The organism is Tenuibacillus multivorans, assembly GCF_900103915.1.
GTDB lineage: Bacteria > Bacillota > Bacilli > Bacillales > Alkalibacillaceae > Tenuibacillus > Tenuibacillus multivorans.
The window spans coordinates 1-57,671 of the sequence record NZ_FNIG01000007.1 but is presented as its reverse complement, the minus strand read 5'-3'; the positions used below and the strand labels follow the sequence as shown (position 1 = coordinate 57,671).

The 57,671-nt window shown below is 37.7% G+C and carries 61 protein-coding genes, 1 other RNA gene, 2 pseudogenes and 2 riboswitches (1 of these 66 running past the window's edge); of the genes and pseudogenes, 51 read left to right on the top strand and 13 right to left on the bottom strand.

Annotation, left to right across the window (positions count from 1 at the left end; all coding sequences use genetic code 11):
• The 6 genes from BLP77_RS11270 to rnr form a co-directional block, all read left to right on the top strand.
• On the top strand, nt 1–281 hold the 3' portion of the coding sequence (locus BLP77_RS11270; RefSeq protein WP_093857240.1) for an RNA polymerase sigma factor. The gene continues 232 nt to the left of window position 1, outside the view; the window shows 281 of its 513 coding nt (coding positions 233–513); its start codon lies beyond the left edge, outside the window; the stop codon is at nt 279–281.
• Nucleotides 268–939, top strand: a complete 672-nt coding sequence (locus tag BLP77_RS11265) for a hypothetical protein (RefSeq protein WP_093857239.1) — start codon at nt 268–270, stop codon at nt 937–939. The genes BLP77_RS11270 and BLP77_RS11265 overlap by 14 nt, the downstream gene beginning before the upstream one ends.
• A 70-nt stretch (nt 940–1,009) precedes the next feature.
• A complete protein-coding gene (locus BLP77_RS11260; RefSeq protein WP_093857238.1) occupies nt 1,010–2,539 on the top strand; it encodes a glycoside hydrolase family 26 protein in 1,530 nt (509 codons plus the stop codon).
• Between the two features lie 91 nt (nt 2,540–2,630).
• Entirely contained in the window at nt 2,631–2,864 is a 234-nt protein-coding gene (secG, locus tag BLP77_RS11255; RefSeq protein WP_093857237.1) for a preprotein translocase subunit SecG, read from the top strand.
• A 129-nt stretch (nt 2,865–2,993) separates the two neighbouring features.
• Nucleotides 2,994–3,746: an alpha/beta hydrolase gene (locus tag BLP77_RS11250; RefSeq protein WP_093857236.1), complete on the top strand. Its 753-nt coding sequence runs from the start codon at nt 2,994–2,996 to the stop codon at nt 3,744–3,746.
• A gap of 14 nt (nt 3,747–3,760) precedes the next feature.
• On the top strand, nt 3,761–5,968 hold the full coding sequence (gene rnr, locus BLP77_RS11245) for a ribonuclease R (protein WP_093857235.1): 2,208 nt from the start codon (nt 3,761–3,763) through the stop codon (nt 5,966–5,968).
• A gap of 201 nt (nt 5,969–6,169) precedes the next feature.
• Here the strand turns inward: rnr and BLP77_RS11240 are convergent, their stop codons facing one another.
• Nucleotides 6,170–7,027, bottom strand: a complete 858-nt coding sequence (locus BLP77_RS11240) for a GNAT family N-acetyltransferase (protein WP_176753054.1) — start codon at nt 7,025–7,027, stop codon at nt 6,170–6,172.
• Nucleotides 7,028–7,171: 144 nt separating this feature from the next.
• Here BLP77_RS11240 and smpB point away from each other — a divergent pair, with 144 nt between their 5' ends.
• Entirely contained in the window at nt 7,172–7,633 is a 462-nt protein-coding gene (gene smpB, locus BLP77_RS11235) for an SsrA-binding protein SmpB (RefSeq protein WP_093857233.1), read from the top strand.
• 74 nt (nt 7,634–7,707) lie between these two features.
• Nucleotides 7,708–8,065, top strand: a transfer-messenger RNA (tmRNA) gene (ssrA, locus tag BLP77_RS11230).
• A gap of 81 nt (nt 8,066–8,146) precedes the next feature.
• Here the strand turns inward: ssrA and BLP77_RS11225 are convergent.
• Nucleotides 8,147–8,542 carry an LAGLIDADG family homing endonuclease gene (locus BLP77_RS11225; protein ID WP_093857232.1) on the bottom strand — a complete coding sequence of 132 codons (396 nt, stop codon included), beginning with the start codon at nt 8,540–8,542 and terminating at the stop codon, nt 8,147–8,149.
• A 195-nt stretch (nt 8,543–8,737) separates the two neighbouring features.
• Here BLP77_RS11225 and BLP77_RS16280 point away from each other — a divergent pair, with 195 nt between their 5' ends.
• From BLP77_RS16280 to BLP77_RS16135, 5 genes are all read left to right on the top strand, one after another.
• Nucleotides 8,738–8,950: a YppG family protein gene (locus BLP77_RS16280; RefSeq protein WP_093857231.1), complete on the top strand. Its 213-nt coding sequence runs from the start codon at nt 8,738–8,740 to the stop codon at nt 8,948–8,950.
• A gap of 48 nt (nt 8,951–8,998) precedes the next feature.
• A complete protein-coding gene (locus BLP77_RS11215; protein WP_093857230.1) occupies nt 8,999–9,448 on the top strand; it encodes a GNAT family N-acetyltransferase in 450 nt (149 codons plus the stop codon).
• 186 nt (nt 9,449–9,634) lie between these two features.
• Nucleotides 9,635–10,834, top strand: a complete 1,200-nt coding sequence (locus BLP77_RS11210) for an MFS transporter (RefSeq protein WP_093857229.1) — start codon at nt 9,635–9,637, stop codon at nt 10,832–10,834.
• A 137-nt stretch (nt 10,835–10,971) separates the two neighbouring features.
• Nucleotides 10,972–11,067 carry a YjcZ family sporulation protein gene (locus BLP77_RS11205; protein WP_093857228.1) on the top strand — a complete coding sequence of 32 codons (96 nt, stop codon included), beginning with the start codon at nt 10,972–10,974 and terminating at the stop codon, nt 11,065–11,067.
• 144 nt (nt 11,068–11,211) lie between these two features.
• On the top strand, nt 11,212–11,373 hold the full coding sequence (locus BLP77_RS16135) for a YjcZ family sporulation protein (protein WP_093857227.1): 162 nt from the start codon (nt 11,212–11,214) through the stop codon (nt 11,371–11,373).
• A 76-nt stretch (nt 11,374–11,449) separates the two neighbouring features.
• On the opposite strand, the gene BLP77_RS11195 is transcribed toward BLP77_RS16135, so the two are convergent.
• Nucleotides 11,450–12,283: a DUF2268 domain-containing putative Zn-dependent protease gene (locus BLP77_RS11195; RefSeq protein WP_176753053.1), complete on the bottom strand. Its 834-nt coding sequence runs from the start codon at nt 12,281–12,283 to the stop codon at nt 11,450–11,452.
• A 113-nt stretch (nt 12,284–12,396) separates the two neighbouring features.
• On the opposite strand from BLP77_RS11195, the gene BLP77_RS11190 reads away from it, so the two are divergent.
• Nucleotides 12,397–12,639 (top strand): hypothetical protein, encoded by a 243-nt coding sequence (locus BLP77_RS11190; RefSeq protein ID WP_093857225.1) that lies wholly within the window; start codon nt 12,397–12,399, stop codon nt 12,637–12,639.
• A 64-nt stretch (nt 12,640–12,703) separates the two neighbouring features.
• Here the strand turns inward: BLP77_RS11190 and BLP77_RS11185 are convergent, their stop codons facing one another.
• Nucleotides 12,704–13,087, bottom strand: coding sequence for an Hsp20/alpha crystallin family protein (locus BLP77_RS11185; protein WP_093857224.1), 384 nt, complete (start codon nt 13,085–13,087; stop codon nt 12,704–12,706).
• Between the two features lie 182 nt (nt 13,088–13,269).
• Here BLP77_RS11185 and BLP77_RS11180 point away from each other — a divergent pair, with 182 nt between their 5' ends.
• From BLP77_RS11180 to BLP77_RS11160, 5 genes are all read left to right on the top strand, one after another.
• Nucleotides 13,270–13,383 carry a YjcZ family sporulation protein gene (locus tag BLP77_RS11180; RefSeq protein ID WP_093857223.1) on the top strand — a complete coding sequence of 38 codons (114 nt, stop codon included), beginning with the start codon at nt 13,270–13,272 and terminating at the stop codon, nt 13,381–13,383.
• Between the two features lie 327 nt (nt 13,384–13,710).
• Nucleotides 13,711–13,800 (top strand): YjcZ family sporulation protein, encoded by a 90-nt coding sequence (locus BLP77_RS11175; RefSeq protein WP_093857222.1) that lies wholly within the window; start codon nt 13,711–13,713, stop codon nt 13,798–13,800.
• Between the two features lie 171 nt (nt 13,801–13,971).
• Nucleotides 13,972–14,367, top strand: coding sequence for a MerR family transcriptional regulator (locus BLP77_RS11170; RefSeq protein WP_261753342.1), 396 nt, complete (start codon nt 13,972–13,974; stop codon nt 14,365–14,367).
• Nucleotides 14,364–15,869: a class I adenylate-forming enzyme family protein gene (locus BLP77_RS11165; RefSeq protein ID WP_093857221.1), complete on the top strand. Its 1,506-nt coding sequence runs from the start codon at nt 14,364–14,366 to the stop codon at nt 15,867–15,869. Before BLP77_RS11170 ends, BLP77_RS11165 begins: the two co-directional genes overlap by 4 nt.
• Before the next feature lie 2 nt (nt 15,870–15,871).
• Complete coding sequence (locus tag BLP77_RS11160; RefSeq protein ID WP_093857220.1) at nt 15,872–17,563, top strand: acyl-CoA dehydrogenase family protein; 1,692 nt, start codon at nt 15,872–15,874, stop codon at nt 17,561–17,563.
• Between the two features lie 20 nt (nt 17,564–17,583).
• Here the strand turns inward: BLP77_RS11160 and BLP77_RS11155 are convergent, their stop codons facing one another.
• A complete protein-coding gene (locus BLP77_RS11155) occupies nt 17,584–18,447 on the bottom strand; it encodes a DMT family transporter (RefSeq protein ID WP_093857219.1) in 864 nt (287 codons plus the stop codon).
• 122 nt (nt 18,448–18,569) lie between these two features.
• On the opposite strand from BLP77_RS11155, the gene BLP77_RS11150 reads away from it, so the two are divergent.
• Nucleotides 18,570–19,538, top strand: coding sequence for a cation diffusion facilitator family transporter (locus BLP77_RS11150; RefSeq protein ID WP_093857218.1), 969 nt, complete (start codon nt 18,570–18,572; stop codon nt 19,536–19,538).
• Nucleotides 19,539–19,552: 14 nt separating this feature from the next.
• Here BLP77_RS11150 and BLP77_RS11145 read toward each other — a convergent pair whose 3' ends face one another.
• Nucleotides 19,553–20,764: an MFS transporter gene (locus tag BLP77_RS11145; protein ID WP_093857217.1), complete on the bottom strand. Its 1,212-nt coding sequence runs from the start codon at nt 20,762–20,764 to the stop codon at nt 19,553–19,555.
• 153 nt (nt 20,765–20,917) lie between these two features.
• Between BLP77_RS11145 and BLP77_RS11140 the strand changes: the two genes are divergently transcribed.
• From BLP77_RS11140 to BLP77_RS11125, 5 genes and pseudogenes are all read left to right on the top strand, one after another.
• On the top strand, nt 20,918–22,051 hold the full coding sequence (locus BLP77_RS11140; RefSeq protein ID WP_093857216.1) for a zinc-dependent alcohol dehydrogenase: 1,134 nt from the start codon (nt 20,918–20,920) through the stop codon (nt 22,049–22,051).
• A gap of 57 nt (nt 22,052–22,108) precedes the next feature.
• Nucleotides 22,109–22,666, top strand: a pseudogene (locus tag BLP77_RS16275) (ATP-binding cassette domain-containing protein); the annotation flags it as partial.
• A gap of 111 nt (nt 22,667–22,777) precedes the next feature.
• Entirely contained in the window at nt 22,778–23,737 is a 960-nt protein-coding gene (locus tag BLP77_RS16270; RefSeq protein WP_425427839.1) for an ABC-F family ATP-binding cassette domain-containing protein, read from the top strand.
• A gap of 288 nt (nt 23,738–24,025) precedes the next feature.
• Nucleotides 24,026–25,195, top strand: a complete 1,170-nt coding sequence (gene ftsW, locus BLP77_RS11130) for a putative lipid II flippase FtsW (RefSeq protein WP_245686868.1) — start codon at nt 24,026–24,028, stop codon at nt 25,193–25,195.
• 258 nt (nt 25,196–25,453) lie between these two features.
• The gene (locus BLP77_RS11125) at nt 25,454–27,742 is read left to right on the top strand and encodes a sensor domain-containing protein (RefSeq protein WP_093857213.1); all 2,289 of its coding nucleotides are present in this window, start codon (nt 25,454–25,456) and stop codon (nt 27,740–27,742) included.
• A gap of 32 nt (nt 27,743–27,774) precedes the next feature.
• Here the strand turns inward: BLP77_RS11125 and BLP77_RS11120 are convergent, their stop codons facing one another.
• From BLP77_RS11120 to BLP77_RS11105, 4 genes are read right to left on the bottom strand one after another with little or no spacing between them, the layout of a single operon-like run.
• Nucleotides 27,775–28,185, bottom strand: coding sequence for a Fur family transcriptional regulator (locus BLP77_RS11120; protein ID WP_093857212.1), 411 nt, complete (start codon nt 28,183–28,185; stop codon nt 27,775–27,777).
• Nucleotides 28,175–29,038, bottom strand: a complete 864-nt coding sequence (locus tag BLP77_RS11115) for a metal ABC transporter permease (RefSeq protein WP_093857211.1) — start codon at nt 29,036–29,038, stop codon at nt 28,175–28,177. The genes BLP77_RS11120 and BLP77_RS11115 overlap by 11 nt, the downstream gene beginning before the upstream one ends.
• A gap of 14 nt (nt 29,039–29,052) precedes the next feature.
• Nucleotides 29,053–29,808, bottom strand: a complete 756-nt coding sequence (locus BLP77_RS11110) for a metal ABC transporter ATP-binding protein (protein WP_093857210.1) — start codon at nt 29,806–29,808, stop codon at nt 29,053–29,055.
• A gap of 13 nt (nt 29,809–29,821) precedes the next feature.
• Nucleotides 29,822–30,736, bottom strand: a complete 915-nt coding sequence (locus BLP77_RS11105; protein WP_093857209.1) for a metal ABC transporter solute-binding protein, Zn/Mn family — start codon at nt 30,734–30,736, stop codon at nt 29,822–29,824.
• A 255-nt stretch (nt 30,737–30,991) separates the two neighbouring features.
• Between BLP77_RS11105 and BLP77_RS11100 the strand changes: the two genes are divergently transcribed.
• The 6 genes from BLP77_RS11100 (at nt 30,992) to BLP77_RS11075 (ending at nt 38,537) form a co-directional block, all read left to right on the top strand.
• The gene (locus tag BLP77_RS11100) at nt 30,992–31,909 is read left to right on the top strand and encodes a proline dehydrogenase family protein (RefSeq protein WP_093857208.1); all 918 of its coding nucleotides are present in this window, start codon (nt 30,992–30,994) and stop codon (nt 31,907–31,909) included.
• Nucleotides 31,910–32,058: 149 nt separating this feature from the next.
• Nucleotides 32,059–34,461, top strand: a complete 2,403-nt coding sequence (locus BLP77_RS11095; RefSeq protein WP_093857207.1) for a 3-hydroxyacyl-CoA dehydrogenase/enoyl-CoA hydratase family protein — start codon at nt 32,059–32,061, stop codon at nt 34,459–34,461.
• 42 nt (nt 34,462–34,503) lie between these two features.
• Nucleotides 34,504–35,679: an acetyl-CoA C-acetyltransferase gene (locus BLP77_RS11090; RefSeq protein WP_093857206.1), complete on the top strand. Its 1,176-nt coding sequence runs from the start codon at nt 34,504–34,506 to the stop codon at nt 35,677–35,679.
• 19 nt (nt 35,680–35,698) lie between these two features.
• Nucleotides 35,699–37,483, top strand: a complete 1,785-nt coding sequence (locus tag BLP77_RS11085) for an acyl-CoA dehydrogenase family protein (protein ID WP_093857205.1) — start codon at nt 35,699–35,701, stop codon at nt 37,481–37,483.
• A gap of 244 nt (nt 37,484–37,727) precedes the next feature.
• Nucleotides 37,728–37,952 (top strand): hypothetical protein, encoded by a 225-nt coding sequence (locus tag BLP77_RS11080; RefSeq protein WP_143001431.1) that lies wholly within the window; start codon nt 37,728–37,730, stop codon nt 37,950–37,952.
• A 51-nt stretch (nt 37,953–38,003) separates the two neighbouring features.
• On the top strand, nt 38,004–38,537 hold the full coding sequence (locus tag BLP77_RS11075) for a hypothetical protein (protein ID WP_093857203.1): 534 nt from the start codon (nt 38,004–38,006) through the stop codon (nt 38,535–38,537).
• A 287-nt stretch (nt 38,538–38,824) separates the two neighbouring features.
• Here the strand turns inward: BLP77_RS11075 and BLP77_RS16265 are convergent.
• Nucleotides 38,825–38,950 (bottom strand): annotated as a pseudogene (locus BLP77_RS16265) (IS256 family transposase); the annotation flags it as partial.
• Between the two features lie 221 nt (nt 38,951–39,171).
• On the opposite strand from BLP77_RS16265, the gene BLP77_RS11070 reads away from it, so the two are divergent.
• Entirely contained in the window at nt 39,172–39,516 is a 345-nt protein-coding gene (locus BLP77_RS11070) for a hypothetical protein (protein ID WP_093857202.1), read from the top strand.
• 416 nt (nt 39,517–39,932) lie between these two features.
• Here the strand turns inward: BLP77_RS11070 and BLP77_RS11065 are convergent, their stop codons facing one another.
• Complete coding sequence (locus BLP77_RS11065) at nt 39,933–41,537, bottom strand: DUF1670 domain-containing protein (RefSeq protein WP_093857201.1); 1,605 nt, start codon at nt 41,535–41,537, stop codon at nt 39,933–39,935.
• 270 nt (nt 41,538–41,807) lie between these two features.
• Here BLP77_RS11065 and BLP77_RS11060 point away from each other — a divergent pair, with 270 nt between their 5' ends.
• The 4 genes from BLP77_RS11060 to BLP77_RS11045 all read left to right on the top strand — a co-directional run bounded on the left by BLP77_RS11060 (nt 41,808) and on the right by BLP77_RS11045 (nt 43,436).
• Nucleotides 41,808–42,164 (top strand): arsenate reductase family protein, encoded by a 357-nt coding sequence (locus BLP77_RS11060; RefSeq protein ID WP_093857200.1) that lies wholly within the window; start codon nt 41,808–41,810, stop codon nt 42,162–42,164.
• Nucleotides 42,165–42,242: 78 nt separating this feature from the next.
• Nucleotides 42,243–42,626, top strand: coding sequence for a glycine cleavage system protein GcvH (gene gcvH / locus BLP77_RS11055; protein ID WP_093857199.1), 384 nt, complete (start codon nt 42,243–42,245; stop codon nt 42,624–42,626).
• Between the two features lie 136 nt (nt 42,627–42,762).
• Complete coding sequence (locus tag BLP77_RS11050; protein ID WP_093857198.1) at nt 42,763–43,122, top strand: toprim domain-containing protein; 360 nt, start codon at nt 42,763–42,765, stop codon at nt 43,120–43,122.
• 2 nt (nt 43,123–43,124) lie between these two features.
• Entirely contained in the window at nt 43,125–43,436 is a 312-nt protein-coding gene (locus BLP77_RS11045; RefSeq protein WP_093857197.1) for a thioredoxin family protein, read from the top strand.
• Nucleotides 43,437–43,475: 39 nt separating this feature from the next.
• Here BLP77_RS11045 and BLP77_RS11040 read toward each other — a convergent pair whose 3' ends face one another.
• Nucleotides 43,476–43,895 carry a TlpA disulfide reductase family protein gene (locus BLP77_RS11040; RefSeq protein ID WP_093857196.1) on the bottom strand — a complete coding sequence of 140 codons (420 nt, stop codon included), beginning with the start codon at nt 43,893–43,895 and terminating at the stop codon, nt 43,476–43,478.
• Nucleotides 43,896–43,977: 82 nt separating this feature from the next.
• Nucleotides 43,978–44,087, top strand: a riboswitch (SAM riboswitch).
• A 75-nt stretch (nt 44,088–44,162) separates the two neighbouring features.
• A riboswitch (SAM riboswitch) is annotated at nt 44,163–44,270 on the top strand.
• A 110-nt stretch (nt 44,271–44,380) separates the two neighbouring features.
• Here BLP77_RS11040 and BLP77_RS11035 point away from each other — a divergent pair.
• From BLP77_RS11035 to BLP77_RS10970, 15 genes are all read left to right on the top strand, one after another.
• Entirely contained in the window at nt 44,381–45,409 is a 1,029-nt protein-coding gene (locus BLP77_RS11035) for a methionine ABC transporter ATP-binding protein (RefSeq protein ID WP_093857195.1), read from the top strand.
• The gene (locus BLP77_RS11030; protein ID WP_093857194.1) at nt 45,399–46,067 is read left to right on the top strand and encodes a methionine ABC transporter permease; all 669 of its coding nucleotides are present in this window, start codon (nt 45,399–45,401) and stop codon (nt 46,065–46,067) included. The genes BLP77_RS11035 and BLP77_RS11030 overlap by 11 nt, the downstream gene beginning before the upstream one ends.
• A 21-nt stretch (nt 46,068–46,088) precedes the next feature.
• A complete protein-coding gene (locus BLP77_RS11025) occupies nt 46,089–46,997 on the top strand; it encodes a MetQ/NlpA family ABC transporter substrate-binding protein (RefSeq protein WP_093857193.1) in 909 nt (302 codons plus the stop codon).
• 247 nt (nt 46,998–47,244) lie between these two features.
• Nucleotides 47,245–47,385: a YuzK family famiily protein gene (locus BLP77_RS15860; protein WP_176753052.1), complete on the top strand. Its 141-nt coding sequence runs from the start codon at nt 47,245–47,247 to the stop codon at nt 47,383–47,385.
• A gap of 434 nt (nt 47,386–47,819) precedes the next feature.
• Nucleotides 47,820–48,605, top strand: a complete 786-nt coding sequence (gene sufC / locus BLP77_RS11020; RefSeq protein WP_093857192.1) for a Fe-S cluster assembly ATPase SufC — start codon at nt 47,820–47,822, stop codon at nt 48,603–48,605.
• 20 nt (nt 48,606–48,625) lie between these two features.
• Nucleotides 48,626–49,933, top strand: a complete 1,308-nt coding sequence (gene sufD / locus BLP77_RS11015; protein ID WP_093857191.1) for a Fe-S cluster assembly protein SufD — start codon at nt 48,626–48,628, stop codon at nt 49,931–49,933.
• Nucleotides 49,933–51,153: a cysteine desulfurase gene (locus BLP77_RS11010; RefSeq protein WP_093857190.1), complete on the top strand. Its 1,221-nt coding sequence runs from the start codon at nt 49,933–49,935 to the stop codon at nt 51,151–51,153. Before sufD ends, BLP77_RS11010 begins: the two co-directional genes overlap by 1 nt.
• A complete protein-coding gene (sufU, locus tag BLP77_RS11005) occupies nt 51,143–51,586 on the top strand; it encodes a Fe-S cluster assembly sulfur transfer protein SufU (RefSeq protein WP_093857189.1) in 444 nt (147 codons plus the stop codon). The genes BLP77_RS11010 and sufU overlap by 11 nt, the downstream gene beginning before the upstream one ends.
• A gap of 42 nt (nt 51,587–51,628) precedes the next feature.
• The gene (gene sufB, locus BLP77_RS11000) at nt 51,629–53,026 is read left to right on the top strand and encodes a Fe-S cluster assembly protein SufB (protein ID WP_093857188.1); all 1,398 of its coding nucleotides are present in this window, start codon (nt 51,629–51,631) and stop codon (nt 53,024–53,026) included.
• A 281-nt stretch (nt 53,027–53,307) separates the two neighbouring features.
• Nucleotides 53,308–54,063: an SDR family NAD(P)-dependent oxidoreductase gene (locus tag BLP77_RS10995; protein ID WP_093857187.1), complete on the top strand. Its 756-nt coding sequence runs from the start codon at nt 53,308–53,310 to the stop codon at nt 54,061–54,063.
• 298 nt (nt 54,064–54,361) lie between these two features.
• Complete coding sequence (locus tag BLP77_RS10990) at nt 54,362–54,817, top strand: MarR family winged helix-turn-helix transcriptional regulator (RefSeq protein ID WP_093857186.1); 456 nt, start codon at nt 54,362–54,364, stop codon at nt 54,815–54,817.
• Nucleotides 54,818–54,909: 92 nt separating this feature from the next.
• Nucleotides 54,910–55,896, top strand: a complete 987-nt coding sequence (locus tag BLP77_RS10985) for a ring-cleaving dioxygenase (RefSeq protein ID WP_093857185.1) — start codon at nt 54,910–54,912, stop codon at nt 55,894–55,896.
• A gap of 154 nt (nt 55,897–56,050) precedes the next feature.
• Nucleotides 56,051–56,446, top strand: coding sequence for a transcriptional regulator SpxA (gene spxA, locus BLP77_RS10980; protein WP_093857184.1), 396 nt, complete (start codon nt 56,051–56,053; stop codon nt 56,444–56,446).
• A gap of 355 nt (nt 56,447–56,801) precedes the next feature.
• Complete coding sequence (locus tag BLP77_RS10975; protein ID WP_093857183.1) at nt 56,802–57,113, top strand: hypothetical protein; 312 nt, start codon at nt 56,802–56,804, stop codon at nt 57,111–57,113.
• A gap of 284 nt (nt 57,114–57,397) precedes the next feature.
• Nucleotides 57,398–57,671: helix-turn-helix domain-containing protein (locus BLP77_RS10970; protein ID WP_143001430.1), on the top strand; the 274-nt coding region annotated here is incomplete at its 3' end.

Below are 57,671 nucleotides of genomic sequence, written 5' to 3'. Positions count from 1 at the left end.
TTAAAAATGCTATTGGTATAGGGGATTATGAGCCGACAGAAGATCGAACACCAGAAAAAGTTCTGCAACTTAACGAAAATCATAAAGAACTATACCAAGTCATACAGTCGTTGAAGGCAAATTACAGAGATGTGATTATTTTGCGAGCGATTAAGGAAATGTCTGTATCCGAAACAGCAGTGACCTTAAACTGGAATGAAAATAAGGTGCGTATCACATATCATAGAGCACTAAAAGCACTTAAAAAGGAAAGGGATGGGATATCAGATGAACGAGAATGAACAGTTTAGGGAATTGATAGATGACATTCAGTCACTTCCAGAACCAGACTATGAAAACGAATTTGATATGAAGACACGGGACCGCATACACGAAAATATAATAAATTTTTCAATGGACTATAGAAATAAGAGAAGGAGAGGAATTATAGGGAAAAGAGTTTTAGCTGGAATAACGAGTGCAATCGCTTTATTATTATTTACATTTGTATTTTTGACTATTAACGATGGTGAAAAGACGGCTACTGATCCAAATGAGCAACATAATCTAGATGAAGAACACTTAGTTGGATTACAAGGAAATGAATATGAAGAAGGGCAATACCCAATTCATATGACGTATGATTTAAACGCAGTAAAGCGTTACGTCAATAATCAACCTGATAATGGTGAAGAAATACGTTCACTTTTTAAACAAATGTCCAATGATTCGGTCAAATTTGATCTTCAACGTGAATTAACATCTGAAGAGTGGGAGAAGGTCAAGCAGGATTTAAATAGTAAACTAGATATTCTAAATTCATTAATAAGTGACAATTCTGATTTCAATCAACCCATCCATTTATTTATTAAATTCCTTGAAGAAGCAAAAGGGGAAGATTATTTACGATATGAAGATGTCGTTAATGGTATTGAATTTTTAAGTAAAGAGTTAAACTAATCATAAATAGCAAAAAAATAAATCATGTGATAAGGTAATTGAAGACATAAGAGAAAGGAAAGTTGTGGTAATGAAATTGAAAAACAATCAAAACACATGGATCCTATTCGCTATCATTCCACTTTTAACTCTACTGACGAGCTGTGGGATGATGAATGATTCAGATACTTCTAATAATCATGAAGGTCAAGCTGCTAATGCTCAATCATCAAATTGGGCGGACGCTGCTCGAAAAGCCATGAATACTGCTGAACATTATAAAGATCAAGAACAATACAACAAGTCTAAAGAATACTACATCAAGGCAGCGGAATATTTTGAACAAGCTAACATGCCAAGCTGGACCGTGCAAAGTAATATTTATGCTGATTTTATTGATACGGATGTGACGCTTTATGTAGAGCAACCAGTTAAGCAGGACAAAAATTTAGGAAAATTTGAGCCTGAAAGTGGGACATACCTCGGTTTCTTTATGGCGGGCTCCAGGGAAACAAACCGCCCAGACTTAATGGATGATATTTATGGTCGAAATCACGCAATCTATTTAACGTATACCAAATGGGGGCAACACTACGAGGAAACAGACTCTTATTTCCCCCTTAAGTTTGCGGAAAATGCTAAAAAATATCAGGCCGGTATTCAAATCGGTTTTGAACCATCCGAAGGTCTTGACCAAGTCGTCGACGGCGAATATATTCGCCAATTCGCAAGAGAGGCTAAAGAGTCCGGTGTACCCGTATTTTTACGCTATGCTAGCGAAATGAACGGCGAGTGGGTGCCTTGGAGTGGCGATCCAGAAAAGTATAAAGAAAAATTCCGTCTCGTCCATGACATTATGGAGAAGGAGGCACCAAATGTAGCGATGGTTTGGTCGCCAAACTTCTTGCCACGCCACAACATCGATCAATATTACCCAGGGGATGAATACGTTGATTGGGTTGGTACTTCGCTTTATACGATTCCGTTTTCACATGGTGAGCGTAAGCCAGGGGGTAACCCGATTGACTATTTGAGACCGATTTATGAAAAATATAGTCACAAGCCGATGATGGTTTCAGAAGGTGCCGTTTCACATTATAGTTATGAGCTAGATGAAGACTTTTCAGAATGGGCTGCGAGCCAGATTGGTAATATGTATGGCTTTTTACCGCGTATGTTCCCAAATATAAAGGCTGTAACGTATTTTAACTTAGATAAAATCACGACCAACTATGACAACCAAAATAACAATTATGACTTAGCAGATAACAAACAAGTCGATAAGACGTATCAACGTATGATTCAGAATGGTCAATTTATTGATCAATTAACAGTAGAAGGGGCAAAAACGACGATTGAAACTCAGTTTTTACCTGTCCAAGAGGTAAAACAAGTCAATGGTGAACATGACACGTTTTTATATGTTAAACTTCCAGAGGGTGAACAGCCTTACTATGTAGCGGTATATCAAGGCGATAAGAAGCTGGGTGAATCCTACGCACAACCTTGGAATATGCGGATTGATTTTTCGAAGGTTGATCCAAATCGTCCACTGACATTAATTGCATTTGATCGGGAATTTAAACGCTTAGCTACAGAAAAAGTAGAGGTTTCATTTTAATTAGAAGAGTTGGAAATTATCTTGCCAAAATACCCAATTCTATGCTACATTAATGTTATGGATTTGTGCGTATGACTAGGAGGCTATGATTATGTATACATTTTTTGTGACGTTATTATTCATTGTAACCATCGGACTTATCGTTGTTGTTTTATTACAATCTGGTAAAAGTGCTGGCCTATCTGGGGCGATTTCAGGTGGTGCTGAGCATCTTTTTGGAAAGCAAAAAGCCCGCGGTATTGACGGCGTTTTACACAGATTAACGATTATTTTAGGTATTTCGTTTATGGTCATTACCTTTATATTAGGGTACCTTGTTCAGTAATAAAAAAATAAGCTTATGAAACAGTAAGTGATAGCTTACTGTTTTTTTATGTGATTTAATGTTGGTAATGATTAGCAATTAAGTTTAAGGGGAAAATTATAATTATTGAACGTGTCAGGGAAGGAGATTATGATGCAAGTTAAACAACCAGAACCTTTTACCTTTGAAGCAGGAGACCGTGCCGTCTTACTATTACATGGATTTACAGGAAATTCTGCAGACGTCAGGATGCTAGGACGATTTTTAGAAAAGAAAGGCTATACCTCTCATGCACCAGTCTATAAAGGTCATGGTGTACCACCAGAGGAGCTAGTCAAGACGAATGCTAAGGATTGGTGGCAGGATGCACTAGATGGATACGAGCATTTAAAGGAGCTAGGCTATGATGAAATCGCTGTGGCGGGCCTGTCTTTAGGCGGCGCATTAAGCTTAAGGCTAGCTTATAATAAGCCAATTAAAGGCGTGATTCCGATTTGTGCTCCAGCATTTTTCGATAACATTGAAGAATTGACGCAAGGTTTTCGTCAATTTGCGAAAGAATATAAACAATTAGAACAAAAGGATGATGACCAAATCCAAGAAGAAATTGATGCTTTAATGAAAAACTCAAACAACACGTTTGAAACGTTGAGTGAATTAATTAAAGAAATCCATGATCATGTCGATCATATTTATGCGCCGACATTGGTTTTACAGGCAGAAGAGGACGAAATGATTAATACTGATAGTGCGGATTATATTTATGAAAATGTTGAAGCGGATGAAAAAGATATCAAGTGGTATGAAGGAGCTCCGCACGTGATTACGTTAAGTGATTATAAGGGAAAAGTACACGAGGATGTATATCAATTTTTAGAAGGCTTGGATTGGTCGAAGTCGTAGAGTGAGGTGAAAGCATGGAGGATTTTAAACAGCAGTTAATCACATTTTTTGAAGAAGATGCGACACGTCCGATGAGCGTGACGGATTTACAAGAAGCATTGGACATGACAGATAGTGAACAATTGCAAGTATTAATGGTAACACTCAATGAGCTAGAAGAGAAAGGTGAACTTGTACGTAACCGCAAAAATCGTTATGGTTTACCAGAGAAGATGAATTTAATCCGTGGTCGTATCCAAATGCATGCGAAAGGGTTTGCCTTTTTAATTCCTGAGGATGAAAACCAATCGGATATATATATTCATCAAACGGATTTAATGAGTGCGATGAATGGTGACATTGTCTTGGTGCGAGTGGAGGCCGCCTCAGTTGGTGGTAACCGGCCAGAGGGTGTTGTCGTTCGTATTATCGAAAGAAATAATGCGCCAATTGTCGGGACCTATCAGGATAACGGCCGTTTCGGATTTGTCATTGCCGATGATAAACGGATTCCGAATGATATCTTCATCCGAGAAGGATACTCAAATGGGGCAGTGGATGGACATAAAGTCATTGTTCAAATAACCGAATACCCTGATGGTCGGAAAAGTGCTGAGGGAGAAGTTACCGAAATTTTAGGTCATAAGAATGATCCAGGTATTGATATTTTATCGATTATTCATAAGCACGGGATTAAAGCAACTTTTGATGAAGAAACGTTACAGCACGCTAATGAGGTTCCTGAAACCATTTCAGACGAGGAAATTACAGGGCGACGTGACTTACGCGATAAAAGGATTGTCACGATTGACGGCGCCGATGCGAAGGATTTAGATGACGCTGTTCATGTATCCAAACTTGATAATGGTAACTATCAATTAGGGGTTTATATTGCAGACGTTTCCTATTATGTGACTGAAGGATCACCTATTGATAAAGAGGCTTTTGAACGAAGTACAAGCACCTATTTAACAGACCGTGTCGTACCTATGATTCCGCATCGGTTATCCAACGGAATCTGTTCCTTAAATCCACAAGTAGATCGGTTAACGCTTGGGTGTGAGATGGAAATCGATGCAAGCGGTGATATCGTCAATCATGACATTTTTCAGGCTGTCATAAAAACAAACGAGCGTATGACCTATATCGATGTTAACAGCATTTTGGCAGAAGAGGATGAAGCATTACTTGAGCGCTATAAACCGCTCGTTCCGATGTTTAATGACATGCAAGAACTGGCAGGAATTTTACGACAAAAGCGAATGACACGAGGTGCGATTGATTTTGATTTCAAAGAAGCAGAAGTGTTAGTCGATGAGCAAGGCGAACCGCTCGATGTCGTATTACGAGAGCGAGGGGAAGCTGAACGAATCATTGAGGATTTTATGCTCGCGGCTAATGAAACAGTGGCCGAGCATTTCCACTGGATGGACGTCCCGTTTATACACCGGATTCACGAAGACCCGGACCCTGGGAAGCTACAGACGTTCTTTGAATTTATCGCTAACTTAGGCTATACAGTTAAAGGAACGATAGATTCGATCCATCCAAAAGCCTTACAAGGCGTGTTAGATGAAATTCGCGGGAATAAAGAGGACTTAGTTGTATCGAAATTAATGCTGCGTTCAATGCAACGGGCACGGTACGCTCCAGAAAGCGTCGGTCACTTTGGGTTAGCAACTAAATTCTATACCCACTTTACATCACCAATCCGACGTTATCCGGATTTAATCGTTCATCGGCTGATTCGGACGTATTTAATCGAAGGTGACCTCAGCAATCAAACACAGGATACATGGAAGCAAAAACTTCCTGATATCGCGCGCCACACATCGGATATGGAGCGCCGCTCTGTAGATGCCGAGCGCGAAACCGATGATCTGAAGATGACACAATATATGAGCAATAAAATCGGTGAAGAATTTGATGGTATCATTAGTTCAATCACCAACTTCGGTCTATTCGTCGAGTTGCCAAATACCATTGAAGGTCTGGTCCATGTCAGCTATCTGACAGACGATTATTACCATTATGATGATAAGCACCAAGCGATGATTGGTGAACGTACGGCAAACATCTTTAGAATTGGAGATGAGGTGCGGGTACGCGTGATTGATACCAATATTGAAGAACGTGTCATTGACTTTGAAATTGTCGGTATGACAAACAATCAACATAAAGAACCGAAAAAAGAAATCAAAGCGAAAAAACTTAATCGAAAACCACGCAAGACGAATAAATAAAAAAACGCCACAGCTTTTGGAGTTGTGGCGTTTATCATGTGTGAATTGAGTGATATTTAGAATTTATGAGCGAGTTTGTGAATATAAGAGCGCGTTTTTGAATTTATGAGCGTCTTCCTTTTATGCGCGAGTTTTGAATTTTATGCGCGTATTTTATTAAATATGCGCGCCTCTCTCGATTTATGCGCGACTGCTATTTCATTATTTCCATTTCCCATGCAAAATCCATGGATCTTGAATTTGGAATGCTTCTTCACACGCATCTTTTCTTGATTCGTCCGTTAGATCAATCCAAACGTACGTATCATCGCCATAGGTTTTCTGGAATTCCTTGTGCGTGTCTAAGATGGTCTCCCAAAGTCCAGGCTGTGTAAAAACGTCATCCCATAGATAAACGACATGAGCGTACTGATGTTTCTTTTGATCAAAATTAATGATGATGAAGCGGTTATTGTTAGGGTTTTTGAAGAAATACCAATCCTTAATCTCATCATCTTTAAACAGGTTTGGATGAGATGGAAAAGGGTAATAACATTCATACGGGAAAATAACGTCTGGATTATGCTCGATTGATGATAAAACTTCTCTTTTACCTTCTAACGTCTCAATAGGTGTCCACTTTTCACCCGGTGTATAATTTAAAACCTCAGGCTTAACTAACGTCGACCCATGTAACGCTTTTAACTGAGGCAGATTTAACTTGTTTAACACACGCAATGCTGGGAAATTGTGACGTTGCGTGTTGGCACCAATCCATTTAATGTGATTCTCATGTTGTAATTGTTCGATAATGAACTCAATTAGCTGAGTAGCGTACCCTTTACCTTTATAACGATTATCACTTCTTAATCGGCCAAGCATCGCATATTGATTGGCATAAAGGGAATAGCCAGCAGTGGAGACAAGCTGATCATCATTAAATAAGCCGTATATTACATCATTTCGAATTAAACGCTCAAAGACACGAACGATATAATCATCTTCAATTCCTGTCTGCATGCTTTTGACTAAATCGTGATCCTCTAAACGTAGCTGTCTGATTTGTATGGTGTCTATCATGTAGTACCCCCCAATATCTGTTCTAACTATTAATAGTGCCATACTTAAATTGTCTATGTCTATCTATAAGTTTAACTTTTTTCCTTAGTTTAAAACGCACTCAGAATTTGGTAAAATAACGTTATGCAGTGAGGAGGAAGAGAGATGGCGAAAAAAGATTCGAATGCCATTGCAACAAATCGTAAAGCTAGTCACGATTATTTTATAGAAGAAACGTATGAAACAGGAATGGTTTTAAAAGGCACCGAGATTAAATCCATTCGTGCTGGGCGTGTTAATTTAAAGGATGCTTTCGCACGTATATCAAAAGGTGAAGCTTATGTTCATAACTTGCATATTTCACCTTATGAACAGGGCAATCAGTTTAACCACGATCCAACACGTGCCAGAAAGCTTTTACTCCATAAAAAAGAGATTAACAAGCTCATCGGCCAAACACAGCAAAAAGGCTATTCACTGGTGCCGTTAAAAATTTATATTAAAAATGGCGTCGCTAAGCTTCTAATTGGTTTAGGTAAGGGTAAAAAGAAATATGATAAACGTGAAGACTTAAAGCAAAAAGCGATGAAGCGAGAGGCTGAACGCGCGATGAAAGACCGCTATTAAAGTAACTTTTTCCATTTTCAATTAAGCAAGCGCGTGTTATAATATACGTTGCAATTGAATATTAGTTATTTATCGGGGACGTTACGGATTCGACAGGGATAGGTCGAGCTTAAGTAGCGAGCCGAGCGACGACTCGTAAAACGTCATCAGTTAATAATAACTGGCAAACAAAACGATTTCGCTGTAGCTGCGTAAGCAGATTCTACAGGATCCTTCCTGCCATCGCCCGTGTGGCAGATTGAAGGGTCTCAAAATGAGCGGGCTACGCTAGAATTCGCCGTCTGAGGATTCTAGAAGAGACTAATCAGACTAGCCACTTGGAAGCCTGTCGGTAGGCTGAAGAGTTGGCGAATGATAATATACCGACTACGCTCGTAGAAACTTAAGTGGCGATATCTTTGGACGTGGGTTCGATTCCCACCGTCTCCATTAAAAATAGCCCCAATATTTATTTGGGGCTATTTGTGACGTAAAGCATAAATTTTCCGTTTGGAAAGCTTATGCTTTATTTTTTTAATAAGCTTCTTTCAATAACATATCCTTAGAAGCATTTTTTGGTGGTAAAATAGATCTGATTCTGGGGTTAAATTGTTCCAACATGCTGTCAACTTCTTGCTTTTTAATGTCAGCATGTAGAAAGGTTTGAATTTGCTTTAAAGCTTCATAAACGGATTCCCTCATCTTGATCTCCAGCGAATATAGATATGTCGTTCTTTCCGTGATGATTATTTTTTTACTGGATAAGCTGCCATTTAGAATGGATTGAATATAAACTAACATTTTTAAATCAGAAGAACTGATCGTGATAACTGGGCTTCGTTTTCCTTTTGAGTCTATATTTTTAAATGAAATGGTTCCTTCACCGTCGATCATACCTGCTAAATAAGCTGCTTCCCAAGATTTCAACATGATATGGCGTCCCCTTTCGAAAATGTCTAAATTAAGTATACATGTTTTAATATAAAAGAACAAGTGTTCGTGTTTAGTTTTTTTATTTTATTTTTTATGAACTAAAAATGTTGCAGCAATAGGACGGATACCTTTCCACTGACCACTTTTTTGAATAGAATATAATAAAACCAAATGTAAGGAGTGGTGTTTTTTATGTTTCCTGGAGGTCCGAGACAGCGACCGATGCCGCCGAATTTTCATCGGCCACCACAAGGGTCACAAACTCCTGCTAGGCCAAATTTAATATCTCAATTTCAAACTCCCGATGGAAAATTGGATTTTAATAAAATATCAGCTACTGCACATCAAGTTAAACAAATTTATAACCAAGTGAACCCACTTATTACTCAATTCATCAAAAAGTAGAATCATGAGTTTTTTCTTTATGTCAGTTAATATTCAAGGGAGATGGACATGACAATCAGAAAAGCTACTTATAATGAGACTCAAGAGATATTAAAACATGCTCTGGACGTATTAGAGGAAGCTACTATGGGTTATGTTGAACCGCGAAGAGAGAAAGCTCTTGAAATGGTGTCTCCATTTTTGTCCAATGGTGGTTATTATCTTGTCTGTATTGAAAACAATGTTATCCAAGGATGGGTCGGTATAGGAAGAACATTTGACTATCATACTGATCAAGTTATTGGTATTATTCCGGAAATTTATGTGCTTCCAAAGTTTCGGAAAAAGGGCTTAGCGGAAAAATTGTGTAAGAAAGCGTTTAAGCAATTGAAAGAAGAGGGTCACGAAAAAGTTCAATTAAACGTTTATGCAGGCAATCCTGTCAAACATCTTTATGAAAAACTTGGCTTCCAAAAAATTTCTACATTAATGGAGAGGGATTTAAACGATGAACCCTAAATACGTGATAGATTTTCCCTCTCCGTTATTCCCTTGTTTATGTTTTGAATCACTAAGGCAACTAGACAATTTCAAATATGGCCAGGCACTTCAAGACCAAGATTTCCATTAGTTCAAGAAATTTTCGAATTATCAACAAATTTAGGCAGTAAATTAAGTTACACTGAAAAAAAGTAGGTGATAACGATGAATGCTTGGAAATATCCATTGTTGCTCATTTTGGGGATAGGTGTCTCATATTTAGGGAATTGGATTTATTTAGTTGCGATTAATTTATACATATTGAATCTAACGGGGTCTGCAGCCGCGGTTGCGGGTCTTTATGTCATAAAGCCGATTGCGACCATTTTGACGAATACGTGGTCTGGAAGTGTGATCGACCGGGTAAATAAACGGAAGCTTCTCGTATCAGTCGATATAATCAGGGGAGGCTTGGTATTGACTCTGCCATTTATCGAAAATATATGGGGAATCTATTCTGTTGTATTTATCATAAGTTTAGTAGGTTCATTCTTTGGACCGACGTCACAAGTTTATATCACAAGATTAGTTCCAGAAGAACGGCGACAACGATTCAATTCGATGATGGGGACGATGAGTTCTGGTGCATTCTTACTTGGTCCTGCTTTATCCGGTGTATTAATCATGTACTATGGAACGGATTTAAGTATTTTTATTAATGCTGTGACGTTTATCATTTGCGGCATAATCATTTTATGTCTGCCTAATGTTGATCAAACCACCGAAAAAGAATCAACCACCAATCACTTACAAAATTGGCTCAATGATTGGAAGGTCGTCGTATCCTTCTTTAAGCAAGCTCATTTTTTTGTAGCGGTATATCTCATGTTCCAGCTTACTATGTTAATTGGGTTTGCACTTGATTCTCAGGAAGTTACCTTTATTAAGCAAGATTTAGGGTTATCAGATGAGTATTATGGGTTGTTAATTAGTATCACAGGCGCAGGTTCAATTGTTGGTGCATTAGTGGCGACAATGCTGGCTAAAAAGGTTGAACTGTGTTATTACATTGGTGGCGGTATGCTATTGTCATCAGTTGGTTATGTGTTGTTTTATTCATCCTTTAACTTTATATCTGCCTTAGTCTCGTTCATCATTTTAGGCTTTTTTATGGCATTTGCCAACGCTGGCTATACGACATTTTTCCAAAATCAAGTCCCCGTCAATATTATGGGGCGAATTGGAAGTGTGGCAAGTATAATCCAATCGATCTTTCAAATTGTCTTTACGCTTATGCTTGGTTTTTTCGCCGAGCTTTTTCCACTGCAGACGGTTACAATCATCGGTTCAATACTTGGGTTAAGCCTGTCAATTAGTCTTGTCGTTTATTTATTTAGGAAACGTCAACAGGTCTCGCATTCTTAACAAAGTAGTCAAGTAACATGACAATTTTATATATGAATTAATGATAAAAGGATAGTCGTCTATACAATCTATTAGCCCCCTACATAAATTAAAATAAAGAGTTAACGCTCTTAAACAATATGAAAGGGGGCTAAATGATGTCTTACGGTGGTTATGGATATGGCGGAGGCTTTGCGTTAATTGTTGTGCTGTTTATCTTATTAATTATCGTAGGTGCTTCCTGGTGGTACTAAGTAGAATTTTTAAAATAACTAATCGTATCCCCATCATTCCTTCAATTCATCATAGTAGCTAAATTAATATGCGCATAATTAATTTAACTCACATTGAACCATTGTCTTTAGCAAAATCATGATTTTTTGAAAGGGGTTGAAGATATGTCATTCGGATTCGGTGGCTGCGGACCTTATGGAAATAGAGGCCTTGGAGGCTGTGGCTACGGATACGGCGGTGGTGGTGGCTACGGCTATGGTGGCGGATTCACCTTAATCGTCGTATTATTTATCCTACTCATTATCGTAGGAGCATCATTTTACTAAGCCGCTCGATTGATTGAATATAAAACCTTATCCTTTTTGTAGGGTAAGGTTTTTCCTTTACCACCGCACAGGTTGCTTAAAAATTAGATCCATTTATAATTTCATCCGCCGACGTTTTTAATAATTGTTTACTACTCTTAATACCTTGGTTTCTTTGATAGGATTCAACTATAGCGTAGCCAATATTGTAGCCAATCCACTTAGGGAGGCGATGGTTACCGATTCCAAACAACAATAGATGTTGTTTTTCCTTATTTAGCAAGTTTAAGTTATTAGAATATTCCCTGTCCCATAGATCTGACATTTGCTCATAACTGTATAAATTAATCCATGGGGCAAGATATTCCTCACCGTATAACTCTTTCACCACATATTCCCCAAGCCCTTCTAGAACTAACATGTCTTTTAAAGTTAACTTTGCTTCATTAAGTTTGAAATGGTTTAGTCGAAAAACATGGCTATATTCGTGAGCTAAAACTGATTTAACTTCATGGTTTGTTAGATTGGGAGATAAAAATAAAAATAAGGCTTCTTTAAAGGCTAATCCACCCTTTTTTAGAGTGGTTCGCTGAACTTTGTGGTGTGCTCTTTTGACAGGAAGGATAAAAATAGGGATGTCTGGACCATTCCATTTACTCTTCAGATTTTTAAATTCTTTTTGAACAAGTTTCCATTGATTCTTTTCTTGTATGAGACGGGAGGTTTTCTTGATATGTCTCCATTCGTTAGGCTCAAATAATCCATTTTGAAGTAAAATATAATGAAGTTCTTCGATATCATAGGATGAAAAGTGATCCTTGATGGGTTTGCATAGTGTTTCTAATTGAATTAAATAGGGGTTCTTAGATCGGTTTTGCTCACATTGATTTGAAAAGTTTTTTAGCCAATCGTAGGTGTTAATAACAGGCAATATGATCTCTCCTTACGTATTTATAAACCTATTATTCTATAAAATAAACGTATGTCTATTCCTATAAAACTAGTATGCATACACTAATAGAAAAGATATAGGAGTGGTAATGTATGTCCATGCACATTTATAATAGATGCTGTCAGTTTCATGGCGAAGTGGTAAAAGTCAGACAGATGGATGGTTTCGTTCATGTTGGACGCATCACAAGAGTGACGCCTAGTCGTGTCTGGCTTCAGCCTGTACGCGGCGGTTTAGGCTATGGGTTTTACGGAGGTTATGGTGGCTTTGGATTCGGAGTGCCGATAGCCTTATCGTTTATAGCAGGAATCGCATTGGCTGGAGCATTTTGGTAAAAATGGTTAAGTGCAGGATTACTTTATCGTACTTCTGCACTTTTAAACCTTATGATTCATGTTGTTAGTTAATTTCAATACTTTCACCTTTTATCTTAGGAAATTTTATCTGCAATATCCCGTCTCGATGTCTGGCTTTCATTCCGTTTGGCGTAACATATGAAGGTAAGTCTACTTTCCGTTTCTCGTAAGGGTTATTTTTATGATTAATATTGATGATTAATTGATCGCCCATCAATTCAAGGTTGATATTCTCTTTAGGAATGCCCGCTAGTGTTGCTGTAATAATGAAAAATGAGCGATTTTCGCTAATGTCTATCGGAATGATTTTTTGATTTGGCTGAAATATTTGGTCAATATTATGCATTAAGGATTGATGGTGTTTCGACTGAAAAAAATCATTAATTAATTCCATTGGGTTTCCTCTAGAGTTATTCTTTGAAGCCATGATCATACAACCCCTTTCCTCTGTTCCTTAATTAAGCATATGTCCAACGTTAATTGAATGTATGGGCTAATATCGGGATTATCACTGCTTTTATCTGTCCAAAACCCGCTTTAACGCCCTAACCAAGATCCGTTACATAACATACGTTGAAAGTAAAAATAAATTAAGGAGTGTGTTAGTCTATGTCAGCAGGCGGATACGGTTATGGTGAAGGATTCGCGTTGATCGTCGTGTTGTTTATCTTACTTATTATTGTTGGTGCAACTTGGGGCTACGGCGGAGGCTATGGTTACTAAATAATTTAAACTAAGAAAAGCTGCACTAATTTTGGTGCAGCTTTCTTACGTTATTAGATCTTTTCTTTAGAAAGTAAAGTTAATTAATGAGAATGCCCTTACTAAACTATTTTTAAGGCATAGTATTTTATAAAAGTAGCCGAGACCTCTTTTATAAAATTTTCACCTCCAATGACCACCGTCTCATTTGGGCGGTGGTCGATTTCTTATATTATTTATCAACTGAGGGATTTTGATTATTTTTTTCAACAATTCCGCAGGTGCCCTATCATTTTTTATTACTCCACATATGTTGATAGTGAAAATGATAAAAGGAGGAATGTTTCCATGTCAGGAGGATATGGTTACGGCGGCGGATTTGCCTTAATTGTGGTGTTGTTCATTCTACTAATCATTGTTGGTGCTTCTTGGTACTAAAATAAATACAAAAAAGGCTGCGATCTTTCGCAGCCTTTTTTATGCTTGTTAATTGTCCAAGTTTGCCCTGCGATTGTCCAAGTTCCAAAAAAATAATAACCATTCAATGCTTGAACTTTACGTTAACGTTAATGGTAAACTAAGAATATTGTGACAAAAGGAGAGGGTGAGGTGAGCAACGACCTTTATTCGATTTCTGAAATAGCAGCTATGTTTGGTGTATCGACACGAACGATTCGGTACTACGAAGAAATTGGTTTACTTAAACCAAAACGAAATCATAATGGCCATCGTAAATATGGTAAAAAGGAAAAAATTCAGCTACAGCTTATTTTTCGAGGTAAGAAATACGGTTTTTCGTTAGACGAAATTAAAGACATGATCCTACTTTTTGAAAAAGATCCAACCGGTCGTGAGCAATTGAAAAAGACAATCGAATATGGGGAGGACAAGCTACATGAGGTAACGCAAAGGCTTGAAGAGTTGATGCAGCTTAGACGTGAAATGGAGCAGTATCTAGATGTTTTTCGGAAAACATTAGATCAATTAGGGGAGGAAAATAGATGAATATTTCAAAGCTGTTATCTTATCAATCTCGTAAATTTCCAAATCATGAGGCGATTGTAACGCCAACAGAAAGATTAACTTATCAAGAGTGGGAGGATACGGTCAACCAATTATCAAGCCAACTTAAACAACTCGGATTTAAATCGGGTGATAAACACATCATTCATATGCCGAATACGAAAGAGTTTATGTTTCTATATGTAGCGGTATTAAGGTTAAAAGGTATCGTCATCCCAAACAATGCCAAGTTAACGACAAGTGAGATAGAATATATCCTTCAGCATAGTGAAGCGCAATTTTTTGCGACACATGAATGGCTATTCGATCAATCCAAACCCATTGCTGATCATGAGGAATTGATTTGTTTGAAAACAGGAGAGAAACAGGGGAATTGGTTGTCGTTAGACGATTTATTAGTTGGACAGGCTGAACCAATTGATTGTGATTCGACGGAGGATGATGAAGCATCCATCTTATATACCTCTGGCACGACTGGTAATCCAAAAGGTGTCTTGTTTACCCATCGTAATATTTTAACGGTCGCGACCATGATTTGTATTGAGATGAATATGAATAAAGACAGTCGTATTCTTCATATGATGCCATTAAGTCATTCGGCTCCACTACACTTATTTATGGGTGCTGGTTTGTATGTCGGTGCCACGCATGTGCTAACCCCTACATTTACACCTGAATTATTATTAAAAACGGTTGAGAAGGAACGAACAACGCATTTCTTTGGCGCGCCAGTAGCTTATATAATGAAGGCTAAGCGACCCGATATTGACCAATATGATCTAACGTCGATGCAATATTGGGTTTATGGTGGGGCCCCACTTGGCAAGGCTGAAGTGGAATTGGTGAAAGACCGTTTTTCAACTGAAGACCTTATGTGTGTATACGGATTGACGGAAGCTGGTCCAAATGGAACGTTACTTGAGGCTAGGGAGCACGACCATAAATCAGGTAGTATCGGTCAGCGCGCAGCTTTAAATTGCGAAATTCGATTGGTTGATGAAAATAGTCTTGACGAGCCAGGTGAAATCATCTTACGTGGTGAAGGGAATATGAAAGGCTATTATAAAGCACCTGAAAAGACAAAGGAAACGATTAAAGGTGGCTGGTTATATACGGGTGATATTGCTAAGCGTGATGAAGATGGCTATTTCTGGGTGATTGACCGCAAGAAAGATGTGATTATTTCAGGTGGTGTCAATATTTATCCAAGCGAGGTTGAAAAAATATTGATGACGCATCCGGATATTGAAGATGTTGCGATCGTGGGTGTGCCACATCCTGAATGGGGGGAATCGGCTAAAGCGTTTGTCGTTTTAAATGACGACGTTAGTAATGTAGAGACGACGTGTAAACAGTTTTTACAGGATAAGGTCGCTATCTATAAGATCCCGCATTTTTACGAGGTGTTAGAAGCACTACCACGAAATGCGACGGGTAAGTTATTAAAAAATCAATTGAGAGAACAAGAGGGAAGGACTGTTTAGTCATGAGTCAACACAACTACTATATCAATGATCGGCTGATTCAACGGTTAATGAAAAAGTATCTTCCAACGGATTTTTATGATTATGCCCATGAGCAGTTAACCGAATTCGGTGAAAAGGTTGCGAATGAAATTGATGAACGAGCCATTCACACAGATCGGGAAGGACAGCCACGTCTAATCAAGTACAATAAAATGGGTGAAGAAGTTAATCAAGTTTGGGTCAATGAAGGCTATCGAAAAACAGTCGAAGAGACTTACCAAACAGGGATTATCGGCTATGTTCATAAAGACATTCCAGAACTTGAGCGCAAAGGGAACTACATGTACTCTTACGCACAAGGTTACTTATTGTCTCAATCAGAACCAGGTTTTTATTGTCCGGTTACGTTAACGCTGGCAACAGCTTATTTGATTGACCACTATGCAGACGCATCGCTTCGGGACAAATTTTTACCTCATGTGATCTCAACGGGTGACGTTGAGTTATTTGAAGGGGCAACTTTTTTAACCGAACGTCAGGGTGGATCTGACGTCGGAGCTAATGTCGTTAAAGCGGTTCAAGTTGGTGATCGCTACCAGTTGTATGGTGAAAAATATTTTGCCAGTAATGCTGGGATGTGCGGTGTTGTCATAGTTTTAGCTAGAATCGAGGGGGCTCCTGAAGGGACAAAAGGGTTAAGTTTATTTTTAGTCCCGTGGGAACGTAACCGAGAGCAGCAACAATTAAGTATTCGCAGGTTAAAGGATAAACTCGGGGTCCGAGCGGTTCCGTCTGCTGAAGTGGAGTTTGATGGTGCGGAGGCATACTTGGTTGGTGACCCTAAACAAGGCTTTAAATACATGATGGAGGCTTTAAATTTATCGCGTGTCTGTAATACTGTGGCTTCGTTAGGCATTATGCGTCGTGCTTATCAAGAGGCAAAGGATTACGCGTTTCAACGTGATGCGTTTGGTCAAAAAATCACGCATTATCCTATGATTCAAGAGACTTTAGTCAATATGAAAACTAAACTAGAAGTTGAAACAATTGCGACGTTTGATATGATTTCGTTATTTGACCAGGTGATGGCTAAAGACTCTCAAGCGACTGAGGACGATATGGCTATGTTGAGGCTCTATATTGCTTTATTAAAGAAGGAAACAGCCGAGCAGGCGATTGACTATGCACATGAATCAATTGAAATGCACGGCGGAAATGGCTATATCGAGGATTTTGTGACGCCTCGTTTACTGCGTGATGCCCAAGTATTAACGGTCTGGGAAGGGACGGCAAATATTTTAGGTCTAGAGGTTTTACGTCTGATTGAGAAATTAAATGTGCATGAGCTATTTTTAAGAGATATGGAAGAAAGGCTAGCTCGTTTACCAGAGACGGTTAAGCCATTAGCGACGCCCGTTTACCAAGCATTGAATCAATTCAAGCAGTCATTACAACAATTATCAAATATGAATATGAGTGCCCGTCTCATGTATCCGAAGAAGTTAGCTCAAGACATGGTCGATCTTTATGAAGCGGTAATCGCTTTAGATCATATCGAAGATGGGGAGAACTTCGAGCGTGACTACGCTGTAGCTGAGGTGTTTATCAACAAGACTTTGATAACTGGTTATCAGCAAGATCCATTAGAATTAAAATATTTTGACTTAATCGTAGCGAATCAGGATCAAACACAGACATCCATATTAAGCTAGGCGTTAGAGCCGACGACATCTTATCTATGTTGTCGGCTAGTTAAATAAATCCCACTAAAGATAATCAGCATCCCGAGTATTAGGTTAGCTGTGATTGGCTCTTCTAAAATGAGGTAACTTGCAATCATGGCGGAAATCGGAATAATATAAGCAACCGTTGTGGCAAACTCAGGTGTCCCATTAATAATCATGTAATACAGAATGATGTGGGCAAGACCAGAGCCTAAAGCACCGAGAGCAAGGACTATTAACGTTACGGATAAATCAAATTCAGCAAATGCTGGCATATCGTGAACGACAAGTGCGATCAATAAACCGACTAAGGATGCGACAAATAAAGAGACCGTTGTCGTGATAATTAGGTCAGTCTTTTGAAGATGTTTCTTTAGGTATTGTGAGCCGAATCCATAGAAAATGGTGGCTAAAACCATCGTTCCAATTCCGATAAAATCACTGCCAAATAAATGTTGAATTTGAAACTCCATTAATATGATAATCCCCAAAAAGCCCGTTAAAATCCCAATCCATTGCTTTTTTTGAAGCCTTTTACTAAAAAATAAATAACCAATTAATGCTGTAAATATCGGTGTTAAAGCATTAATGACTGAAGTCGTATTACTATTAATAACCGTTTCACTCCAAGCGAGTAATCCCCACGGAATACCCGCATTGATCGTTCCGAGAATAATGAGCTGTTTAAGTGGGATGGATGGTTTGGTTTTTATTAATGTCCATATAAATAATGGCGTTAATGCAATTGCGCCAATTAAACAGCGTAAAAAGACCATTCCCCAAACACCGGTTACATTGACAGTCATTTTGATTAAAATAAAAGCAATTCCCCATATAAAGCTTAAGCTAAGTAATGCTAAATACAATCTCATGTCTACTCACCTATTTTTAATATATTGAATGACTAGAAACACGGTGCTTGCCTAAAAAAGTATCTTTTAGCCATAATCGTGAAAACTACATAGAAGAACTCTGGAAAAGGCGGGGTAATCACATGTGGGAATTATTAAAAAAAGGTAATAAATCGTCAGGAATTGCTGCTTTAGGAAATTTAGGTTTAACGATTATAAAAGGGATTGCTGCCGCAATAAGCGGTAGTGGGTCGATGTTTGCGACAACCATTCATTCCTCAGCTGATACATTAAATCAGGGTATGGTTTACTTCGGAAGTATATTAGCCCAAAAGGAACCGACGAAACGCTTTCCGACAGGATTTGGCAGGGTTATTAATTTATTTGTTTTATTAGCGGTCATTGTGATTTCCATTATGGCTTATGAGACCTTACATAAAGGTTGGGAAATTATTCAACATCCTGAGGAATCCTCAAATTTTTGGTTGAACGTTGTAGTATTATCTGCTTCTGTCATAGTTGATGGTTATGTATTAGCCAAAGTCATGAAAGAGGTTGTGGAAGAGTCAAGAGCTGAGAATTCTGAAGAGGGATTTATTAAAACGGTTATTCAAAATGTCAAATACTCAGCACCTCCGACGCGCTTAGTTTTTTATGAGGATATTGTCGCGACTTTAGGAGCACTGGTTGCCTTAATCGCCGTCATTGTTGCCTACTTCACTGGGAATTATATTGTGGACGGGATTGGGACCATGATCATCGGCGTATTATTAATCGGAATAGCCATCAAAATCGGTTACGAAAATACGATTGGTTTAATTGGAGTTGCAGCACCAGAACGTGTAAAAGACCGTGTGGCCAAAATTATATTAGACCATCCTAAAGTCGTCGATATCAGTCAAATTCGTGTCTTACAGGAGGGAAGACAATATCATGTTGAAAGTTATATTGAATTAGTTAAGGGACTATCTTTAGCGGAAGCGGATGATATTAAGTTTAAAGTCTCGGAATCATTATTAGAAGACCCGGATATTGATGATGCGACGATTGGTATTATCGAATCGGATGATGAAAAAAACTATAAGCCTAATCAAAAAAATGGAGAGGAATAAAGCCTCTCCATTTTTTATGTGCTTTGTTTTTCTGGTTTAATAACGATAATAACTAAAATAAAAATCGCGATTCCGAGAATACCAGCCAATATATAGCCTAAGTGTATATAACTTTCCATTAGTATCGACATTATTGGCGGGCCTGCGGCAACTCCGATAAACCTTGAAGAACTATATAAAGAGGTAATCGTCCCGCGTTCTCGTTTTTCAATATTTTCGGTTATCATCGCATCTAATGATGGTAGCATGGCACCAATGGCTAATCCGATAAAGCCTGTCATCAGTAATAAAACTCGTACATTATCTTCAAAAAACCCGATGAAAGGTGTAAAGGTAGCCATCAAGATTAAGGAAGCCATGATAATGTATTTCATGACGTGCAAATTACCTTTAATTTTTTTACCCGTTAATAATGAAGCAAAGCATAAGACTAGGAGTGGTAATGCCAAAATAATCCCTTTTTTGATTCCTGCAATATCATGTTGTTTTTCCAGTATTTCAGATAGATAAAACAAGATGCCAAACAAGGTTAACATGATATAGGCACCAATGATAAAGACAATGTATAACCATTTTCCTTCATTTTGAAAAATGGTTTTAGTCCTTTTCAAAAACTCTTTAAATGGATCGGGTTTGTCTTGATTCTTAGGGACTTTAATAAAAAAGAAGACCATGATTAAGGAAATAAAGCTGAATACTGATATCGCAAAGAAAGGTAAAAACCATATTAAAGTGGCAAATGCTGCACCAACGATTGGACTTAATACTTTACCAAAGGTGTTTGAAGTTTCGATGATGCCAAGACATGAGCTCGCATTTTCATCATCGTCATTGTATAAATCACCAACCAATGGTAGAACAATTGGTGATGCACCTGCCGTTCCAATCCCTTGCAAAATTCTTCCAATTATAACCATAAAAAAAGGATTATCCATTTTTAATGAAGCAAAACCTGCGATAAGTCCTCCAATTAAAGTAAGGATTAAGCTCGGGATAATCACCCTTTTCCTTCCGAACTGGTCAGATAAATATCCAGCAATAGGAATTAATAATATGGCGGCAATCGAATAGCTGGTAATAATCATACTCGATTGAAAGGCACTGATGTTCATTTCATTTTCAAATATGGGGAGTACGGGTATAAGCATCGAGTTTCCTAAGGTCATTACAAGTGGAATCGACGCCATCGATATGATACACCAAGTACTAACTGTTTTGCTATTCATGGTACATACCTCAATTTTTCATTTTATCCTTTAACATGTACATTTTAAGCATTAATATAAAAGGGATTTATTAGGAAAACTCCGCTTACATATTTAACATGAGTTAGGAAAAACTATTTTCGGAATTAATAATCATGTTGGGAGAGAAATAACTTGAAAGCAGTAACTTATCGCGGACCTCATGAAATTAAGGTTACTAAAGAAGATTATCCGACTATTGAGAGAAAAGATGACATTATCGTACGAATTACTTCAACCGCTATTTGTGGTTCCGATCTCCATCTATATAAAGGAAATTTCCCATTACCAAAAGGTTATATTATCGGGCATGAGCCGATGGGAGTAGTAGAAGAGGTAGGCCCTGAGGTGACCAAGGTTAAGAAGGGTGATCGCGTTATCATTCCTTTTACTGTTTCTTGTGGTCAATGTTCCTACTGTGAAGAAGGAATTACAAGTCAATGTGAAAATTCCAATCCGCATTATGATTCGGGTGGTTATTTTGGCTATGCTGAGAAATTCGGAAACTATCCTGGTGGACAGGCTGAATATTTAAGAGTTCCATTTGGAAATTTCACACCTTTTGTCGTCCCTAAAGAAAACGAGATGAGGGATGAATCCTTACTGTTTCTTTCAGATGTATTACCTACTGCTTACTGGAGTGTTGAGCACTCCGGAGTTAAGGAAGGAGACACTGTTATCGTCATGGGCTGTGGTCCAATTGGATTAATGACACAAAAATTTGCCTGGATGAAGGGTGCAGAGCGTGTTATTGCCATAGATTATTTGAATTATCGAATGGACCATGCCAAGAAAACGAATAATGTAGAAGTGTTCGAGTTTACGGAATATCCAGATATGGGAGAGCATTTGAAAGAAATGACGAAAGGTGGCGCGGATGTAGTCATCGATTGTGTTGGGATGGACGGAAAAAAATCGCCTTTAGAGTATTTAGAGCAAAAGCTTAAGCTTCAAGGTGGTACACTCGGCCCAATTCAAATTTTAACTAAAGCCGTAAAAAAGGCAGGGACGGTCCAATTCACAGGTGTATACGGTGGTAATTATAATTTGTTTCCGCTCGGAGCCTTTTTTGCGAGAAACGTGACGTTAAAAATGGGCCAAGCTCCGGCTATTACGTATATGCCTACGCTTTATGACATGATTGTTAAGGAAGAATTTAACCCGACTGATATCGTAACACATCAATTATCTTTAGAGGAAGCGGCGCATGGTTATAAAATATTTAATGATCGTGAGGATGATTGTATTAAGATTGTTTTAAAGCCTTAGGTAATATTCGTCAATCCTCCATATAGATGCTATAATGTATTGGATTGACTAGTTTCTATGTGGAGGATTTTTAATATGTTACAAGCGACTAATGTAAGCTTACGTTTTCCGAGTCGTAAGCTATTTGAAAATGTTTCGATAAAATTTACAAACGGAAATTGTTATGGGTTGATCGGGGCGAATGGTGCCGGTAAATCAACATTTTTAAAAATACTGTCTGGTGAAATTGAGCCTCAGGAAGGGCATGTTTCTGTCGGTAAAGATGAGCGAATTGCTGTATTAAAACAGGATCACTATGCCTATGAGGATGAGCAGGTTATTCAGGTTGTCATGATGGGGCATGAGCGACTATATCAAATTATGGAAGAAAAAGATGCGATTTATGCCAAAGGTGAGTTTACAGAAGAGGATGGTATGCGTGCAGCTGAGCTCGAAGGTGAATTCGCGGAGTTAAATGGTTGGGAAGCTGAAGGCGATGCTGCAACTTTACTTCAAGGACTCGGTGTAGATGATTCCCTATACGATAAAAAAATGTCTGAGCTATCTGAAGCGGACCGTGTGAAGGTCTTATTAGCACAGGCTTTATTTGGTAATCCTGATATTTTGCTACTTGATGAGCCGACAAACGGTCTAGATATTCAAGCCATTCGCTGGTTAGAGGAGTTTTTAATTAACTTTGAAAACACCGTTATTGTTGTTTCGCATGACCGTAATTTCTTAAATAATGTGTGTACGCATATAGCTGACTTAGATTTTGAGAAAATTACGCTATACGTTGGGAACTATGATTTCTGGTACGAGTCCAGTCAGCTAGCCTTAAAAATGGCACAAGAGCAAAACAAGAAAAAGGAAGAGAAAGTCAAAGAGCTTAAAGAGTTTATCGCGCGGTTTAGTGCCAATGCGTCTAAATCACGGCAAGCGACTTCTCGTAAGAAACTTTTGGATAAGATTGAGATTGATGATATTAAACCGTCATCAAGAAAATATCCGTATATTGCGTTTACACCTGAACGCGAAATCGGTAACGACCTTCTAGAAGTAGAGGGCGTTAGTAAAACAATCGACGGTAAAAAGGTTTTAAATAACGTCACATTCCGAATGAATAAAGACGATAAAGTAGCACTATTAGGAGATGACTTAGCGGTTACAACCTTAATGAAAATTCTAATGGGTGAAATGGAACCTGATGAAGGTACTTATAAATGGGGTGTAACAACGTCACAGTCTTATTTTCCGAAAGATAATTCGGCGTTCTTTGATGGTAGCGATTTAAACTTAATCGATTGGTTAAGACAATATTCCCCAGAGGATGAAACGGACACATTCGTCCGAGGATTTTTAGGCCGAATGTTATTCTCAGGTGACGACGTGTTTAAAAAAGCGAGTGTATTATCCGGTGGTGAGAAGGTTCGCTGCATGTTATCACGGATGATGCTCAGCAATGCGAATGTTTTATTACTTGATGATCCGACCAACCATCTCGACTTAGAATCGATTCAGTCGTTAAATAATGGGCTTATCAAATTTAAGGGATCCGTCATATTCAGTTCACATGACCATCAGTTTATCCAAACGATTGCGAATCGAATTATAGAAATAACGGATGACGGAATCATCGATGAACAAATGACGTATGAAGAGTATTTGGATGACGTCAAGAAAATAAACGTCCAACCAACTATTTAGTAGATAAGTAACTGCTCAGTCTTAGGCTGGGCAGTTTTATACTTTTTCAATGGTGTGTAAGCTTATATATTTTAATTATTTAAGTTTTCTTAATTTCTATTTAAGTTTTCTGGCAAATTGTTTAAGTTATAAATTTTTTTGTTTAAGTTCTATTAAAATTATTTAAGTTATACTAAAAACTGTTTAAGTTTATCTAATAAAAATCTATCAATCTACTTAATGCGTCAAAAAATCCTATTCTGTTTCAGCATTTTTTCAGTTATAGTGTATATAGGATGGTGGTTGGCTTTGAAGAGACATTTAAAGAACATGGACTACCCATTACTCGTTATTATATTGTTACTGTCCCTATTCGGGGTTGTGATGGTTTATAGTGCTAGTTTTGTCTATGCAGGTATCGATCCTAACATAAGTGATTCAGCCTATTATTTTAAACGACAGCGATTGTGGTTAATGTTAGGTTTAGCCGTATTTTTTGTCATCAGTATGTTCTCGTATCGTCGATTGGGGCAACTTGTTCCGATTATTTTTATTGTATCGATTATATTTCTCATATTAGTTGCGATACCGCAAATAGGTGTGGTTAATAACGGTGCAAGACGTTGGTTAGATTTTAAACTATTTTTATTTCAGCCATCAGAGTTAGCCAAGATCGCGATGGTGTTATATTTCGCGAAAGCTTATACGAATAAACAGGATCGACTCCATAAATTTAATGATGGCGTTTTGCCGCCACTATTAATTTTAGGTGGTGTGTTTTTCTTAATCGTCTTACAGCCAGACTTTGGGACCGCGACATCGATTTTGATTTCGTGCGGTATTATCTTATTGTTTGCAGGTGTTAGACTCATACACTTAATTGGATTAGGTGCCGTCGCATTGGCGATTGCAGCCCCATTGATCGTGTTTTCTGAATACCGTATGGAACGGTTGACCTCCTTTTTAGACCCCTTTTCCGATCCATCGGGTGATGGTTATCAGTTAATTCATTCACTGATTGCGATTGCTTCAGGAGAAATAAACGGGGTTGGACTGGCTAATAGTGTGCAAAAATCGGGCTTTTTACCTGAAGCTCACACGGATTTTATTATGTCAGTTATCGCAGAGGAGCTGGGTTTATTAGGTGTTTTGTTTGTTGTAGGGATGTTTATGATCTTTATGTATAAAGGCGTGCTCATTGCTAAGCGTGCACCAGATCAATTCGGACGATTGCTCGCATTGGGTATCACCTTTCAAATCATTTCACAAGCGATTATTAACATGGGGGCTATTTCTGGTCTTTTACCGATTACAGGGATTACACTTCCGTTAATTAGTTATGGCGGATCGTCGTTACTCATTACTTTTGCTTTTCTCGGTATCCTTATGAATATCGCGATTAAAGGCAATATTGCGAGGGGCTATAATAGGGAGGAAGAGCCCGATACGACAAATCAAACTTATCAAACTGCAAAATAATGGTAGAGAGATCGTTTAAGAGGACGGTCTCTTTTTTTATACTTGTGGATTGGCGGATCGGAAGCTCGTGACGGCGAGTCGGACACCCAGATTGGCGACACCAACTCTTAAATTGGCGACTCGTTCTTCTCACATTTCAGCAGAATGTAAAGTTTTACTTTAACTATTCAATCATCGTCCGATATTAAGAGTAGTATAGACAAAATATGACGAATTTTTTAGATAAGTGTATGAGCTTTTTCGTTTAAGGTGGTATAGATGAGTAACGATCGTTATAGTCTTGAAATCAATCAACTAAAGCAGTTTCCAACGAAATTTTTAGTTTTGTATTTATTAATAGGATTACTGTGGATCACAACGACCGATAGTTTATTACAATTTTTCATAGATGAAGCACCGTCAATGTCATTTGTGCAATCTTTAAAAGGCTGGATGTATATATTTATTACGGGCTTATTTTTTTACCTTTACTTAGTTAAAGAGACTCATAAAAATATTAACTTTTATCAGGAACTACAAAAGAATGAGAATGAACTCTCTTTAACGAACGAAGCCTTTAATAATATCGATCAAGGTCTGTTTATTACAGATGAATACGGTCATATCCTTAAGGTGAATAAACAGTTTATGGAGATGATTGGTCTCACAAATGATCAGCTACTTGGCAGGCGTTATGAGCGTGTGCTGCAATTTAAAGCACAGGAGAGTTATCGTTCTATTAGACAAACGTTAGATGTAGATGGTCATTGGGAAGATGAAATCATTATGGTCGATCAAAATGGTCATTACTCTCCAAAGCTATTTACACTACACCAGGTGCTTGATGAACAGGATAAGTTGACGAATTTCTTCGGATTTCTAGTCGATATTAAAGAGGAAAAACAAAAGGATCAAATGTTGTATGTCACACGAAAACAGCTCCAGGCTATTTTAGAGCATTCGCCACTAGGTCTAATCGCTTGTGATGCAGACGGTCATATTAATGTTTGGAACGGACAAGCTGAAGAGATGCTAGGAATTACGAGACAAAATGCCTTGCAAAAATCAATCGTTGAGGTGATGCCTAAAATACTACAGGGGGCATCGTCGTATATTAAAACCAATGAATCCGAGGGTGAGGTTTTTAAGCAAAATATAGAGGTGGCCAATGCTAATAATGATCGAAAATATTTGCAGTTGGCTTACTCTAATTTGTATGACCAGGAAGGCCGTACTATTGGACTACAGGTTATGTTCAGTGATTACACAACGGAAAGAGAGTTTAGACGTGAAATCAGCTATTTAGAACATTTTGATTTTGTGACCGGGCTTTATAATTTTAATACATTTAATGTTGAAGCTGAGGAACAAATTGATCGGTATCGCGAAAACCAGCATGCATTTATGATTTTAGATATCGATCGCTTTCATTCTATTAATCAACAATATGGAACCGACTTTGGCGATGAGTTAATTGTTTCGATTGCGAAAACGATGAAAAATCAGGTTCGCCATCGCGGGCTGGTGGCACGACTCAAAGGTGATGAATTTGGCATCTTTATTCCAGGGGTAAAAGGTGAATCTGAGGTTGTAGATATCGTTAACCGATTGCAGGAAGAGTTTCAAAAGCCGATGCATATTAGAAATGAGACTGTGCACCCAACGATTTCTATTGGTATATCGATGTATCCGAATGATGGGTTTACGTTTGAAGAAATCTATCAAAAAGGTAACTCGGCCTTGAAAAGTGCTAAAGTCGAGCGTAATTCATATGAATTTTATGATGAGACGATGAATCATCATCTTGATACATATTTTTATGAAAATGAATTGCACCGTGCGATTCTAAGTGAGGAAATTGATCTTTATTACCAACCGAAAATTAATATGGAGACAGGTAGCATTCAAGGGGTAGAAGCTTTGGCACGATGGTTCCATCCGGAGCAAGGGATGATTTCACCAGGCGTGTTTATCCCGATTGCGGAAGAGACTGGCTTAATATTTCCGATGACGGATTATGTATTAAAACGAGCCTGTGAGGATTACGTGAAGTGGAGGGAAGCTGGACTGAGGATCCCTAGTTTTTCAGTTAATATTTCGGCTAAACAATTTTCCGATGAAGAATTTGTTCACAATGTTATTGATATTCTCGATTATTATGACATTCCAGCCGGTGTGTTTGAAATTGAAATTACCGAATCAATTACAATGGACATTGATCGAAACTTAAATAAGCTAAACTTACTCAGAGAAGCGGGTGTAAAGATTAGTATTGATGACTTTGGTACTGGTTATAGCTCGTTAAAATATATGCGTGATTTGCCTGTTGATTATGTCAAAATTGATCGCTCTTTTATCGACATGATTGGACAACATGAAGAGAAAAATATGGTGGACTTTATTGTTGACCTGGCTAAACTATGTAAGGTTGACATTGTTGGTGAAGGAATTGAGACAGCAGATCAAATGAACTACCTTGTGTCTATTGGATGTCGGATTGGTCAAGGGTTTTACTTTTCAAAACCGATTCCGTCAAATGATATTGAACAATTATATGTACGCGCATAAAACAAGCCCTAGTTAACACGACTAGGGCTTAATTAATGACAACTTGGACATAATCCGTAGATTTCAAATTTGTGATTTTCGATAAAGTATCCATCAAAGTCTTGTTTTAATTGATTCATTGGGCATGATTTGATTGCTTTTGTCTTACCACATGACTTGCAGATGAAGTGATGATGGTGTTCATCATGATCACAGGATAAGCGAAAATGTTTTTCACCATCAAGCTCTGTTGTTTCTAAGATACTTAAATCATGAAACAGATGAAGGTTACGATAAATCGTATCATAGCTAATGCCTTGATATTTTTGATTTAAATGATTTAACAAGTCACTAGCCGTACGGTACCCATCCACTTGATTAAAAAACGATAGAATATCCTCACGTTTTTCCGTATATTTATAGCCTTCATTTTTTAAGATTGATAATGCCTGATTAAGCTGCATTTCGATCATCCCTTTTAATCCCTACTATGAATTGAATACGTTTAAACAATAGCGTGAATCCGAGCAATAATGCTGATGTGATGACGATGGTCCCACCTGGTGGAATTTCAAAATAATACCCCGTAGTGAGCCCGATTATAACGGCTATCTCACCATAAATGATACTATATATAATCGTTTGTTTAAAGCTCTTAGCAATCCGCATACTCGTTGCAACCGGTAACGTCATTAGCGCTGAAACGAGTAATACACCAACGATTCGAATCGAAGCTGAGATAACAAGTGCCGTCATGACAATAAATAGAAAATGAATCAGCTTTGCTTGAATTCCTGATACCTTCGCAAATTCTTCATCAAAGGATAACGCAAATAGAGGTTTATATAAGAAAACAACAAAGGTCACGACGAGCCATGATATATATAGAATTAATCTTAAGTCTGCACCACTCACAGCGGCAACAGAACCAAATAAATAAGAAAAAATATCAGTATTTATGCCGTCAGCGAGTGCGATAAAAACAATACTTAATCCAACACCAAGCGATAGTATAATAGGAATCGCAATCTCTTGAAAGGCTTTATAAACATCTCGTAGGTTCTCGATAATCAATGCGCCTATGATGGAAAAGGCGATACCCGTATGGAACGGTGTAAACACCAGTAATGTATATTTTTTCTGCATCAATAGTCCAAAAGCAAGACCGGCTAATGTAACATGTGATAAACCGTCCGCAATCATTGACTGGCGCCGAACCACAATAAACGTACCCAGTAATGGGGCGATTAGACCGACAAGTAAACCAGCATAAAACGTGTTTCTTAATAAGTCATAATTTAAAAAAGCATCTAACATATCCTCGCCCCTTTCTAATGGTCATGTGTAATCGTATGAATCGAGTGTCCGTATAGCTTTGAACGCTCTTTATCTGTCATATTTTCAAACCCGCTTGGATCGCCGTGGTAGTGAATCGATTTATTTAAACATAATAAATCTGTCACATAGGTTGTGATTGAACCAATGTCATGGGTAACAAGAACGAGAGTAATACCTAACTCTTGATTAAGTTTGGATAAGAGCTGGTAAAAGTGGTCAACGTTTTCCGAATCAACACCAACTGTCGGCTCATCTAAGATTAATAGTTCAGGTTGATTAACAATCGCACGAGCAATAAAGACACGTTGCTGCTGCCCGCCGGATAAATCGCCGATATTTCGGTTTAAATAATCCTTCATATGAACTTGTTTAAGTGCATAAACGATGAGTTCATGATCACTTTTTTGCCCAGGCAAAAGCGGTTTTTGATTCGAAACAATTCCCATCGAAACCACTTCTCTTACCGTTGCCGGAAAACCGCGGGTAAAGGCATTGGCTTTCTGCGACACATAGCTCATCCGACCTTCATTTTTAAATTTTTGAATCGGTTTTCCAAAGGCCTTTACTGATCCTCTTTGAATTTTTTCGATACCTAACATCAGTTTGATTAAGGTTGTTTTTCCCGATCCATTTGGTCCAACCAACCCGACAAATGAACCTTGATGAATATTAAAATTAATATCTTCTAACACGTTTTGTTGTTCATAACGGTGGGAGACGTTCTCGACTGAAATGATGGGATTCGCCATGTCAATCCCTCCTTTACTGGTTAAGCTGTTTTAAAACTTCTAAATTCTCAAGCATAATGTCGACGTAATCCATATTTTCTTCCACTTGATTATCCGTTCTGGTTGAAAGATTACTTAAATAATATTTTTCTAAATTTAGTTCATTCGCAATTGTTAAGGCTAAGCGGTCATCAGAATTATTTTCTAAGACAATATCATTCATATTTAATTGCTCAATATCCTCAAACAGTTCCTGTAATTCTTTTTGAGATGGTTCTTCAGAAGATGAGATACCTCGTATGGCGTATTGTTTAATAGGATATCGCTGCTCCCAATAGGTGAACGATTGGTGTGCAACTAATAGATTGACTTGATCAAGGTTTGATTTGAATTGTTCGTCTAAATCCGTCATTTTTTCTTTGAATTGATTAAAATGCTCTTGAAACTGACCTTCTTGTTCAGGGTATAATGAAACCATTTCATCTAGAACGATTTCACCTGCATCAATCATACGGATGGGATCCAACCAAAAATGAGGGTCGAAATCGCCATGATGATGTTCATCATCCCCTTCATGATCATGAGCAGCATCCTCGAATAAATCGTGATGCTCTGCTAAGCGTAGGGTTTGAACACCTTCACTTTGGACAGTTTCAGCCATCGTTTCAGAAAAGACTTCCATGCCTTCTCCAATAAAGAAAAATCCATCACTATCTGCCAACTCAAGCATTCTCTTCGTCGATGGTTCATAAGAATGAGAGTCTGCGCCAGATGGTACGACCGTTTCAACTTCAACAAAGTCCCCGGCAATTTCGGAAACGATATACTCTATCGGATAAATCGATGTCACGATTTTATTCGTTTGATTTGAATCTTCCTCTGCATTTTGATTACAAGCTATTAAAGTGAGTAAAAGGAATAAATAAATAATAGCTTTAATGTTTTTCATGTCGTGTCTCTCCTTAAGTTTAATCGAGCCTTTAAGAGTATATCGTAATGGTTACGATTTGTAAATAGGAATGGTTACGATTTAGAAAGTTTTTTTCTACACTATTTTTAAAATGAGTAAATCGTTGATAAATTATTTAATTTTTTGTCATGTTATAGCGTATCTTTAGTATTTAGAAATATCTTTTTTATCAAAAAAGTGATAAAATAGAAAACGGTTTCACATATATAAACATCACATAGGGGGGGACTCATCTTGGAGAAGTTATTACGTAAGTTTTTTCTCTTTTTATCTAATAATAAATTTTTTACAAAGTTAGCTAAAAAGTATGGTTTACGTTTTGGTGCATCACGTTTTGTTGCAGGTGAAACGATTGAACAAGCTGCCGATGCTATTCGAAAATTAAATCAAAAAGGGTTGGTCGTGACACTTGATCACCTGGGTGAGTTTGTTAACGACGAACAAGAAGCACGTGAACGTACTGAAGAGTGTGTGAAGGCGATCAAGGTCATTGCGGATGAAAACTTAGATTCTCAATTATCGTTAAAAATGACATCCATGGGACTCGATATCTCGCGTGATCTAGTCATGGAAAATATGCGAAAAATTTTAGATGCTGGTCAAGAGCATGGTGTTTTTGTAACGATTGATATGGAAGATTATGAACGTAGTGAAGCAACTTTAGATATATTTGAAGAATTGAAACAAGAATATGAAGGGTTGGGAACGGTATTACAATCTTACCTTTATCGAACAGAGGAGGATTTAGAACGCCTCGATTCCTATAATCCGAATTTACGTTTAGTAAAAGGAGCTTATAAAGAGTCGCCTCAAGTCGCCTATCCAGATAAAAAAGATGTGGATGAAAACTATAAAAATATCATTAAAATACATTTACTTAATGGAAATTATACGGCTATTGCCACACATGATGATGCGATGATAGATTATACAAAAAAGCTTGTGAAAGAACACGGCATTTCGAATGATCAATTCGAATTTCAAATGCTGTATGGCATCAGAACGGAATTACAAGAGCAGCTCGTGAAGGAAGGTTACACGATGCGTGTTTATGTGCCATATGGTAAGGACTGGTTTGGCTACAATATGAGAAGGTTAGCTGAGCGTCCAGCCAATGTCGCATTTGTTTTAAAGGGAATCATTAAGAAATAATATTTGCTTTTTTAACAGAAAAAACATTTGCGAAATATCTGAAAATACATTATCATTAAAGTAGATATCATATTGGATAGTTAAACTATCCAATATTTTTTGCGACAAAATGAATGAGTATTCATTCAAAAGGAATAGGGGGAACAAAAATGAACCGTAAAATCAAGCGCGCAGCTGTATTGGGATCAGGGGTCATGGGTTCCGGTATTGCAGCACACTTGGCCAACGTAGGTATCCCTACACTAATGTTGGACATTGTACCTCGAGAATTAACAGAGGCTGAAAAGAAGAAAGGTTTAACATTAGATGATGCAGTAGTTCGTAATCGTATTGCGGCATCGAATAAGGAAAAGTTGAAAAAGCAAAATCCATCTCCAATAACAAGTAAAAAGAGTCTCGACTTAATTCAAGTCGGTAACTTTGATGATCACATGGAGCAACTATCAGACGTCGATTGGATTATCGAGGTTGTGGTTGAAAATCTAGATATTAAGAAAAAGGTATTTGAACAGGTTGAAGCACACCGAAAAGAAGGTGCAATTGTATCATCGAACACTTCAGGTATTTCGATTGAGGCAATGGCTGAAGGGCGTTCAGAGGACTTCAAAAAGCATTTTCTAGGAACGCATTTTTTCAACCCACCGCGTTACCTCAAATTATTAGAGGTTATTCCTAATCAAGAGACAGATCCTGACGTGCTAGCCTTTATGAAACGTTTTGGTGAAGATGTATTAGGTAAAGGTGTTGTTGAAGCAAAAGATACGCCTAACTTCATAGCAAACCGAATCGGAACATATGGTTTATTAGTCACAGTTAAGGAAATGCTTGAAGGCGGTTACAGTATCGGTGAAGTGGATTCTGTAACAGGTCCGATGATTGGAAGACCGAAAAGTGCCACATTCCGTACATTAGATGTTGTAGGTTTAGATACATTTATTCATGTTGCGAAAAACGTGTATGACCATGTTGAAGGAGACGAAAAAGAAGCTTTTATTGTACCAGATTTCATGAACAAAATGAATGAAAAAGGCTGGTTGGGTGCTAAGTCTGGGCAAGGCTTCTTCCTTAAGAAAAAAGGTAAAGACGGAAGCGTCATATATGAATTAAATCCTGAAACAATGGAATACGAAGAGCGTCAAAAGCTTAAAACCAATGCGACAGGTATGGCGAAGCAAGAAAAAGGCTCTAAGCGTAAGCTACGCGCATTAATCAATGCTAAAGGGGATCGTGGTGGCGATTTAATTTGGAATATCACGAAGCCGACTTTAATCTATTCAGCTGAATTAGTTGGTGAAATTGCCGATGATATTAAAGCTATTGATGAAGCGATGAAATGGGGCTTTGGTTGGGAACTCGGTCCATTTGAGATGTGGGATGCAATTGGTGTCAAATCCTCAGTTGAACGGATGAAAGAAGAAGGGGCTAATGTTCCAACCTGGGTTAAGGAAATGCTAGATCAAGGCTTTGAATCATTTTATAAATCGGAAAATGGCAAAGTCTATTATTATCATAATGGTGAATATGTCGAGAAACAGGTTAACCCAAAAGAAATTAACTTAAAGCTTCATAAAGAGGTTAATGGCGTTATTAAGAAAAACGCGGGAGCTAGTTTAATAGACTTAGGTGATGATGTCGCCTTATTAGAATTCCATTCACAAAGTAACGCGCTTGGACTCGACACCATGCAGATGATTAATACCGCACTTAATGAAGTGAATGAGAACTATAAAGGGCTTGTCATCGGAAATCAGGGTAAAAACTTCTGTGTAGGAGCTAATTTAGGCTTGATGTTGATGGAAGCCCAAGACTTCAACTTCATGGAACTAGATTTGGTTGTGAAACAATTCCAACAAGCAATGATGAACATTAAATACAACGAAAAACCTGTTGTGTCAGCACCGTTTGGTATGACACTAGGTGGCGGAACTGAGGTTTGTCTGCCAGCGCACAGTATTCAAGCTTCTCAGGAAGCCTACATGGGTCTAGTTGAAGTTGGTGTCGGATTAATCCCTGGTGGTGGCGGTAACAAAGAATTTTATTTGAAACAGCTTAGCGGCCTACCAGAAGGTGTCGACTTTGATTTACAGAAGGTTACGAATGATGTCTTTGAAAAAATCGCGATGGCGAAAGTTTCAACGTCTGCAGCCGAAGCGATTGAAAATGGTGTACTAGATGCTGAACAGGATGCGATTAGTGTCAACGGCGATCACCTAATCCATGATGCTAAACAAAAGGTTATCGCTTTACATGATGGTGGATTCCAGCCTAGAAAACGTGAGAAGGTTCCTGTCGTCGGAGAACAAGGCTACGCCACGATGTTACTAGGAGCAAAATCTCTAGCAAATGGTGGCTACGCTTCAGAGCATGATATAAAAATTGCCGATAAACTGGCGTTTGTTTTAGCTGGTGGTCGATTAAAATACGGTACATTAGTCGATGAACAGTATTTACTAGATTTAGAGCGTGAAGCGTTCTTAAGTCTAATTGGTGAAGCGAAGACGCAACAACGCATGCAGCACATGTTAATGAAAGTTAAACCACTACGTAACTAGTTTTTATGACAGAAGACTCCAATATGAATAGGGGGATGAGTTGTGAGAGAAGCAGTAATCGTTTCAGGTGCGAGAACACCTGTTGGAAAAGCAAAAAAAGGCACACTGGCTCATACGCGGCCGGACGATTTAGCGGCTTTAACGATAAAAGAAACGTTAAAACGAGCTGATAACTACGATGGACCGATCGATGATGTCATTATCGGTTGCGCCATGCCTGAGGCTGAGCAAGGTATGAACATGGCTCGTAACGTAGCGGGCTTAGCAAACCTACCTAATGAAGTTCCCGGCATTACGGTAAACCGCTATTGCTCATCAGGCTTACAGAGTATTGCGTATGCAGCAGAGCAAATAATGGTTGGAAGAAGTGAAGCGGTCATTGCAGGCGGTGCAGAATCGATGAGTCTAATCCCAATGGGCGGTCATGTGATTAAGCCAAATTTAGAGCTCGTTCAAAACGCACCGGGTTATTACATGTCAATGGGTCATACAGCCGAAGAAGTAGCGCAGCGTTTTGGTATTTCGCGTGAGGATCAAGATAAATTTGCTGTACGTAGTCATGAGCGTGCCGCGAAGGCTTTAGAAGAAGGAAATTTCGATGAGGAAATTGTGCCTGTTGAGGTAACCGACCGTGAACTTGGTCCTGAAAATGAAGTGAAAGAAACAACACTCACGCTTTCACAGGATGAAGGCGTTCGTAAAGGAACGACAAAAGAAGTTTTAGGTAAATTAAAACCGGCTTTTGCGATGAAAGGTAGTGTAACGGCAGGTAACTCATCACAAATGAGTGATGGTGCGGCATCTGTTTTAGTTATGGATCGTGAAAAAGCCGAATCAGAAGGATTAACCCCGATGGCGAAGTTCCGCTCGTTTACAGTAGCTGGTGTAGAGCCAGAAATTATGGGGGTTGGACCCGTAAAAGCGATTCCGAAAGCCATTAAACAAGCAGGCTTGGAACTCGATGATATTGGATTATTTGAATTAAATGAAGCCTTTGCATCACAATCATTACAAGTTATTCGTGAATTAGGATTAAATGATGAAATCGTTAATGTTAGTGGTGGCGCGATCGCATTAGGTCACCCACTTGGCTGCACAGGTACGAAATTGACGCTTTCATTGATTCATGAGATGAAACGTCGCGATGTGAAGTATGGTGTAGTGACCATGTGTATTGGCGGCGGCATGGGTGCTGCTGGTGTATTTGAATTAATTTAAATCTTAAGGGGGATTTAAAATGAGTGAAACAAAGGAAAAAATGTTTAAAGGTGGCGGCTTTTTAGTTGAAGATGTTTCAGCTGAAGACGTTTTAACACCTGAGGATTTTACAGATGAACATGAGATGATTGCGAAAACGACTGAAGAATATGTAAAAAACGAAGTATGGCCGGTTAGCGAGAATTTAGAGAACCATGAATTTGATAAGTCGGTTGATTTATTGAACAAAGCAGGTGAACTTGGTTTATTAGGGGCGGACGTTCCTGAAGAATACGGTGGCTTAGAGCTTGATAAAATTAGTTCATCCTTAATTACAGAAAAGATGTCGTTAGCAGGTGGTTTCTCGATTTCACACGGCGCACACGTAGGAATTGGGTCACTTCCAATCGTATTTTTCGGTAATGAGGATCAAAAACAAAAATATTTACCAGCACTCGCAACGGGTGAAAAATTAGCAGCCTATGCATTAACAGAGCCAGGTTCAGGCTCCGATGCGTTAGGTGCAAAGACGACAGCGAAGCTCAATGAAGCAGGCACACATTACATTTTAAACGGTGAAAAACAATGGATCACCAACTCAGCGTTTGCTGATGTGTTTGTCGTTTATGCAAAAATTGATGGAGACAAATTTACCGCGTTTATCGTTGAACGTGAATTCCCTGGCGTTTCAACTGGTGCAGAAGAGAAGAAGATGGGGATTAAAGCATCTTCAACGCGTACGTTAATTTTAGAAGATGCTGAAGTACCAGTTGAAAATGTGCTTGGCGAAATCGGTCGCGGTCACATAATTGCATTTAACATTTTAAACGTTGGACGATATAAGCTTGCGATTGGTGGTGTCGGCGGTGCTAAACGCGCGATTGAAGTGGCTACTCAATATGCCAATGAGCGTAAGCAGTTTAATACACCGATTTCACAATTCCGCTTAATCCAAGAAAAACTTGCAAGCGTTGCCACTAACACCTATGCGAATGAAAGTGCGGTTTATCGTACAGTCGGTTTATTCGAACAACGATTAGGAAACTTATCGAAAGAACAGCTTAACGAGGGTAACGAGGTTGCGAAGAGTATTGCCGAATACGCCATTGAGTGCTCAATGAATAAATACATGGCAACCGAACTTCTTGATTTTGCAGTTGACGAAGCCGTGCAAATCCACGGTGGTTATGGCTTCATGCAAGAATATGAAGTTGAACGCATGTACCGCGATTCACGAATCAATCGAATTTTTGAAGGAACGAACGAAATCAACCGTATGATTGTTCCAGGTACATTTATGAAAAAAGCGATGAAGGGTGAACTTCCTTTATTACAAAAAGCTCAAGGCTTACAAGAAGAGTTAATGACAATGATGCCAGAACAGGTTGACGACGAACCTTTAGAACAGGAGTTTTATCTCCTTAAAAACGCTAAGAAAATCGGCTTGTTATCAGCAGGTATCTCCGCTCAAAAATATGGTGAAAAACTAGAGCAAGAACAAGAATTACTCGTCAATATTGCCGACATGGCGGCTGAAATCTACAACATGGAATCAGCTATTTTACGTACACAAAAATCAATCGATAACGTTGGATTAGATAAGAGTGAACAAAAGCTACTTTACACTCAAGTGTATGTAGAAGAAGCCTTCAACCGTATTGAAGCGCATGCCAAAGAAACCTTAATCGCAAGTGACTCAGGCGATAGCTTACGCATGATGCTCGGAGCCCTACGTAAGCTAACACGCCACGATCCAATAAATGTAATTGAGAAAAAACGCCAAATCGCAGCTTCGATTATCGATGCTGACAAATATGTGGTTTAATGCTAAACGGAACCTCCAAACACGTCATGTGTTTGGAGGTTTTTAAGTTTACAAGGGCTCGGTTAAAGCTTGTAGTTATAAGAAAGTTTAACTTCAGTAAAGGATAAAGTATACGTGCAACTACGCTGACAGGAAATTTTTTATCAAAATGCTAACTATTTAGGAGGGAATTTCTATGAAGAAGTTTTTTAGTTTGATAACATCTATTGTTGTTATTGGAGTTACTTCGTTAGGATTCTCGTCTATGACCAGTCATGCTACAACTATTGAGAGTGATTATCTTAATAATTCTAATTGGACTTACGGGCAAGGGGCAATATTTGATACCTCTGTTGAATGGTCTCCGGTTAGTGGATTAGAATATGGTGATCAAATTCGAGCTGAGGTAGTTATGTATAATAACCCGAGTAATGGACATGAGATAACCCCTTGGTACCTCGCAGGCTTTGACCCTACTTATATGTGGTAAGATGCTTATGTCTATGCTCACCCTGAAAGTGATGTATCTGTACAAGAAGTTGTGACAAATGGTTACTATAATGATAATGGTTACTATCAAATCATGTATGAATTCGGTGATCGTTATGCAGGTACTGGAGAAGCTGTTGATCTCGGTGAAAAAGCACATTTTTATATTTATTATGATTTTAATAGTAATGATAGTTATGTTTGGTCACAGGAAGCTAACCTAAGTAGCCAAAATTGGACATATACAAGTGGGTACATTGCAGGCGATTGGCACCAGTGGGATGTTGGAAGCCAAGACTATATACATTTATTATCGGATTCAAGCACATTAACAACAGATGACCACAATGTAGAAAATAAACCTGAACTTTTCGAACATGATGAAAAAACAAAAGAAAAACTTAAAAAAATTGAAAATGGTGAAATTGAGCCTGTACCTCACACTCATAGAGTTTTTGATGCAGAAGGTAACATTGTTTGGGAAGGTCCAAATGACGAATTTAAACCTGAAACTTTAGAAAAGCTAAATGAAGAACATGATATGATTCCAGATGAGCCACAAGATTTATCTAAGTTCTTTAATTAAAAAATGATTTAAAAATATAAAATAATATAAAGACAAGGGATAGGATAAATTCTGTTCCCTTGTCTTTTTTTACGGGAGTGTCAATAATTTTGTGTAAATAACTTTACTCCCTAACCCTTATTGAAATTAAGCTAGCTTTAATTTTACTTTAATTGACGACCTTACAGGTCGGAATATGATCTTCTTCTTCAGTTACTAAGTAATTAGCTGGTTTAAAGAATGGGTCAAGTTGCATTGTTGCTTGACGCTCTCTTCAAGCCAGCTATACTTAAAAAGACTGAAGAAGATTAAGCATCAATCGCATCAAACATTTCAAGAAGTTGTGGTCTTGCTTTTTCGAAGCTTCTGTGACATCGAAGGCTATGTTTTTCAATATAACCGTGGAATTGACTTACTAGATAACGTTTAAGTGAAACAGCACCACCTTTAGTTTAAGCTTTGTCTTTTTGGCAAAAATAAGGAAAAGTTAATAAACTGAGTATTCTTACTACATTTATGCAACGCTAGTGACACAAAATATTTTATACTCTCTTTTTTACTTGTATTATTTACAGAATTTATTATACTAAAAACATTATAAAATAAACTATATATGTTAAAATAAATCCGCATTCAAAATAGGAGGTGTTTTTTTTTGCGTATCATAGCAATGTTTAGTACTCTTTTATTTATCTTTGGGTTAATGGGGTGTACAACAACCGATGAACAGCCACAATTTTTATCTCATGAAGAAGATAAATATACTATAGTTGTTGTTTTAGGTACAGATATTGAAGATATTAATACCCAAGAAATCGTAACTACTGTAGGTAATAATTTATATGAAATGCGAACATATCTTTCAACGTCACATCAGGATTTAAGCAACCTAGACTTAGAAGTTAAGGAGTCGCCTATTTTTATGATATATGATACAGAGGGAAAAGTATTAGAAACGAATAATGATCAAGAAGTTTTGGATTTTTTTAACTCTAATTAAGAATTATAAATACGATACGAAAAGTAGATAGGAACATTCTTATCTTCTTCGAAACTGTCATCACTTCTTACACTTAATTGATGCTGATAATTCTTTTTTAGTTTCTTAAACCTCTCGTTTAATATCTCTGATCAATCTGTATGACTTACAAACCGTCTCATTTTTCAATTTTTATATTATTACATTCAGGACATTTGTCCTCTTAATAGCTCTTTTTTACTTAGGTTTTCTTGATGTTTTGTGGTTGGAGGGGCTAGCCCCTCCAACCACAAAAACATTTCGCGCATTCAATCCACCACAATTCCTTCAATTAATTTCCAATTTATACGCTGGTAGGGTTGGGTTCAGGGCAAATGTCCTCGTCATTTTGACCTTATACAAAACTAAGGTCAATAGTCCGGTGACAGATGTCCGAATTATTCATCTGTTTGTTCAGGACATTTGTCCTCAAATAACGCTGGGTAATGGCGATTTAATATCTCCATATATTGCTTAATGACTTTCTTGCCTCGCCCAGTCAAATGCACAATATCGTCGGTGTCAATTCCTCGTCTAACTAGGAATTTCACTTTTTCATAGTCTTTAATATATCGATTGACGGCTTCAAGACTATGGTGGGGTCTTTTGGCTATATCAGGTGGTGCAACTTGCTTTTCATATAACTCAATAATAATCCTTTTGTGGGTCACGCCAGGACCAATATCGAGTTGATTACCTTTGATTGGTAAAATGACCTGATGCTCTTCTTGGTATTCCTGAATCCGCTTGGAGACTGTCATGGTAGAGCGGTTAATCATAAGCCCGATTTCTTCAAGGGTAAGAAGACCACCTTGTTCGAAGGCTGAGTTTATTAACCGAACGATTTTGACTTGATCTCGTATCGCACTTTTGCCATTTACGAGTTTTAGATCCTCTTCGTTGATCAGTGGAAGGTCGATTCGTTGGGCTTTATAATCTTCGATTCTTTGGCCTAATTTAGGCTTTTCATTCTCACAGGACGTTGTCACCCAGGTGAGGTTTCCAAAGCTCGTTTCATGACTTTTGGGATAAAATTCATCTCGTAGTTGGCAAATATCGTCGGCAATTAATTCAATCACTTTATGGCTCCCAATGAGTTTGTATTCTGATTCCAGCATCTCAATCAATGCGCTACGAAAGGTTCGTTTGGTGATCCCACTTTCTTTGGTTTGGTTGTTTTTCATGATTGTATAGCCCCCTTTTTTCCCCTTATCTAGCGGTGAGGAAGGGTTAGATCTAGTTATAATGTCTTCAATTCTATCAGCATATTCAAGGGTATTATAATCATGGAATAAATCTAAGTATTCACTTGTAATTCTTTCGGAAATACCAGCAATGTGTGCCGTTTCGGCGACGGATAATTCTTTTTTGACACACATCACAACACGTCCGAAGTCTTTAATATAGCGTTTTATAGATGTCGTGGAATGCTTGGTTTTTCTCGCAATTTCTGAGTACGTTTTGTATTGTAAGTATAAGCCCACAATCCAGACCTTGTGGGACAGTGTTGGGCCGATATCATGATAAGCACCTCTTGTTTGAACACGAATGTTCTTTTGTGTGAGATGCTTAATATCGCGTCTGATCGTCCTGACATCTACTTCAAGAAGATCCGCTAGATCTTCTTGGGTGAGGACACCACCTTGGTCAATGGCTTCATCCGTTAAACGACAAAACCGAGTATGTCTCAAACCTCGACTGCCAAATTGCCGGCGGACCTCCTGGTCCTCCATGAATTGGTCGAGCGTAAGCGTTACTGTAACCATGGGTAATTCCCTTAATTGTGGGCAATGTTTAGCGTTAATCGATATCACTTGCTTTTTTATTTTACCTGGTTCACCATCCATGTCTGGATCAAAACGATGCAGCTCATAAGTTTCTTTAACCGTTTCGATGATAGCTTCAGCTGTCTTAGGTGAAAATTCAAATTGGTGTACAAATGATTCAAATAGTTGGCTATCTCTTGATTTGGCTTCAAGTCTGACTTGAACAGCTTTTTCCATTTCATTTGTCCCCCCTGTTTCTCACTCTCAACCTTCTACTTATAGTTTAATAAGAAGGTTGATAAGTGTCTAACTTCATTTGGGCGGACAAATGTCCTTATTTATATTTATGAAAAGCATAACTCTTGAGTCACAAGAGTTATGCTTTTTATTGAAATTTTTTTATCCCTTTATTGAAATTTTTTAACTTTGCTATAGATATTTCTTTGCTTTTTTGATAAAAGACGCCCTAATCATAATGTGTTATCATACATTTGAGGAGGTGTTCGAATGACCGTTACAGTCTATCAATATCCGAAATGCGGGACATGTCGTAAAGCGTTGAAGTGGTTGGATGAAAACGGAGTTGAATACGAGTCGATACATATTGTGGACAACCCTCCGTCTCAGTCAGAATTAAAATCATTTATTAATAAAAGTGATTTACCGACTAAAAAGTTTTTTAATACATCTGGAAAGAAATATCGAGAGTTAGGTTTGAAAGATAAATTGAAAGACATGTCAGAAGATGAGATGGTCGAGTTATTAGCATCCGATGGAATGTTAATTAAACGTCCGATTGTTACCAATGGCCAGCAGGTGACGGTAGGGTTTAAAGAAGATACTTTTGCAGAAACTTGGAAATAACTTAAATGAGTTTGTGTAAAAATGATCGTTTTTGTTGTATGATTATGTTGTGAGAAAAGTATGTTGGAGGGTCGAAATATGAGCTTACCGAAAGAGTATTATTATTCTAAAGAACATGAATGGGTCAAAGTAGAAGGAGACAAAGTTAGAATTGGAATTACAGACTTCGCACAGGACGAACTAGGAGACATCGTATTCGTAGAACTACCAGAGGAGGGCGATGAACTAGATTTAGATCAGCCGTTCGGTAGCGTAGAATCTGTTAAAACTGTATCTGAGCTTTATGCTCCAGTTTCTGGTAAAGTCGTTGAAATTAACGAGGAACTTGAGGACAGCCCTGAGTTTGTGAACGAATCTCCATTCGAAAAAGCTTGGATGGTTGTTGTTGAATTAAACGACAAGTCAGAGCTAGACAACTTAATGGATGCAGATGCATATAAGGACATGATTGATACAGAATAAGTGTGAAGAAGCTGATCCAATTGGGTCGGCTTTTCTTTTTAAGAATAAATTTTAGCTAACTAACGCCTCAAGTTTTTTCCTAAAAAAAGCTTTCTAGTAAGCGAGTTTCTTTAGCATACGATTAGATGGTGATAATATGGATAATGAGTCAAAGGTATTGATTGTAGAAGGTAAACAAGATAAACAGAGGATTAAGAGAATTTTGGATGATGAAGATGTTTTCATACTTTGTACGTTTGGAACATTAGGGGTCCACGCGATTGAGGAACTCGTAGATGACTATTACTTATTCGACCGTGATGTTTATATTTTTACTGATACAGATGAACCGGGTGAAAAACTGAGAAAAATGCTGAATCAAGAATTATCTCATGCTGAAAACATCTATATTGATAAAAAATATCGCCAGGTTGAAGATACACCTGAATATGTGTTAGCTTCTACTTTGCAAGCTGCCAACATGAATGTCAAAGTGGAATACTTGAAAGGGTTATAACGATGATTGAGATCAATAGTGATAATGCTAGATTTTTATTTCAAAAAAAGGACTACCACATCGTTTTCGTGAATAGTCCGTTTTGTGGAACGTGTAAAGTGGCAAGACGGATGCTAGATTACATCGAAGATACATTAGAAAAAGAAAAATTCTATGAACTAAATGCTACATTAGCACCTGATTTGATGCAGGAATATAAAATCCAAAGCGTCCCATGCTTAATCGTTTTTAAAGACGGGGAACCTGTGGAACGTATGTATACATTTCATTCAGTTCCTTATGTATTAAAGGAAATGGGTCCTTATTTAATATAAAGAGCTCAAAGATTTACATCGTCTTTGAGCTCTTTTTTTCTATAATTCACCGCTCAATGTATGAATAACCTCCACAAAGTCTGCTTGATCCCCAAAGCGACCAATAATTTCACCATCACGGTCAATCACAATCGTGGTTGGAACAGATGTACACTCATATAAGTCATACACTTCACGACCGTTATCCTTTAATACGGGTTGCGTTAAGAATTGATTCTGATATTTCAGTGCCTCATCTTCACCATGTTCTCGGTCGGTTACATTGATGGTGATCATGTCTATATTGTTGTTGTGCATTGTTTTATAAAACTGCTCCTTTTTAGGTAAGTCTCGTGCACAATCGGGACACCATGAAACCCAAAAGGTTAATACCATAACCTTTTCACCCAAGATATCCTCAAGTCGGAAGGATTTTTGTTGCTCGTCCAAATATGGAAGTTCAAATAAAGGTGCTTTCATTTTGATCATCCTTAATTTTTTTTATTGACTTAGTTTTAATACCATGCTAACATAATTAACATCGAAAATATGAATAAATGATTTCTTATCCAGAGAGGTGGAGGGAACTGGCCCAATGAAACCCAGCAACCATTAGATATTATATCTAACAGGTGCTAATTCCAGCAATGTTCAATCATTGCAAGATAAGAAAAGCTGTCGTAAATTGACTCTTTCTTGTGCTTGCAGGAAAGAGTTTTTTATTTTTGATATAAAAATCACATAATACTCTTATCCAGAGAGGTGGAGGGACTGGCCCAATGAAGCCCGGCAACCATTAGGTAACTCCTAACAGGTGCTAATTCCAACAAAGCTTTAGGCTTTGGAAGATAAGAGAACGATTGAGTGAAACCTTTCTGTTCTCTTATGACGGAAAGGTTTTTTATTTATTTAAAATATAACTGCGTTAAAGAGATAAAAGGTCATAAACAGAGGGGAGTTTCATGATGATTTCCATTAAACAACTATCTAAGCTGTATCGAATGAAAAGTCAAAACGTACAAGCTGTTGATGATGTCACACTTGATATCAAACGCGGAGACATATTTGGTGTCATCGGTTATAGTGGTGCAGGCAAAAGTACATTTATTCGTTTGATTAACCGCTTGGAAGAGCCAACACAAGGCCAGGTAATGATAAATGATACAAATATTACTGAACTATCCGTTAATAAGCTACGTAAGGAACGCCAAAAAATTGGGATGATCTTTCAGCATTTTAACTTGTTGTGGTCGAGAACCGTTTACGAAAATATTGCTTTCCCATTAGAAATTGCTGGGGTTACAAAGCAGAAGCGTCGTGACAAGGTGTTGGAACTGATCGAGCTTGTAGGATTAAGCGGACGTGAACAGTCCTATCCATCTCAATTAAGTGGAGGTCAGAAGCAGCGGGTTGGTATTGCACGTGCTTTAGCCAATGATCCTGATGTATTACTTTGTGATGAAGCCACGTCGGCCCTAGACCCGGAAACGACAGACGACATTTTAAATTTACTTGTTTCGATTAATCAGAAATTAAATTTAACGATTATTATGATTACACACGAAATGCACGTCATTCAGAAAATTTGTCACCGGGTTGCAGTGATGGATCAAGGGAAGGTTGTTGAACAAGGAGACGTCTTAGATGTCTTTGTAAAGCCGCAATCGAAGACAGCTAAACGATTTGTCCAACAATTAAACCCGCTTGAACATAATCAAGATTCACTTAAGCCATTTATAACGAAAGAAGAAAACAGTGAAGTCGTTAAACTTCATTTCATCGGTAATGATGCAAAACGAGCATTAATATCAAATGTCCTAAAGACATTCGATATCGAAATAAATATTTTGCAAGGCTCGATATCGCCAACTCAAGAAGGGACTTACGGCACATTATATGTCGAGCTAGACGGAAATCGGTCGGTCATTGATGAGACGATCAAATTTATTCAGTCATCAGGAGTGGAAGTTGAGGTGATTGATGATGTTACGTGATTGGTTTCCGAATGTCAACATGGACGATATGTGGACAGCCACTTATGAAACGTTATACATGACGATCATTTCCGTTATTGGAACATTACTATTAGGTATTATGTTAGGTTTACTATTATTTTTAACTGAAAGAGGTAATTTGCTACAAAACAGTATGGTCAATTCGGCGACTGCATCCGTCGTCAATATATTTCGAGCCATACCGTTTATCATATTAATTTTATTACTGTTCCCATTTACAGACTTTTTGATGGGAACGAATCGCGGACCAAAGGCTGCTTTACCTGCATTAATTATCGGGGCAGCACCTTTTTACGCAAGGTTAGTCGAAATTGCCTTTAAGGAGGTGGATAAAGGAGTCATTGAAGCGGCAAAGTCGATGGGAGCTAAGACGCATACGATTATTTTCAAAGTTCTTTTACCTGAATCTATGCCTGCCCTAATATCCGGTATTACAGTTACAGCGATTAATTTAATCAGTTATACAGCTATGGCAGGTGTCATTGGAGCTGGTGGTTTAGGGGATTTAGCTTACATGAAAGGCTTCCAACGTCGCGATGTTGATGTCGTCTTTGCTTGTACGATTTTCATTGTAATTATCGTCTTTATATTCCAATTTATTGGTGATGCGTTATCAAGAAAAGCAGATAAAAGATAAATTCGAAGGGAGAAATTAATGATGAAAAAACTATTTTCATTACTTGCTATCACACTTTTGGCAATCTTTTTAGTAGCTTGTGGAACAGCCGAAGAAGAGAATAATGATACAGAAAACGACAATGCATCTGGTGATCAAGCAGAGAATCAGGAGGAAAATGCGGAGCAATCTGAAGAAGACGCAGAAGAACTTGTTGAGATTACGGTTGGAGCGACTAGTGTTCCGCACGCTGAGGTGTTAGAACAAGCAAAACCGATTTTAGAAGAGGAAGGTATTGAGTTAAATATCGAAGTTTACCAAGAATACATTTTACCCAATGAGGATTTAAGTAATGGTACATTAGATGCCAACTACTACCAGCACATTCCTTATTTAAATGATCAAAAAGCGGAATTTGGTTATGATTTTGTCAACCTTGGTGGTATTCATATCGAGCCAATGGGTGTTTATTCTAAAAATATCACAAATCTGGAGGACATCCCTGAAGGTACAGATGTGATTATGAGCCGTTCCGTTGCTGACCATGGGCGTATCTTATCATTACTTCAGGAACATGGACTTATTAAACTTAAAGATGATGTAGAACCTATTTCAGCGACTATTGATGATATCGCAGAAGATGGCAATCCGTTAAATCTTGAATTTGACGCAAGTATTGAACCAGGTCTTTTACCGGAATTCTATAACCGTGAGGAAGATGCACTTGTTGCGATCAATACGAACTACGCGATTGAAGCGGGGTTAGTTCCATCTGAAGATGCTTTAATTTTAGAAGGATCAGAATCACCATATGTTAACGTCGTTGCTGCACGTAGCGAAGACGAAAATAACGAAGCACTTCAAACTTTAGTTGAAGTCCTACGTTCTGAAGAGATTCAAACATTTATTGAAGAAGAGTATGAAGGCGCAGTTGTTCCGGTTAGTGAATAGGACTTTTTATCAGATATAGACCTATTCCATCTATACGAGAGGATATGCGATAAATGATAAATCAAAGGGATATGAGTGAGCTTCACTTACTCATATCCCTTTTGAGTTTGATTAATAATCATTCACGCGATTTTCTCAGAAACTTATATCGTGATATCATTATATTTGTGTTAAATATTTTGAAAGGGATGATTTTGTTATTTTTAATGACATAAGTCTGACGTACACAAGCGAGATGGAGAAGGCGATGCAACAATCGCACGGCATCGGGTATAGAGAGTACAGTCAGAGACTTGACAAACGTATGCAAATTGAACGCAAACGTGAACAAAGCTATAAGAAGAGTCGACAAATGGTAGCTGAAATCGATCATTTATTACATCGTTAATAAAGAAAACTTGGATTATTGCCAAGGTTAAAGTGTAAATGAAAAAATCCATTGCCATAAACCATGTGGCAATGGATTTTTTTATGCAATGAACTGGTCTTTCTCGTGTATTGTCCAGCGCAATGCGCCCAACGACTGGGTGACTTCCCAAACGGCCCTACGATAAGTCAACATCGACTCAAAAGCTCGTCGTGTTTCCTTTATCTCAGTTCGTTCGGTCCAGTCACTGCGTCGATAAACGGGCGATTGCGCTTTTCTTTTATAAAGGCTTTTCGTTTAAATGTTACAAATTTTTTTATATAATGGAATAGGTGTAGACTGTATGGTTATTCTTATTGTATAAGTTGAATATAGTTTGTAAATGTTATAAAATTATAATGAGAATAAATTGAGAATGACCATCAATTTTAATATACAAAAATGGAGGTATTAATATGGCAGGATCAACATTAGAAATCAAAGATCTTCATGTTGAAATTGAAGGACTAGAAATCTTGAAAGGAGTTAATCTAACCATTAAAGGTGGAGAATTCCACGCGGTTATGGGACCAAATGGTACTGGTAAATCAACTTTAGCTAGTGCAGTTATGGGTCATCCGAAATATGAAGTAACAAAAGGTTCTATATTATTAGATGGTGAAGACGTTTTAGAAATGGAAGTAGACGAACGTGCTCAAGCAGGTTTATTCCTAGCAATGCAATACCCAAGTGAAATTAGTGGTGTAACAACCTCTGACTTCTTACGTTCATCCATTAATTCACTACGTGAAGAAGGCGATGAAATTCCATTAATGCAGTTCATCAAAAAAATGGACGAAACAATGGACTACTTAGAAATTGATAAAAACATGGCACAACGTTACTTAAATGAAGGTTTCTCCGGTGGTGAGAAAAAACGTAACGAAATTCTTCAGCTAATGATGTTAGAACCAGCTATGGCAATCTTAGATGAGATTGACTCTGGTCTAGATATCGACGCATTAAAAGTTGTATCTAAAGGGATCAACAAAATGCGTAACGAAGAATTTGGTTGCCTAATCATTACACACTATCAGCGTTTACTTGATTATATTACGCCAGATCATGTACACGTCATGATGCAAGGTCGCGTTGTTAAATCTGGTGGACCTGAGTTAGCTGAACGCTTAGAAGCTGAAGGTTATGACTGGATTAAAGAAGAATTAGGTATCGAAGACGAAACAATTGGCCAAAACGCGTAACTTGATAGGAGGTAATAGGGATGACAGTGGAAACACAGCTACCTTACGATAAAGATTATTTAATGCAATATTCCGAGCGTCGCAAGGAACCTCAGTGGTTTCGCGATGTTCGTTTAAATGCAATCGAGACAGCAGAAAACTTAGCTATGCCTAAGTTAGAAAAAACACGTCTTAAGAACTGGAATTTCACAAACTTCAAACATGATGTTTCGGGTGAAGCGGTTCAAAAATTTGAAGAACTTCCAGAAAAAATTCGTGTTTTACTTGGTGAAAAATCCACGAGTGAAAACTTAATCATCGTTCGTAACAATGATGTTGCTCATGCATCGTTATCACCGGAGCTTCAAGATAAAGGTGTTGTTTTCAAAGACATTTTTACAGCTATGAACGAAAATGAAGACCTTGTTAAAAAGTATTTTATGCAAGACGGCGTTTCAGTTGATGAACATAAATTAACGGCTCGTCATGCTGCGTTATTAAATAGTGGTGTATTCTTATATGTACCTAAGAATGTAAAAGTAGAAGAACCTATCCAGATCGTTTTCTGGCAAGAAGACCCTGAGGCTGCCTTATTCAACCACGTATTATTAGTTGCAGATCAGCATAGTGAAGTGACTTATTTAGAAAACTATGTATCTGAAAACAAAAATGAAGAAGCTGTTGCAAATATCGTCAGTGAAGTATTTGCTTTAGACGGCGCAAACGTATCATACGGTGCGGTTGATAACTTTGAAAAAGGTACAACAACATATGTAAACCGTCGTGGAGTTGCTCAACGCGACGCAACGATCGAATGGGCTTTAGGTCAAATGAATGACGGAAATACAATTTCAGATAACGTCACTTATTTGATGGGGGATAACTCTTATTCGTATGCTAAAGCCGTATCAGTAGGTCGTGGAGATCAAAAACAAGACTTCACAGCAAAAATTGTGCACTATGGTAAGGAATCAGAAGGTTACATCCTGCAACATGGGGTTATGAAAGACAATGCAACGTCCATCTTTAACGGAATTGGAAAAATTGAACATGGTGCAACAAAAGCCAACGCTGAACAAGAATCGCGTGTTCTTATGTTAGACCAAGGTTCGCGCGGTGATGCTAACCCAATTTTATTAATCGATGAAGATGATGTAACAGCTGGTCACGCGGCATCTGTTGGTCGTGTTGATCCGATTCAACTATATTATTTGATGAGCCGTGGTATTTCACAACAAGAAGCTGAACGTTTAGTGATCCATGGTTTCTTAAGTCCAGTTGTTCGGGAAATCCCTATCGAGACCGTTCAAGCACAGTTGCGTGAAGTTATCGAAGGGAAAGTTTATTAATGTTGAATGAAGAAGTTCGTAAACAGTTCCCTATACTGGACCAAGAGGTAAACGAACATCGTTTAGTATATTTAGATAGTGCTGCAACCTCACAAAAGCCAAGTTCTGTCATTCATGCTCTAAGTGAATATTACGAAGGCTATAATTCTAATGTTCACCGTGGTGTTCATACGCTAGGAACAAGAGCGACAGAAGGTTATGAAGGTGCCCGTGAGAAAGTTAAACAGTTTATTAATGCTAAAAATATTAAGGAAGTTGTCTTTACACGAGGCACAACAACCGCTATTAATACTGTTGCCCATAGTTATGCTCGGGAAAATCTTTCTGAAGGCGACGAGATTGTTTTAACGAAAATGGAGCACCATAGTAATATCATCCCATGGCAACAAGTTGCGAAAGTAACGGGTGCGAAACTAAAATATATCCCGTTACAGGAAGATGGTACGATATCATTAGACGACGTACGCGAATTGGTTACATCAAAAACAAAAATTGTAGCCATGTCACATGTATCCAATGTATTAGGTACGATCAATCCAATAAAAGAAGTGACTAAAATCGCGCATGACAATGGAGCGGTTATCGTTGTCGACGGTGCACAAAGTGTTCCACATATGAGGGTTGATGTTCAAGATCTAGACGTAGACTTCTATGCATTTTCTGGACATAAAATGTGTGGTCCAACCGGTATAGGTGTTCTATACGGTAAACAATCCTTACTTGAAAATATGGAGCCAGTTGAATTCGGTGGTGAGATGATCGATTTCGTTAACCTATACGATTCAACGTGGAAAGAGCTTCCTTGGAAATTCGAAGGTGGAACACCAATCATTGCTGGTGCTATTGGTTTAGGAGCAGCCATTGACTTTCTAAATGAAATCGGTATGGAGAATATTGAAAAGCATGAAGAAGAACTTGCCAAATACGCTTTAGAACAAATGGAAACAATAGATGACATCACAATTTATGGTCCAAAAGAAAGAGCTGGCCTCGTCACCTTTAATTTAGGCGATGTACACCCACATGATGCAGCTACTGCACTTGATTCACTAGGTATCGCAGTTCGTGCAGGACATCATTGTGCCCAACCATTAATGAAAGAATTACAAGTCGCTGCTACTGCAAGAGCTAGCTTTTATCTGTATAATAGTAAACAAGATGTGGATCAACTTGTAGAAGGATTACGCAAAACAAAGGAGTATTTTGGTGATGTCTTTTAATAACTTAGATACACTTTACAGACAAGTGATTATGGACCACTACAAGAACCCAAGAAACAGAGGGCAGCTTGAAGGTGACCATATCACAGTCGAAATGAATAACCCGACTTGCGGCGACCGAATTGATTTACAATTAAAAATTGAAGATGGTGTCGTTCAAGACGCTAAGTATGAAGGCGAAGGTTGTTCAATTAGTATGTCATCAGCATCAATGATGACTCAAGTCATCATCGGAAAACCTGTAGAGGATGCCATAAAGATTTCTCATATGTTTTCTGATATGATGTTAGGTAATGATGCAGACACAAATGAATATAAAATAGAGGATTTAGGAGATATTCAAGCGCTCCAAGGTGTTTCTAAGTTCCCTGCACGTATTAAATGTGCAACATTAGCTTGGAAGGCCATGGAGCAAGGTGTAGAGAAGGAATAATTAGGATTTTGGATTTAATTATATTAAAGGAGGGGTATCACCATGGCTAAAAAGGCACCTGAAATCGGCGATTACAAATATGGTTTCCATGATCGCGACGTGTCGATTTTCCGTACAGAACGTGGCCTAACAGAAAAAGTTGTGCGTGAAATTTCTAAGCAGAAAGATGAACCGGAATGGATGCTAGACTTCCGCTTAAAATCTTTAGAACAATTCTACAGTAAGCCAATGCCTCAATGGGGCGGAGACTTAGCGGAGCTTGATTTTGATGAAATCACTTATTATGTTAAACCTTCTGAGGCATCTCAACGTTCTTGGGATGAAGTACCTGAAGAGATTAAACAAACGTTTGATCGCTTAGGTATTCCAGAGGCAGAACAAAAATATCTGGCTGGTGTATCAGCTCAGTATGAGTCAGAAGTTGTTTATCACAACATGGAAAAAGAATTAGAAGAAATGGGTGTTGTGTTCAAAGATACTGATACAGCACTAAAAGAAAATGAAGATATTTTCCGTGAACATTTCGGAAAACTAATTCCAGCTTCCGACAACAAATTCGCAGCATTGAACTCTGCAGTATGGTCAGGTGGTTCTTTCATCTATGTACCGAAAAATACAAAAGTGGAAACACCACTACAAGCGTACTTCCGTATTAACTCTGAGAATATGGGTCAATTTGAACGTACGTTAATCATTGCAGATGAAGGTTCTTCCGTTCACTATGTAGAGGGTTGTACTGCACCAGTTTATACAACAAACTCACTACACAGTGCGGTAGTTGAAATATTTGTTAAAAAAGATGCGTACTGCCGTTATACAACGATTCAAAACTGGGCAAACAACGTTTATAACCTAGTTACAAAACGTGCTTCAGCTGACGCTAACGGGACGATGGAGTGGATCGACGGTAACTTAGGCTCTAAGTTAACGATGAAATATCCATCCGTAATTCTAAAAGGTGAAGGTGCACGTGGTACAACACTTTCTATCGCGTTAGCTGGTAAAGGTCAGCACCAAGATGCCGGCGCGAAAATGCATCACTTAGCACCAAATACGTCATCAACTATCGTGTCTAAATCCATTTCTAAACAGGGCGGTAAAGTTACTTACCGAGGTATAGTAGACTTTGGTAGGAAGGCTGACGGTGCACGTTCTAATATTGAATGTGACACATTAATTATGGATAACGAATCAACGTCAGACACAATTCCTTACAACGAAATAAAAAATGAAAACATTTCATTAGAACACGAAGCAAAAGTATCAAAAGTATCTGAAGAACAGTTATTCTATCTTATGAGCCGCGGTATTTCTGAAGAAGAAGCAACAGAAATGATCGTAATGGGCTTCATTGAACCATTTACAAAAGAACTTCCAATGGAATATGCAGTTGAAATGAATCGACTCATAAAATTCGAAATGGAAGGTAGTATAGGTTAACTTCCTTAACCCCCGCCACAACAGTGTTTGTGGCGGGGGTTTTTTACATTATAAAACATTTGTACCTCATTTGCGACTCGTCAATCCTTATGCTTCTTTAAAGGTGTATAAAGAAACTTTTTTGTTCCACCTTAAGAGTGTGTTAGATATGACAAAGTTTTTCTTTAATTAAGATAAGCATCTCTTTTGCAAAATTAAAATGACGGGTTTATAATTATCTTAAATTAAGGTATCTCGAAATAGAGATACTTTAATTAAGATAAAATATAGGAGGTAATACCATGGACAGACTATCAGGGAAAGTTGCAGTCATTACAGGTGGAGTAGGAGGCATCGGTAAAGTAACAGCAGAAAGATTCCTAAAAGAGGGAGCTAAAGTTGTTTTAGTCGATTTATTTGAAGATTCACTTCAAAAAGTTAAAGAAGAACTTGACTCTTCAGGTGAGGTACTCACAGTTCAAGCAGACGTTTCAAAAGAAACTGATGTTGAAAACTATGTTAATAAAGCAGTTGAGCATTTTGGTAAAATTGATGTGTTCTTTAACAATGCAGGAATTGAAGGAAATGTAGCGCCTCTTGTGGATCAAAAAATGGAGGAATTCGATAAAGTAATTAATGTCAATGTACGCGGCTCATTTTTAGGCTTGAAATATGTATTGCCAGTTATGACTAAACAGGGTTATGGCAGTGTGATCAACACTTCATCAGTAGCTGGATTAAGCGGTAGTCCTGGTGTATCACCATATATTGCCTCGAAACACGCAGTAGTTGGATTAACAAAAGCATCAGCTATTGAAGTAGCCAATGCTAATGTACGTGTGAATTCAGTTCACCCATCACCAGTTAATACTAGAATGATGCGTTCATTAGAAGAAGGATTGGAAACGGAACAGGAAACATTAGCACAAAGCATTCCATTAGGTCGATATGGTGAATCAGATGACATTGCTAATTTAGTTTTATTCCTTGCTTCTGATGAAAGCACGTTTATCACTGGAGTTCAGTATAGAGTTGACGGTGGTATGGGAGCGTTATAAGTATTAATATAACAACGAAAAAAACATTCTGATTTTTAGAACATAAGTTAAAAAATTTCTTGAATAACCATCCTTATTAAAAACATTAGGGTGGTTATTTATTTAATGTACAAACCGGGTTGATACAAGATTTTCTAATTGTTTATGGAAATTATCTTATTAAATAATTGACATTTTAAAAATATCATGCAATACTATTAATTAAAGATATACGAATTCGAGATAAATTAATTCAAAACATAGTAGTTTATTAGATAAATATCTCGATTTCGGGATGTATTTAGGGGGGTGTTTATTCATGAATGATCAGACCAAACTTCAACAAGAGGAAGAATTATCTCTAAAGTTATTTATTGTTTTAACCCGAACTTTAGATGCAATCGAAAAACGTGTTTTAGAAGATATAAAATGTCTAGGACTAAACCCAACTGAATTTGCTGTTCTTGAGTTGATTTACAATAAAGGTGATCAACCAATACAAAAAATTGGTGAAAAAGTATTGATTGCTAGTAGTAGTATTACGTATGTGGTGGATAAGTTAGAGAAGAAAAACTTTATAATGAGAAAACCTTGTCCAACAGATCGTAGAATCACCTTTGCAGCCATAACATCAGAAGGTAAGGATTTAATGGATGACATCTTTCCTAAACACAAAATGGCAATCCAACAGATTTTAGCTGGTTTAGACACTAATGAGAAAGAGACCATGATTCAACAATTAAAAAAATTAGGATACTATGCAAAGGGTATCTAATTTTTTTTGCAATTATCTCGGATTAGTAATATATGAATTGGATGTAATTGATTTGATTTAGATTAAAAATTGGGTTTTTTGGAGGGATATAAATGAATCAATTAAAAGGAATGCACCATGTAACGGCTATTACTAGCAGTGCAGAAAAGAACTATGAATTTTTCACTTATGTTTTAGGAATGCGTTTAGTTAAGAAAACAGTTAACCAGGATGATATTCAAACGTATCACCTGTTTTTCGCAGATGATAAGGGTAATGCGGGAACCGATATGACATTTTTTGATTTCCCAGGAATTCCTAAAGGTGAGCATGGAACGAATGAAATTTTCAAAACATCTTTCCGTGTTCCAACAGATGAAGCATTAGAATATTGGGTAAAACGTTTCGATCGATTGGAAGTGAAACATACAGGGATTAAAGAAACTTTTGGTGTAAAGACATTATCTTTTGTTGATTTTGACGATCAACAATATCAATTGATTTCTGATGAAAATAATAATGGGGTTGCTTCGGGTACACCATGGCAAAAAGGGCCAGTACCTTTAGAATATGCGATTACAGGATTAGGGCCAATTCATGTGCGCATTGACCAGTTTGATTATTTTAAAGAAGTATTAGAAAAAGTACTTCTATTTAAAGAAATTGCACAGGAAGGATCATTGCATTTGTTTGAAGTTGGTGAAGGTGGCAATGGTGCGCAAATCTATGTTGAAAAAAATACGGTTCTACCACCTGCACGCCAAGGATTTGGAACCGTGCATCATGCAGCATTCCGCGTTGAGGATCGCGCAGTCTTAGAAGAGTGGATTGAGCGGATGAGTCGTTTTGATTTCCCTACATCCGGTTATGTAGATCGTCACTTCTTTGAGTCGTTATACGCCAGAGTTGCACCACAGATTTTATTTGAGTTTGCTACAGATGGCCCTGGTTTTATGGGAGATGAACCTTATGAAACGCTTGGAGAAAAATTATCATTACCTCCATTCTTAGAGCCTAAACGTACAGAGATAGAAAGGATAGTTCGCCCAATTGATACAGTAAGAAGTACAAAAGAATTTGATAAGGTATATGAAGATTAAAAATTGTTAAATGGTTACATTTATTGTGTGTTTTCTCAATTCCTATTATAAGAGTCAAGTATTAGAGAGCGAAAATTTAGCCTTTCTTAATCTACAAATGGAAGCCTTTTATTTAGGAAATGGTTAGGTTTAATTAAGAAATTGAGGTGATTTAATGGTAACCCTTTTTGTAACACCAAGTTGTACATCCTGTAGAAAGGCAAAAGCATGGTTTCAAGAGAATGAAATTCCGTTTAAAGAACGAAATTTATTTTCTGAGACGATTTCGATAGATGAGATAAAAGAAATATTACGCTTAACTGAAGATGGGACGGGAGAAATTATTTCAAAGCGTTCAAAAGTATTTCAGGAACTGGATGTTGATATTAACCAGTTAACAATGGAAGATTTATACACGTTGATTCAAGAAAATCCTGCTATTTTAAAAAGACCAATCATGGTTGATGAAAAACGCTTGCAAGTAGGATTTAACGAGGACGAGATCCGCAGATTTCTACCTCGAACAGTTCGGTCATTTCATTTACATGAAGCTCAAAAATTAATCAATTAAAAATATATCTATAAAGAAAGCTCCTATGCGTAAGTATAAGTAGTTCAGTTTTGGAGTACAAAATTGTAATTTGTACCCCTAATTGAACTACTTATTTCATATGAAATTGTAGTCTAAAATGTAAGGCTTTTTGTACCCCAAATTGAATAAATAATTGAAAGAATGTTAGGATAATTAACTTCTATATGGTAAAATAAGTTAAATAACGTTATTCGACTAACGGGGCCGTTATGTGGAAGAAGGATTATTATTCTAACAGTAGAATTTAACTTAATTGAAGTTACTTACAGGCTTTTTCAAACTCAAGAAAATAATCGAAGAGAATATGAATTAGATTTAGAAAGGGGACATTATAATGTATGGTTGGTTGAATTTAGGAAGCCTTGTGCTGGGTTTGATTGCATGGATATTGCCTATTGCAAGTTTAGCAAGGCATAATAAGGATAATAACAAAAAATGGGCCTTGTTTTCGATTGCAAGTATTAGTGCCTGTGTAATCTCGCTATGTTTTCAAATTTTATATAACGATTACTTAGTCAAGATAGAGGATTGGGCGGCGCTTATGGACACTTCTAAAGCTGTAGTTCGCCTTTCTTCCCTACTTGCTGTAGTGACTATTGTACTTAATGTAATTACTGCAATCGTATATAACAAAAAAAGTAAATGATAGCTACTTCTGTTCTTCAACAAACTGGGGGCGTTAGTTTAATAAGACTGAGCATTTTCCGATAAGGAATTTGCTCTTTTTTGGTTGTAGAAATTGCATTAGTTTTTGCACGTGATTTTGCAGGTCTTTATAATTATTGTATGTTTGAAAATTGAGTTGCATTTTCCTGTGTAAATAACTACTCTAAATACGAATGAACATTGATATAAAAATGAAAAATGAGCATCAAAGGTACTGCACCCCAAAAGTTAGAGTAAAAAATCTAACTTTTGGGGTGTTTTTATATGGCAAAATATAGTAAAGAGTTCAAAATGAAAATTGTAAAAGAATACTTGGAAGGTCCATTGGGTTCCACTTCGCTGGCTAAAAAATATGGTGTTCCCAATCAGGAGCAAGTAAGAAGGTGGGTGAATGCTTATAAGGTTTTGGGTGAGGAAGGTTTAATGAGAAAGCGTTCAAAAACAGTTTACCCTGTTCAATTTAAGCTAAATGTATTAAACTTTATGAAACAAACGGGCGCTTCTTATCAAGACACGGCCACGGCTTTTAAGATGAACC

Excerpts from the sequence above, each read along its gene's own strand:
- sufB (WP_093857188.1), top strand. The coding sequence starts at position 51,629 with ATGGCTAAAAAGGCACCTGAAATCGGCGATTACAAATATGGTTTCCAT.
- BLP77_RS11010 (WP_093857190.1), top strand. The coding sequence starts at position 49,933 with ATGTTGAATGAAGAAGTTCGTAAACAGTTCCCTATACTGGACCAAGAG.
- BLP77_RS11160 (WP_093857220.1), top strand. The coding sequence starts at position 15,872 with ATGAGTCAACACAACTACTATATCAATGATCGGCTGATTCAACGGTTA.
- BLP77_RS11165 (WP_093857221.1), top strand. The coding sequence starts at position 14,364 with ATGAATATTTCAAAGCTGTTATCTTATCAATCTCGTAAATTTCCAAAT.
- BLP77_RS11025 (WP_093857193.1), top strand. The coding sequence starts at position 46,089 with ATGAAAAAACTATTTTCATTACTTGCTATCACACTTTTGGCAATCTTT.
- gcvH (WP_093857199.1), top strand. The coding sequence starts at position 42,243 with ATGAGCTTACCGAAAGAGTATTATTATTCTAAAGAACATGAATGGGTC.
- smpB (WP_093857233.1), top strand. The coding sequence starts at position 7,172 with ATGGCGAAAAAAGATTCGAATGCCATTGCAACAAATCGTAAAGCTAGT.
- BLP77_RS11185 (WP_093857224.1), bottom strand. The coding sequence starts at position 13,087 with ATGGCTTCAAAGAATAACTCTAGAGGAAACCCAATGGAATTAATTAAT.
- BLP77_RS11095 (WP_093857207.1), top strand. The coding sequence starts at position 32,059 with ATGAACCGTAAAATCAAGCGCGCAGCTGTATTGGGATCAGGGGTCATG.
- BLP77_RS11265 (WP_093857239.1), top strand. The coding sequence starts at position 268 with ATGAACGAGAATGAACAGTTTAGGGAATTGATAGATGACATTCAGTCA.
- BLP77_RS11080 (WP_143001431.1), top strand. The coding sequence starts at position 37,728 with ATGACCAGTCATGCTACAACTATTGAGAGTGATTATCTTAATAATTCT.
- BLP77_RS11180 (WP_093857223.1), top strand. The coding sequence starts at position 13,270 with ATGTCAGCAGGCGGATACGGTTATGGTGAAGGATTCGCGTTGATCGTC.
- BLP77_RS11035 (WP_093857195.1), top strand. The coding sequence starts at position 44,381 with ATGATTTCCATTAAACAACTATCTAAGCTGTATCGAATGAAAAGTCAA.
- sufU (WP_093857189.1), top strand. The coding sequence starts at position 51,143 with ATGTCTTTTAATAACTTAGATACACTTTACAGACAAGTGATTATGGAC.
- BLP77_RS11125 (WP_093857213.1), top strand. The coding sequence starts at position 25,454 with ATGAGTAACGATCGTTATAGTCTTGAAATCAATCAACTAAAGCAGTTT.
- BLP77_RS11190 (WP_093857225.1), top strand. The coding sequence starts at position 12,397 with ATGTCCATGCACATTTATAATAGATGCTGTCAGTTTCATGGCGAAGTG.
- sufC (WP_093857192.1), top strand. The coding sequence starts at position 47,820 with ATGGCAGGATCAACATTAGAAATCAAAGATCTTCATGTTGAAATTGAA.
- BLP77_RS10990 (WP_093857186.1), top strand. The coding sequence starts at position 54,362 with ATGAATGATCAGACCAAACTTCAACAAGAGGAAGAATTATCTCTAAAG.
- BLP77_RS11105 (WP_093857209.1), bottom strand. The coding sequence starts at position 30,736 with ATGAAAAACATTAAAGCTATTATTTATTTATTCCTTTTACTCACTTTA.
- BLP77_RS11260 (WP_093857238.1), top strand. The coding sequence starts at position 1,010 with ATGAAATTGAAAAACAATCAAAACACATGGATCCTATTCGCTATCATT.
- BLP77_RS11145 (WP_093857217.1), bottom strand. The coding sequence starts at position 20,764 with ATGAATAGCAAAACAGTTAGTACTTGGTGTATCATATCGATGGCGTCG.
- BLP77_RS11040 (WP_093857196.1), bottom strand. The coding sequence starts at position 43,895 with ATGAAAGCACCTTTATTTGAACTTCCATATTTGGACGAGCAACAAAAA.
- BLP77_RS11155 (WP_093857219.1), bottom strand. The coding sequence starts at position 18,447 with ATGAGATTGTATTTAGCATTACTTAGCTTAAGCTTTATATGGGGAATT.
- spxA (WP_093857184.1), top strand. The coding sequence starts at position 56,051 with ATGGTAACCCTTTTTGTAACACCAAGTTGTACATCCTGTAGAAAGGCA.
- BLP77_RS11060 (WP_093857200.1), top strand. The coding sequence starts at position 41,808 with ATGACCGTTACAGTCTATCAATATCCGAAATGCGGGACATGTCGTAAA.
- BLP77_RS11150 (WP_093857218.1), top strand. The coding sequence starts at position 18,570 with ATGTGGGAATTATTAAAAAAAGGTAATAAATCGTCAGGAATTGCTGCT.
- BLP77_RS16280 (WP_093857231.1), top strand. The coding sequence starts at position 8,738 with ATGTTTCCTGGAGGTCCGAGACAGCGACCGATGCCGCCGAATTTTCAT.
- BLP77_RS11250 (WP_093857236.1), top strand. The coding sequence starts at position 2,994 with ATGATGCAAGTTAAACAACCAGAACCTTTTACCTTTGAAGCAGGAGAC.
- BLP77_RS11215 (WP_093857230.1), top strand. The coding sequence starts at position 8,999 with ATGACAATCAGAAAAGCTACTTATAATGAGACTCAAGAGATATTAAAA.
- BLP77_RS11050 (WP_093857198.1), top strand. The coding sequence starts at position 42,763 with ATGGATAATGAGTCAAAGGTATTGATTGTAGAAGGTAAACAAGATAAA.
- BLP77_RS11115 (WP_093857211.1), bottom strand. The coding sequence starts at position 29,038 with ATGTTAGATGCTTTTTTAAATTATGACTTATTAAGAAACACGTTTTAT.
- sufD (WP_093857191.1), top strand. The coding sequence starts at position 48,626 with ATGACAGTGGAAACACAGCTACCTTACGATAAAGATTATTTAATGCAA.
- BLP77_RS10995 (WP_093857187.1), top strand. The coding sequence starts at position 53,308 with ATGGACAGACTATCAGGGAAAGTTGCAGTCATTACAGGTGGAGTAGGA.
- BLP77_RS11240 (WP_176753054.1), bottom strand. The coding sequence starts at position 7,027 with ATGATAGACACCATACAAATCAGACAGCTACGTTTAGAGGATCACGAT.
- rnr (WP_093857235.1), top strand. The coding sequence starts at position 3,761 with ATGGAGGATTTTAAACAGCAGTTAATCACATTTTTTGAAGAAGATGCG.
- BLP77_RS11065 (WP_093857201.1), bottom strand. The coding sequence starts at position 41,537 with ATGGAAAAAGCTGTTCAAGTCAGACTTGAAGCCAAATCAAGAGATAGC.
- BLP77_RS16135 (WP_093857227.1), top strand. The coding sequence starts at position 11,212 with ATGTCATTCGGATTCGGTGGCTGCGGACCTTATGGAAATAGAGGCCTT.
- BLP77_RS11175 (WP_093857222.1), top strand. The coding sequence starts at position 13,711 with ATGTCAGGAGGATATGGTTACGGCGGCGGATTTGCCTTAATTGTGGTG.
- BLP77_RS11210 (WP_093857229.1), top strand. The coding sequence starts at position 9,635 with ATGAATGCTTGGAAATATCCATTGTTGCTCATTTTGGGGATAGGTGTC.
- BLP77_RS11120 (WP_093857212.1), bottom strand. The coding sequence starts at position 28,185 with ATGCAGCTTAATCAGGCATTATCAATCTTAAAAAATGAAGGCTATAAA.
- BLP77_RS11225 (WP_093857232.1), bottom strand. The coding sequence starts at position 8,542 with ATGTTGAAATCTTGGGAAGCAGCTTATTTAGCAGGTATGATCGACGGT.
- BLP77_RS11110 (WP_093857210.1), bottom strand. The coding sequence starts at position 29,808 with ATGGCGAATCCCATCATTTCAGTCGAGAACGTCTCCCACCGTTATGAA.
- BLP77_RS10985 (WP_093857185.1), top strand. The coding sequence starts at position 54,910 with ATGAATCAATTAAAAGGAATGCACCATGTAACGGCTATTACTAGCAGT.
- BLP77_RS15860 (WP_176753052.1), top strand. The coding sequence starts at position 47,245 with ATGCAACAATCGCACGGCATCGGGTATAGAGAGTACAGTCAGAGACTT.
- BLP77_RS10975 (WP_093857183.1), top strand. The coding sequence starts at position 56,802 with ATGTATGGTTGGTTGAATTTAGGAAGCCTTGTGCTGGGTTTGATTGCA.
- BLP77_RS11085 (WP_093857205.1), top strand. The coding sequence starts at position 35,699 with ATGAGTGAAACAAAGGAAAAAATGTTTAAAGGTGGCGGCTTTTTAGTT.
- secG (WP_093857237.1), top strand. The coding sequence starts at position 2,631 with ATGTATACATTTTTTGTGACGTTATTATTCATTGTAACCATCGGACTT.
- BLP77_RS11030 (WP_093857194.1), top strand. The coding sequence starts at position 45,399 with ATGTTACGTGATTGGTTTCCGAATGTCAACATGGACGATATGTGGACA.
- BLP77_RS11045 (WP_093857197.1), top strand. The coding sequence starts at position 43,125 with ATGATTGAGATCAATAGTGATAATGCTAGATTTTTATTTCAAAAAAAG.
- BLP77_RS11205 (WP_093857228.1), top strand. The coding sequence starts at position 10,972 with ATGTCTTACGGTGGTTATGGATATGGCGGAGGCTTTGCGTTAATTGTT.